This is a genomic window from Gordonia sp. DT218 (assembly GCF_049847105.1).
In the GTDB taxonomy this organism is placed as follows: domain Bacteria; phylum Actinomycetota; class Actinomycetes; order Mycobacteriales; family Mycobacteriaceae; genus Gordonia.
In genome coordinates this window covers 115344-169966 of record NZ_JBNCNS010000006.1, presented here as the reverse complement: position 1 = coordinate 169966, position 54623 = coordinate 115344, and the positions used below count along the sequence as shown (strand labels likewise).

The 54623-nt window shown below is 65.0% G+C and carries 60 protein-coding genes and 2 pseudogenes (2 of these 62 cut by a window edge); 32 read left to right on the top strand and 30 right to left on the bottom strand.

All coding sequences use genetic code 11. The features are described 5' to 3' along the window. The 3 genes from ACPXCG_RS21380 to ACPXCG_RS21370 all read left to right on the top strand — a co-directional run. On the top strand, window positions 1–923 hold the 3' portion of the coding sequence (locus ACPXCG_RS21380; protein ID WP_425794204.1) for a cytochrome P450. 574 nt of this gene lie to the left of the window's left edge; only the last 923 of its 1497 coding nucleotides appear in the window; the start codon falls outside the window, past its left edge; the stop codon is at window positions 921–923. Then, window positions 923–1567, top strand: a complete 645-nt coding sequence (locus ACPXCG_RS21375; protein WP_425794202.1) for a response regulator — start codon at window positions 923–925, stop codon at window positions 1565–1567. The genes ACPXCG_RS21380 and ACPXCG_RS21375 overlap by 1 nt, the downstream gene beginning before the upstream one ends. Before the next feature lie 369 nt (window positions 1568–1936). Next, window positions 1937–2473, top strand: a complete 537-nt coding sequence (locus ACPXCG_RS21370; RefSeq protein ID WP_425794200.1) for an AAA family ATPase — start codon at window positions 1937–1939, stop codon at window positions 2471–2473. 56 nt (window positions 2474–2529) lie between these two features. Here ACPXCG_RS21370 and ACPXCG_RS21365 read toward each other — a convergent pair whose 3' ends face one another. From ACPXCG_RS21365 to ACPXCG_RS21355, 3 genes are all read right to left on the bottom strand, one after another. After that, window positions 2530–2910, bottom strand: a complete 381-nt coding sequence (locus ACPXCG_RS21365) for a type II toxin-antitoxin system VapC family toxin (RefSeq protein WP_425794198.1) — start codon at window positions 2908–2910, stop codon at window positions 2530–2532. Then, on the bottom strand, window positions 2907–3155 hold the full coding sequence (locus tag ACPXCG_RS21360) for a type II toxin-antitoxin system Phd/YefM family antitoxin (RefSeq protein WP_425794196.1): 249 nt from the start codon (window positions 3153–3155) through the stop codon (window positions 2907–2909). Before ACPXCG_RS21360 ends, ACPXCG_RS21365 begins: the two co-directional genes overlap by 4 nt. Before the next feature lie 262 nt (window positions 3156–3417). Next, entirely contained in the window at window positions 3418–4047 is a 630-nt protein-coding gene (locus ACPXCG_RS21355; protein WP_425794194.1) for a TetR/AcrR family transcriptional regulator, read from the bottom strand. Window positions 4048–4132: 85 nt separating this feature from the next. Between ACPXCG_RS21355 and ACPXCG_RS21350 the strand changes: the two genes are divergently transcribed. Both ACPXCG_RS21350 and ACPXCG_RS21345 read left to right on the top strand, forming a co-directional pair. After that, window positions 4133–5083: an alpha/beta hydrolase gene (locus tag ACPXCG_RS21350; protein WP_425794192.1), complete on the top strand. Its 951-nt coding sequence runs from the start codon at window positions 4133–4135 to the stop codon at window positions 5081–5083. 240 nt (window positions 5084–5323) lie between these two features. Beyond that, window positions 5324–5493: pseudogene (locus ACPXCG_RS21345) on the top strand (IS21 family transposase); the annotation flags it as partial. A 119-nt stretch (window positions 5494–5612) separates the two neighbouring features. Here the strand turns inward: ACPXCG_RS21345 and ACPXCG_RS21340 are convergent. The 5 genes from ACPXCG_RS21340 to ACPXCG_RS21320 form a co-directional block, all read right to left on the bottom strand. Beyond that, the gene (locus ACPXCG_RS21340; protein WP_425794190.1) at window positions 5613–6818 is read right to left on the bottom strand and encodes an alpha/beta hydrolase; all 1206 of its coding nucleotides are present in this window, start codon (window positions 6816–6818) and stop codon (window positions 5613–5615) included. A gap of 98 nt (window positions 6819–6916) precedes the next feature. After that, entirely contained in the window at window positions 6917–7546 is a 630-nt protein-coding gene (locus tag ACPXCG_RS21335; RefSeq protein WP_425794188.1) for a TetR/AcrR family transcriptional regulator, read from the bottom strand. 44 nt (window positions 7547–7590) lie between these two features. Then, on the bottom strand, window positions 7591–9600 hold the full coding sequence (locus ACPXCG_RS21330) for a CocE/NonD family hydrolase (protein ID WP_425794186.1): 2010 nt from the start codon (window positions 9598–9600) through the stop codon (window positions 7591–7593). A gap of 296 nt (window positions 9601–9896) precedes the next feature. Then, window positions 9897–10565 carry an LGFP repeat-containing protein gene (locus ACPXCG_RS21325; RefSeq protein ID WP_425794184.1) on the bottom strand — a complete coding sequence of 223 codons (669 nt, stop codon included), beginning with the start codon at window positions 10563–10565 and terminating at the stop codon, window positions 9897–9899. A 243-nt stretch (window positions 10566–10808) separates the two neighbouring features. Continuing rightward, window positions 10809–11174 (bottom strand): Rv2640c family ArsR-like transcriptional regulator, encoded by a 366-nt coding sequence (locus ACPXCG_RS21320; RefSeq protein WP_425794183.1) that lies wholly within the window; start codon window positions 11172–11174, stop codon window positions 10809–10811. Window positions 11175–11274: 100 nt separating this feature from the next. Here ACPXCG_RS21320 and ACPXCG_RS21315 point away from each other — a divergent pair, with 100 nt between their 5' ends. Further along, complete coding sequence (locus ACPXCG_RS21315) at window positions 11275–11760, top strand: ArsI/CadI family heavy metal resistance metalloenzyme (RefSeq protein ID WP_425794182.1); 486 nt, start codon at window positions 11275–11277, stop codon at window positions 11758–11760. A gap of 27 nt (window positions 11761–11787) precedes the next feature. Here the strand turns inward: ACPXCG_RS21315 and ACPXCG_RS21310 are convergent, their stop codons facing one another. The 4 genes from ACPXCG_RS21310 to ACPXCG_RS21295 all read right to left on the bottom strand — a co-directional run bounded on the left by ACPXCG_RS21310 (window position 11788) and on the right by ACPXCG_RS21295 (window position 14688). Further along, complete coding sequence (locus ACPXCG_RS21310; protein WP_425794181.1) at window positions 11788–12195, bottom strand: low molecular weight phosphatase family protein; 408 nt, start codon at window positions 12193–12195, stop codon at window positions 11788–11790. Beyond that, window positions 12188–13279 carry an ACR3 family arsenite efflux transporter gene (arsB, locus tag ACPXCG_RS21305; RefSeq protein ID WP_425794180.1) on the bottom strand — a complete coding sequence of 364 codons (1092 nt, stop codon included), beginning with the start codon at window positions 13277–13279 and terminating at the stop codon, window positions 12188–12190. Before arsB ends, ACPXCG_RS21310 begins: the two co-directional genes overlap by 8 nt. After that, on the bottom strand, window positions 13276–13641 hold the full coding sequence (locus tag ACPXCG_RS21300) for an ArsR/SmtB family transcription factor (protein WP_425794179.1): 366 nt from the start codon (window positions 13639–13641) through the stop codon (window positions 13276–13278). The genes arsB and ACPXCG_RS21300 overlap by 4 nt, the downstream gene beginning before the upstream one ends. A 135-nt stretch (window positions 13642–13776) precedes the next feature. Next, window positions 13777–14688: an SDR family oxidoreductase gene (locus ACPXCG_RS21295; RefSeq protein ID WP_425794178.1), complete on the bottom strand. Its 912-nt coding sequence runs from the start codon at window positions 14686–14688 to the stop codon at window positions 13777–13779. Between the two features lie 96 nt (window positions 14689–14784). Between ACPXCG_RS21295 and ACPXCG_RS21290 the strand changes: the two genes are divergently transcribed. Next, window positions 14785–15393: a helix-turn-helix domain-containing protein gene (locus tag ACPXCG_RS21290; RefSeq protein ID WP_425794177.1), complete on the top strand. Its 609-nt coding sequence runs from the start codon at window positions 14785–14787 to the stop codon at window positions 15391–15393. On the opposite strand, the gene ACPXCG_RS21285 is transcribed toward ACPXCG_RS21290, so the two are convergent. After that, complete coding sequence (locus ACPXCG_RS21285; protein ID WP_425794176.1) at window positions 15377–16000, bottom strand: phage tail protein; 624 nt, start codon at window positions 15998–16000, stop codon at window positions 15377–15379. The genes ACPXCG_RS21290 and ACPXCG_RS21285 overlap by 17 nt on opposite strands. Before the next feature lie 32 nt (window positions 16001–16032). Continuing rightward, window positions 16033–17205: an epoxide hydrolase family protein gene (locus tag ACPXCG_RS21280; protein WP_425794175.1), complete on the bottom strand. Its 1173-nt coding sequence runs from the start codon at window positions 17203–17205 to the stop codon at window positions 16033–16035. A 112-nt stretch (window positions 17206–17317) separates the two neighbouring features. Here ACPXCG_RS21280 and ACPXCG_RS21275 point away from each other — a divergent pair, with 112 nt between their 5' ends. Next, window positions 17318–17893, top strand: a complete 576-nt coding sequence (locus ACPXCG_RS21275; protein WP_425794174.1) for a CGNR zinc finger domain-containing protein — start codon at window positions 17318–17320, stop codon at window positions 17891–17893. A gap of 142 nt (window positions 17894–18035) precedes the next feature. Then, window positions 18036–18374 (top strand): VOC family protein, encoded by a 339-nt coding sequence (locus ACPXCG_RS21270; protein ID WP_425794285.1) that lies wholly within the window; start codon window positions 18036–18038, stop codon window positions 18372–18374. 63 nt (window positions 18375–18437) lie between these two features. On the opposite strand, the gene rox is transcribed toward ACPXCG_RS21270, so the two are convergent. Beyond that, window positions 18438–19871, bottom strand: a complete 1434-nt coding sequence (gene rox / locus ACPXCG_RS21265; protein WP_425794173.1) for a rifampin monooxygenase — start codon at window positions 19869–19871, stop codon at window positions 18438–18440. Window positions 19872–20072: 201 nt separating this feature from the next. Here rox and ACPXCG_RS21260 point away from each other — a divergent pair, with 201 nt between their 5' ends. Beyond that, on the top strand, window positions 20073–20408 hold the full coding sequence (locus ACPXCG_RS21260; protein ID WP_425794172.1) for an ArsR/SmtB family transcription factor: 336 nt from the start codon (window positions 20073–20075) through the stop codon (window positions 20406–20408). Continuing rightward, window positions 20408–21097, top strand: a complete 690-nt coding sequence (locus ACPXCG_RS21255) for a cation transporter (RefSeq protein WP_425794171.1) — start codon at window positions 20408–20410, stop codon at window positions 21095–21097. Before ACPXCG_RS21260 ends, ACPXCG_RS21255 begins: the two co-directional genes overlap by 1 nt. A 52-nt stretch (window positions 21098–21149) precedes the next feature. On the opposite strand, the gene ACPXCG_RS21250 is transcribed toward ACPXCG_RS21255, so the two are convergent. Further along, window positions 21150–21665, bottom strand: a complete 516-nt coding sequence (locus tag ACPXCG_RS21250; protein WP_425794170.1) for a putative immunity protein — start codon at window positions 21663–21665, stop codon at window positions 21150–21152. A gap of 67 nt (window positions 21666–21732) precedes the next feature. Next, complete coding sequence (locus tag ACPXCG_RS21245; protein WP_425794169.1) at window positions 21733–22869, bottom strand: FAD-dependent oxidoreductase; 1137 nt, start codon at window positions 22867–22869, stop codon at window positions 21733–21735. A gap of 85 nt (window positions 22870–22954) precedes the next feature. Here ACPXCG_RS21245 and ACPXCG_RS21240 point away from each other — a divergent pair, with 85 nt between their 5' ends. After that, complete coding sequence (locus ACPXCG_RS21240) at window positions 22955–23626, top strand: TetR/AcrR family transcriptional regulator (RefSeq protein WP_425794168.1); 672 nt, start codon at window positions 22955–22957, stop codon at window positions 23624–23626. A gap of 9 nt (window positions 23627–23635) precedes the next feature. Here the strand turns inward: ACPXCG_RS21240 and ACPXCG_RS21235 are convergent, their stop codons facing one another. From ACPXCG_RS21235 to ACPXCG_RS21225, 3 genes are all read right to left on the bottom strand, one after another. Next, on the bottom strand, window positions 23636–23866 hold the full coding sequence (locus tag ACPXCG_RS21235; RefSeq protein WP_425794167.1) for a hypothetical protein: 231 nt from the start codon (window positions 23864–23866) through the stop codon (window positions 23636–23638). Window positions 23867–23898: 32 nt separating this feature from the next. Continuing rightward, window positions 23899–24567, bottom strand: a complete 669-nt coding sequence (locus tag ACPXCG_RS21230; RefSeq protein ID WP_425794166.1) for a DNA alkylation repair protein — start codon at window positions 24565–24567, stop codon at window positions 23899–23901. 86 nt (window positions 24568–24653) lie between these two features. Then, the gene (locus tag ACPXCG_RS21225; RefSeq protein WP_425794284.1) at window positions 24654–24944 is read right to left on the bottom strand and encodes a putative quinol monooxygenase; all 291 of its coding nucleotides are present in this window, start codon (window positions 24942–24944) and stop codon (window positions 24654–24656) included. Window positions 24945–25094: 150 nt separating this feature from the next. Here ACPXCG_RS21225 and ACPXCG_RS21220 point away from each other — a divergent pair, with 150 nt between their 5' ends. Further along, window positions 25095–25412, top strand: coding sequence for a hypothetical protein (locus ACPXCG_RS21220; RefSeq protein WP_425794165.1), 318 nt, complete (start codon window positions 25095–25097; stop codon window positions 25410–25412). A 28-nt stretch (window positions 25413–25440) separates the two neighbouring features. On the opposite strand, the gene ACPXCG_RS21215 is transcribed toward ACPXCG_RS21220, so the two are convergent. After that, window positions 25441–25881: a nuclear transport factor 2 family protein gene (locus tag ACPXCG_RS21215; RefSeq protein WP_425794164.1), complete on the bottom strand. Its 441-nt coding sequence runs from the start codon at window positions 25879–25881 to the stop codon at window positions 25441–25443. Continuing rightward, entirely contained in the window at window positions 25878–27062 is a 1185-nt protein-coding gene (locus ACPXCG_RS21210; protein WP_425794163.1) for a cytochrome P450, read from the bottom strand. The genes ACPXCG_RS21215 and ACPXCG_RS21210 overlap by 4 nt, the downstream gene beginning before the upstream one ends. Before the next feature lie 154 nt (window positions 27063–27216). Between ACPXCG_RS21210 and ACPXCG_RS21205 the strand changes: the two genes are divergently transcribed. Continuing rightward, the gene (locus ACPXCG_RS21205; RefSeq protein WP_425794161.1) at window positions 27217–27777 is read left to right on the top strand and encodes a TetR/AcrR family transcriptional regulator; all 561 of its coding nucleotides are present in this window, start codon (window positions 27217–27219) and stop codon (window positions 27775–27777) included. Window positions 27778–28032: 255 nt separating this feature from the next. Then, window positions 28033–29172 carry a carboxylate-amine ligase gene (locus ACPXCG_RS21200; RefSeq protein ID WP_425794160.1) on the top strand — a complete coding sequence of 380 codons (1140 nt, stop codon included), beginning with the start codon at window positions 28033–28035 and terminating at the stop codon, window positions 29170–29172. Window positions 29173–29196: 24 nt separating this feature from the next. Here the strand turns inward: ACPXCG_RS21200 and ACPXCG_RS21195 are convergent, their stop codons facing one another. Further along, entirely contained in the window at window positions 29197–29535 is a 339-nt protein-coding gene (locus ACPXCG_RS21195; protein WP_425794158.1) for a DUF1330 domain-containing protein, read from the bottom strand. Window positions 29536–29568: 33 nt separating this feature from the next. Then, entirely contained in the window at window positions 29569–30000 is a 432-nt protein-coding gene (locus ACPXCG_RS21190) for a PPOX class F420-dependent oxidoreductase (RefSeq protein WP_425794156.1), read from the bottom strand. A gap of 153 nt (window positions 30001–30153) precedes the next feature. Between ACPXCG_RS21190 and ACPXCG_RS21185 the strand changes: the two genes are divergently transcribed. From ACPXCG_RS21185 to ACPXCG_RS21175, 3 genes are all read left to right on the top strand, one after another. Next, window positions 30154–31659: a SulP family inorganic anion transporter gene (locus tag ACPXCG_RS21185; RefSeq protein ID WP_425794155.1), complete on the top strand. Its 1506-nt coding sequence runs from the start codon at window positions 30154–30156 to the stop codon at window positions 31657–31659. 24 nt (window positions 31660–31683) lie between these two features. Next, window positions 31684–32091: a MerR family transcriptional regulator gene (locus tag ACPXCG_RS21180; protein WP_425794154.1), complete on the top strand. Its 408-nt coding sequence runs from the start codon at window positions 31684–31686 to the stop codon at window positions 32089–32091. Window positions 32092–32237: 146 nt separating this feature from the next. Further along, on the top strand, window positions 32238–33542 hold the full coding sequence (locus tag ACPXCG_RS21175; RefSeq protein WP_425794153.1) for an ion channel protein: 1305 nt from the start codon (window positions 32238–32240) through the stop codon (window positions 33540–33542). A gap of 3 nt (window positions 33543–33545) precedes the next feature. Here the strand turns inward: ACPXCG_RS21175 and ACPXCG_RS21170 are convergent, their stop codons facing one another. Both ACPXCG_RS21170 and ACPXCG_RS21165 read right to left on the bottom strand, forming a co-directional pair. Beyond that, on the bottom strand, window positions 33546–34973 hold the full coding sequence (locus ACPXCG_RS21170; RefSeq protein WP_425794152.1) for an MFS transporter: 1428 nt from the start codon (window positions 34971–34973) through the stop codon (window positions 33546–33548). Beyond that, complete coding sequence (locus ACPXCG_RS21165; RefSeq protein WP_425794151.1) at window positions 34970–35431, bottom strand: MarR family winged helix-turn-helix transcriptional regulator; 462 nt, start codon at window positions 35429–35431, stop codon at window positions 34970–34972. Before ACPXCG_RS21165 ends, ACPXCG_RS21170 begins: the two co-directional genes overlap by 4 nt. A gap of 61 nt (window positions 35432–35492) precedes the next feature. Here ACPXCG_RS21165 and ACPXCG_RS21160 point away from each other — a divergent pair, with 61 nt between their 5' ends. Continuing rightward, window positions 35493–36062: a cysteine hydrolase family protein gene (locus tag ACPXCG_RS21160; RefSeq protein WP_425794149.1), complete on the top strand. Its 570-nt coding sequence runs from the start codon at window positions 35493–35495 to the stop codon at window positions 36060–36062. A gap of 15 nt (window positions 36063–36077) precedes the next feature. Here the strand turns inward: ACPXCG_RS21160 and ACPXCG_RS21155 are convergent, their stop codons facing one another. Beyond that, window positions 36078–37454 (bottom strand): NAD-dependent succinate-semialdehyde dehydrogenase, encoded by a 1377-nt coding sequence (locus tag ACPXCG_RS21155; protein ID WP_425794147.1) that lies wholly within the window; start codon window positions 37452–37454, stop codon window positions 36078–36080. 119 nt (window positions 37455–37573) lie between these two features. Here ACPXCG_RS21155 and ilvD point away from each other — a divergent pair, with 119 nt between their 5' ends. The 3 genes and pseudogenes from ilvD to ACPXCG_RS21140 all read left to right on the top strand — a co-directional run bounded on the left by ilvD (window position 37574) and on the right by ACPXCG_RS21140 (window position 43111). Beyond that, the gene (ilvD, locus tag ACPXCG_RS21150) at window positions 37574–39295 is read left to right on the top strand and encodes a dihydroxy-acid dehydratase (protein WP_425794146.1); all 1722 of its coding nucleotides are present in this window, start codon (window positions 37574–37576) and stop codon (window positions 39293–39295) included. A 22-nt stretch (window positions 39296–39317) separates the two neighbouring features. Then, window positions 39318–42534, top strand: a pseudogene (locus ACPXCG_RS21145) (carboxyl transferase domain-containing protein). Between the two features lie 25 nt (window positions 42535–42559). Further along, window positions 42560–43111 carry a DUF4334 domain-containing protein gene (locus ACPXCG_RS21140; RefSeq protein WP_425794145.1) on the top strand — a complete coding sequence of 184 codons (552 nt, stop codon included), beginning with the start codon at window positions 42560–42562 and terminating at the stop codon, window positions 43109–43111. Between the two features lie 32 nt (window positions 43112–43143). Here ACPXCG_RS21140 and ACPXCG_RS21135 read toward each other — a convergent pair whose 3' ends face one another. Continuing rightward, entirely contained in the window at window positions 43144–43581 is a 438-nt protein-coding gene (locus tag ACPXCG_RS21135) for a VOC family protein (protein ID WP_425794143.1), read from the bottom strand. A 109-nt stretch (window positions 43582–43690) separates the two neighbouring features. On the opposite strand from ACPXCG_RS21135, the gene ACPXCG_RS21130 reads away from it, so the two are divergent. Next, window positions 43691–44278: an FKBP-type peptidyl-prolyl cis-trans isomerase gene (locus ACPXCG_RS21130; protein ID WP_425794142.1), complete on the top strand. Its 588-nt coding sequence runs from the start codon at window positions 43691–43693 to the stop codon at window positions 44276–44278. Window positions 44279–44306: 28 nt separating this feature from the next. On the opposite strand, the gene ACPXCG_RS21125 is transcribed toward ACPXCG_RS21130, so the two are convergent. Further along, window positions 44307–45191 (bottom strand): hypothetical protein, encoded by an 885-nt coding sequence (locus ACPXCG_RS21125; protein ID WP_425794141.1) that lies wholly within the window; start codon window positions 45189–45191, stop codon window positions 44307–44309. 143 nt (window positions 45192–45334) lie between these two features. On the opposite strand from ACPXCG_RS21125, the gene ACPXCG_RS21120 reads away from it, so the two are divergent. The 5 genes from ACPXCG_RS21120 (at window position 45335) to katG (ending at window position 50043) form a co-directional block, all read left to right on the top strand. After that, window positions 45335–45955 carry a LysE family transporter gene (locus ACPXCG_RS21120; RefSeq protein ID WP_425794140.1) on the top strand — a complete coding sequence of 207 codons (621 nt, stop codon included), beginning with the start codon at window positions 45335–45337 and terminating at the stop codon, window positions 45953–45955. An 86-nt stretch (window positions 45956–46041) separates the two neighbouring features. Then, window positions 46042–46938 carry an MBL fold metallo-hydrolase gene (locus ACPXCG_RS21115; RefSeq protein WP_425794282.1) on the top strand — a complete coding sequence of 299 codons (897 nt, stop codon included), beginning with the start codon at window positions 46042–46044 and terminating at the stop codon, window positions 46936–46938. A gap of 99 nt (window positions 46939–47037) precedes the next feature. After that, a complete protein-coding gene (locus tag ACPXCG_RS21110; protein ID WP_425794139.1) occupies window positions 47038–47262 on the top strand; it encodes a dodecin in 225 nt (74 codons plus the stop codon). 69 nt (window positions 47263–47331) lie between these two features. After that, entirely contained in the window at window positions 47332–47775 is a 444-nt protein-coding gene (locus ACPXCG_RS21105; protein WP_425794138.1) for a Fur family transcriptional regulator, read from the top strand. A gap of 120 nt (window positions 47776–47895) precedes the next feature. Next, window positions 47896–50043, top strand: a complete 2148-nt coding sequence (katG, locus tag ACPXCG_RS21100; RefSeq protein ID WP_425794281.1) for a catalase/peroxidase HPI — start codon at window positions 47896–47898, stop codon at window positions 50041–50043. A 218-nt stretch (window positions 50044–50261) separates the two neighbouring features. Here katG and bluB read toward each other — a convergent pair whose 3' ends face one another. Beyond that, the gene (gene bluB, locus ACPXCG_RS21095) at window positions 50262–50960 is read right to left on the bottom strand and encodes a 5,6-dimethylbenzimidazole synthase (RefSeq protein WP_425794137.1); all 699 of its coding nucleotides are present in this window, start codon (window positions 50958–50960) and stop codon (window positions 50262–50264) included. A gap of 88 nt (window positions 50961–51048) precedes the next feature. Here bluB and ACPXCG_RS21090 point away from each other — a divergent pair, with 88 nt between their 5' ends. The 4 genes from ACPXCG_RS21090 to upp form a co-directional block, all read left to right on the top strand. Further along, a complete protein-coding gene (locus ACPXCG_RS21090) occupies window positions 51049–51642 on the top strand; it encodes a class I SAM-dependent DNA methyltransferase (RefSeq protein WP_425794136.1) in 594 nt (197 codons plus the stop codon). 129 nt (window positions 51643–51771) lie between these two features. Further along, window positions 51772–53055, top strand: a complete 1284-nt coding sequence (locus ACPXCG_RS21085; RefSeq protein ID WP_425794135.1) for a GTP cyclohydrolase II — start codon at window positions 51772–51774, stop codon at window positions 53053–53055. Continuing rightward, window positions 53052–54308: a URC4/urg3 family protein gene (locus tag ACPXCG_RS21080; protein ID WP_425794134.1), complete on the top strand. Its 1257-nt coding sequence runs from the start codon at window positions 53052–53054 to the stop codon at window positions 54306–54308. The genes ACPXCG_RS21085 and ACPXCG_RS21080 overlap by 4 nt, the downstream gene beginning before the upstream one ends. A gap of 14 nt (window positions 54309–54322) precedes the next feature. Next, window positions 54323–54623 carry the 5' end (the start) of a uracil phosphoribosyltransferase gene (upp, locus tag ACPXCG_RS21075; RefSeq protein WP_425794133.1) on the top strand. 329 nt of this gene lie beyond the right edge of the window, so only the first 301 of its 630 coding nucleotides appear in the window; it begins with the start codon at window positions 54323–54325; the stop codon falls past the right edge of the window.

Here is a 54623-nt window from a genome sequence, read left to right as displayed (position 1 = left end):
GGCGCGTTCAAGAATCCGTCACACTCGCAGGCGTCGACATGGTTCCCGGCGACTACGTGATGCCCGCGACCGGACCAGCGAACCTCGATCCGCGCGTGTTCGACGATCCCGAACAGCTTAGGCACCTGGAGGTCACCGGCACCCTTTCCGCCGCTCTGGTGTTCGTATGGGCCTTCACCGGCACGCAGGGCCCATGGGTGCTCTGGTCTGTCATCGGGCTCGGAGTCGTGCTGGGCCTGCACGCACTCATCGACCTGCGCGATGAGCTGCCCCACTTCGGGACCCGCAAGCTGCAGCGGCGGGTCGACACACTCAGCCGCACGCGCCGCCAAGCCGTCGACGCGCAGGGCGCGGAGCTGCGCCGCATCGAGCGTGACCTCCACGACGGTGTGCAGGCCCGGCTCGTCGCACTGACAATGCTGCTCGGCCGGGCCGAGGCTGTTGTCGCTCACGAACCCAAGGCGGCCGAGCTCGTACGCGCTGCCCGAGGGGAAGCCAACCTGGCCATCCGTGAGCTGCGAGACCTCGCCCGAGGCATAGCGCCACCGGTGCTCGCCGATCGTGGCCTGGTCGCGGCCGTTCAATCACTCACCCAGCGCGGCCGCGCCACCCTCGAGGTCGTCGGAGCAAGCGACGGCATCCGGCCGCCGTCCGCGGTCGAGAGCGCCGCCTACTTCGTGGTCGCCGAGGCATTGACGAACGCGACCAAGCACGCGACCGGCGCCGCGGTGCAGGTGCGTCTCGCGTTCGCCCCGGATGCCTTGACCGTCGACGTCACCGATGACGGCCCCGGTTGCGTCGACCAGACCGGCACCGGTGTGCAAGGGTTGCGTGCGCGTGTCGAAGCGTTGGATGGCACGTTCGATCTCACCTCGCCCCCCGGCGGGCCGACCCACCTGCATGCGGAGGTGCCGTGCGCGTAGTGATCGCTGAAGACCACGCGCTGCTCCGCGAGGGGCTCGTAGCCCTGCTCAACGACGTCAACATCGCGGTCGTTGGGGTCACTGACACCGGTCCGGGCCTGCTCGACATCGTCGCCGAGCACAACCCGGATCTGGCGATCATCGACGTGCGGTTGCCTCCCACCTTCGCCGACGAAGGCATTCGCGCAGCGATCACCGCGAGGGCCAAGCACCCCGCACTGGCCACCCTCATCCTCTCGCAGTACGTCGAACCCGTGTACACCGCCGAGCTCCTCGACTCACCCGGCGGCGGTCTCGGCTACATCCTCAAGGAGCGAGTCAGCGACATCGTCGAGTTCGTCGACGCATTGCACCGCGTCGCGGCCGGCGGCACCGCCCTGGACCGCGAGGTCGTCTCCGAACTCGTCCGCACACGCACCGCCACCAGTAACCAACTCGACCCCCTCACACCGCGAGAACGCGAGACCCTGACCCTGATGGCCGAAGGTCGCACCAACGCCGGCATCGCCAAGGAAATGGTCGTCACCCTCGGCGCCGTCGAGAAGCACATCTCCAACATCTTCACCAAACTCAACCTTCCCGACACCGACGACGACCATCGCCGCGTCCTCGCAGTGCTGGCTTTCCTCCGCGCCAGAACCTGAGGTGGTCTCGCCGTTCCCATCCGTTCGAGCCTCACTTGACAGCCGCGCGGCGGGCTCGCTGGTATTCGGCCCGGCGGGACGTTTGAACCTCCCGCCAACACCGGCTGCGCGGGGGTTGGCTCTCGAAATTCCCCTATTCGTCGATCAACAAACCCGAACAGAAGGAGCAACAACCGACGAATCCGGCAGCCGTCAGACACACGCTGGTCTCAAACCCCTTGATGCGTACCGGACTCTGCCTCCCCGGTTGAGACTCGGTGTCACGCACCGTATCGGCAGTTTGTCTCAGATCGTCTGGCACAGTTGCTCGGAACTGTGATCACTGCGGCTACTCACGGATACCTCGCGCATTGTGCATATGAGGCGGATATGCAACAACCATCGCGCGCGGCAGTTCTGTCGGGGCGCTCTGGCGGCGGCAAATCTACTGTGCTGGAACGCCTAGCGTCTCGCGGCTTCCCCCCGGTTGACGAGCCAGGCCGCCGGGTGGTTCGCCACGAGCTCCGTGTTGGCGGTCAAGCGTTGCCGTGGTTGGACGGCCCTGGTTTCGCCCAACACTGCATCGATGAAGCGCTCGCGGATCTGGTCGGCCACGACAACGGCCAGTGGGTGTTCTTCGACCGCGGCCTAGTCGACGCCAACACGGCGTTACGCCACTACGCGGGCTCATCCTGGTGCTCGGTCGACGAGCTACAGAGCTACCACCAGCGGGTTTTCCTGACGCTACCCTGGCGAGAGCTGTACGTCGGTGACGACGAATGGCAACTGGGGTTTGGTGATGCCGTCGGCGAATACTCGCGCCTGCTCGGTGCCTACGACGAACTCGGCTACACCATCACCGTTCTACCGAGGGTGAGCGTCACCGAGCGCACCGATCGGATCTTCACCGAGCTGGGCTTCGTGTGAACGGCCCCGCTCTGGAGACCTCGCGAGCTTAGAACACACCCTTTTCTGTTCATGGCTCAGACGGTGACGACCTCAACGAGATCGTCGAGCCCGATCAGATCCGACGGATTGCGCGTGTACAGGCGGGCATTGTGGGCATGGGCGGTGGCGGCGATCAGCAGGTCCAATGACCGTGCGCGGGGCTGGCGGCTCGCCTCGACGACCGCGGCTGCCACCCTGCCGTAGCTGTCGGCGACCGCATCGTCGACCGGCAACGCGCCGAAGGTCCGCTCGATGAACAACAGCCGCCGCAACCGTTCGGCACGCGCAGCACCCGACTTGGCCACCAGCACGCCGAAGTGCAACTCGGCCACGGTGATTGCGCTAAGTGCCAACTCCCCCGCGATCGGCTGAACATCGGTGGCGATGACGACACTGGTGTCCAGAACGCCCCTCACTGCGGCTCCCACGGATCACGCACACCGTGATCCACCGCGGCCGTGTCCTCGGCCCACTCCAGGTCGGCAGGGCCGGCGAACAACTTCTCCACATCGGCCCAGGCCCGCCAAGTATGAGTCGTCGCAGGCACCAACCGCGCACTGGGACGTCCAGAAACGGTGATCGTGATCTCCTCGCCGGCCTCCACTCGCCGCACCAGATCAGAGGCATCCTGACGCAATTCACGCAAACCCACAGTGCCCATAAACCCAGTGTAGCACCTGTGCTACACGAGTGACGCCTATGAGAAACCCAGCTACACCACCATTGGCGCCGATGATGCATCCGATGAATCATTGATCCGCTGAACGAGACAGGTAAGGGGTTGCGCCAGTATCACTCGCCGCGGAGATGCTCGGATACAGCTACCCGGTCGTCACCCAGAGGCATGCCGATCCGGCAACCCGGCTATGGGCACCGATACTCGGAGCAGTAGAGCTGAGATCTGCGTTCTCAGCTCGGTCTGGTCAATCCACTGTGGGCGGCTCTGGAGAGCGGCCTCGGGATATCGCGTCGACGAGTTGGTCGATCACCGCCCTAGATGCTTCGGGCGACGGTGCGTGCGTCAGAAGACCTTCGACGACAAACGTCCCGATGCGGATCATCGCGTCCGCGTCCGGCCCGGACAGGCCCGAGGCGGCGATATCGGCAGAGAAGAGCGATTCGGAATAGGAGTGAAAGCCGTTGTGCCAGATATTGATAACTTCCGACTTGGTCGCACGCTCGTGCACGGTCGACACCAACGGACCCACCCGCCGCAACCGCCCGACAAGCCATTCGAGACGTTCGGCGAGAGGATGATCGGCGACTTCGGCGTAATCCGCTGCATCCTCGGTCACGATCGCCGTCAGAACGGCGACCAAGATGTCGTCCTTGTCCTCGAAATACCAATACAAAGTGTTCGCCGTGATGCCGACAGCTTTGGCCAACCGACTGATGGACGTGCGCTCGAAGCCGTCGGACACGAACAGCTCACGAGCGGCGCCGATGATCTCGGCCCGCTTCGCCTCCCTGTCGTGCAGTCCGCGGTTCTTGGGCATGCCCGACATCTTATCTTGAATGCCCTTCAAGACACTGCTACCGTTCTTGATGACCATTCAAGAGAGTGGAGCCCCGCGATGACCACGACCGGAAGAACATGGCCGTCCCTTCCCGTCACGCGCGCAGAATCGAAGGAACTCGATGACCACCAACGAACGCACCGATTTCACCCGCGCCGAAGCATCGTTCACCTCCAACGGTATCCGCTGCGCAGCAACAGTCTTTCAACCCCAGAAGGCGAAAGCTACGCCACTTCCTGCGATCGTCATGGCGCACGGATTCGGCACGCCCCGGGCAATGCGCCTGTACGCATACGCGGAACGTTTCGCGGCGGCAGGCTACATCGTGTGCGTCTTCGACTACCGACACTTCGGTGACAGCGACGGCGAACCACGACAGCTGCTGGATGTACCGAAACAACTCGCCGATTGGCGTGCGGCCGTCGGCTTCACACGGACCCTCGACGGAGTCGATTCGAGCAGGATCGTCGGATGGGGCACATCCTTCGCCGGCGGCCACGTGCTCACCCTCGCGGGCACCGGCGTCGATTTCGCCGCAGTCATCGCGCAGGTGCCCCACATCGACGGCATCGCCGCCGTCCGTGCAGTCGGATTCCGGCACACACTGTGTGTTGCGCCCTCGGCCATCAAAGACGGCATCCGAGCACTTCGTGGACAGTCGCCGCACTACATCGACAGTGTCGGCCTACCCGGAACACTCGCAGTGATGGTCTCACCGGATGCGAGCACCGGGCGCGATCGGCTGATGCAGGAATCCGGTCTTTCCCAAGGTGACTACCCCGAGACCGTGGCAGCTCGGATTCTGTTGAAAATCGGGCTGTATTCCCCCGGCCGAACGGCATCGGCGATCGAGTGCCCGACGTTGGTGCAGATCATGTCCGAGGACGCAGTGACCCCTGCCTCGGTCGCCAACCGTGCTGCGAAGAACATCCGTAAGGCCACGGTCCACACCTATACCGGTGGTCATTTCGATCCGTATGTCGATCCACTCTTCTCGGCAGTCATTTCTGACCAACTCGCTTTCCTTACCGAGAACGTGCCGCTCACGCTACGTTCGGTGCCCACCACCTGACTGACCAGTCCACCGCATTCGTTCGTTTCAGGATCGGATGGCCATGCTCGATTGTGTCCGTGCGCACAAAAGCCCTCGAAGGGCCCGTAGACCGGGGTCAGGTCGAAGGGTTTGCGCGCGTTGTTGACGACGTCTGAAAGCTGACCCCTGACGACGGGTGGATTCGACCCCCGTCTGTATTAGGAGGGCGATTTCAGTGGAGCAGTGGCGGAGATCCGTCGTTTGCATCGCAGCGAGCGGATGCCGATCAAGGAGATCTCGCGGCGGTTGGGGTGGCGCGCAACACCGTGCGGGCGGCGTTGGCCGCAGCCTCCGCGCCGCGGTACTCACGGCCGGCGACGGGGTCGGTGGTCGATGCGTTCGAGCCGCAGATCCGGGTGTTGCCCCAAGAGTATCCGACGATACCGGCGACGGACTCGCGATCCCAGAACACGTGACCTATCCACTCAGGAGCCTGTCGCACGATTGATGTGTGGTGCCATCCGGCAGCCAAACCCACACTCGGGCCTGGGATCAATCGAACCGGGAGCTATCGACATGTCAGTTGCGCAATGTCGATCGTCGCCGGTGTCGGCGTGTGGATGCGACAGCCATGTGTGCCGGAAATGGTTATCGGACTCCCGGCGGCGGAGATCCTCAATTGGTTCTGGTGTCGCACGAAACGAACGATGCGGTTCGGGTGGGTGTCGAACCGATACCTGAAACCCCACAACTCTCCGCGAGCGGCAACGGTGTCGTTCACCCAGGTGCTCGGATTCTCCGGTACGGATGCGAAGAAGTTCCAGGCGATGGCGTCGCGCAATTCGCGCCGGAAGTTGGCGAAATCGTGGATACCCGCGTGCAATTGAGCTGCAACCGGTACTCCGGCCGCGCGCAACGCCCTGGTGTATGACTCGAATCCCGGGCGTATCAATCCGATTTCACCGGGGTAGTCGCTCACGATGTTGTTGTCGTTGGGTTCTCCGTCACTGGTCGGAGTGCCATCTCCGCTCGCGACGAACACGCGCGTGTTCGTCAGATTCGCAGCGAGTCGCACTGGATTGTGTCCATGCGCATAAAAGCCCTCGAAGGGTCCGTAGACCTGGGTCAGGTCGAATGGTTTGCGTGCGTTGACTTGAGAGACCAGGCCGGCCGCATTCGGCATACCAGGGACGAGTTCGAGGTCGGTGAGACCGGAGATCGTCGCGATCGAACCGAAGAAGCCGGGGAGGCGCCCGCCGAGGTAGGCAGCCCCTAGGCCACCCATCGACACCCCGGCGAGCGCGTGCCACCGCCGCTCCTCGCGGATGGGATAGCGCTTGAGGATCTCCGGAATGACCACGTCGAGGTAGTAACTCTCCCAGGACGGTTGGCCCCTTCGGCCGCCATTCCACCAATCGGTGTAGAAGCCGGTCGCTCCCTCCGGCATGACGATGATGCCGGGGAAACCGGCGGCGGTCGTCCTGATCCGGCCCAGTTCTGGGTCAGACCAGGTCCGGTAGTCGCTGCTGGCCCCGGCCAGCAGAATCAGAAGCGGATACTTCTTGCTAGGCGTGTACCCACTGGGCAGTAGAACTTTGGCTCGTGGAGGTCCCGGGTATGGGGCCGCGTGTTCTGCATTGAGAACTGATCCCAGCCACGCATCCGCTACCTGACCCGGTCGTCCCGGAATCGTGATCTCGACGAGGCGGTTCGACGGCGCGGCCATCGCAGTCGCTCCCCCATTGGCGATCACCGCCAGCAGGCTCGCGACCACGCATAACAGCGTGGCTCCAACACGTCGACGCCACGAGCGTGAATTGGGCGCCGCCACCCATCGATTCCCTACCACGATGCGTCTGTGTGCCATTTTCCTCAAGCCTTTTCGAATCCGTGGGCCATCATGGTGCCGAACAGGACGGCGGTTTGCTCGACGTCGAGCTCATTCGACTCGTCCAGAACAACCCGGACGGCCGCGTCGCAGGATGCCATGAACAGCTCGATCAGCGCCGGTAGCTTGCGATCGAGTTGCTCAGTGTGCCACCAACGCGTCATCGCGGGTGCGATCCACGCCGTTGCGGCATCGAATACAGTCTTGCGTCCGGCGGCCACTCGTCGGCCGGCCGCGGACTCCGGGTGGGCGTCGAAGATGAGACGCCAAGCCGCCGGACGATTGTCGACCGCGGTCAACAGTGCTCGATATCCGTTGGCGAATACATCCACAGGATTGTCACCCCGTGCACCATGAAGGGCCGCAAGGGTTTCGTCCACGAGGACACCCTTCTCGCGATCCAGCAGGGCGTCGAGCAACTCTTCCCGACCAGGGAAGCACGCGTACACCACGGGACGCGTCGCACCCAGCCTCGCCGCCACCTCGGCGATGCTGACTGCGGGCAGGCCTTGTTCCAAGGCGATCTCGAGGGCGGCGTCGAGGACGAACGGGCGTCGACGCTCGGGGCCGAGGTGGGGAGCCCGTTGCCGCGGTGGGGTGGCTCGGTTTGCCATGTCGCGAAGTTCACTGACCTTTCCTGCGGAGTGGTACAGCCCTGTTACGAGATCGGGCGGTTGGTCGGAAGATTGATGAAGCTCGGTGAACGGGGATCGATGACGATGGTCTGCGGGCGCAGTTGCGATTCGAGGAGAAGTGCGGGGATCATCGTTCCCTTCGGAAAGTTGGCGGCAAAGATGTCTACCCGCAGCCGATGGCCTGGCTGTAGGGCGAGATCTGTTGGGTTCAAGGCGATGTCGAGGACTGTCGGATCACCGGGAACGATCGGTTGGCGGTCTGCGAGTGTCGTATACGGAACGGGTTTGGTGTAGTCACCACCCGCGGATCTCGTCGATCGCGCATCATCGATCGCACGCAAGGATGCGGTCAGCTGACCCGATGTCACGACGGTGGATTGCCCGTTCGGTGCGACATCATCCAGGGTGGCGGTGAAGTATCCGTCGGTGGTCTGCAGTCGGGTGTTCAGGTGCAGGCTCACCGGCCCCGAGATCAAAGTTGGCGCGGTCACCGGGCGTGACGTGAACGTTGCGGCGGCAACCTCGGAGATCCGGGCGTCTTTGGCGCAACCGTCGATGAAGCCCGCCGCGCCGGCGGTGCCTTGAGCCGCATCGCGGGAACACACGGTGGACAATCCCGGTGATACGACCGCATGCGCGCGATGGCCGGGTTTCGTCGGCGAGAGCGATCCGTCGAATGAGACGATACCGACGGTCCTGCTCGGGGCGCCGGTCAGATACTGACGCCCATAGGTCATCCCCGGTCGCGGATAGCTCGAAGTACTCGTCCACGTACCGCCCTGCTGGTAGAGGGTGGCCGGGCTGAATCGGTCGATGCCGTTGTCAATACCCTTGAGCCACTTGTCGAACCATGCGCGCTGAAGGACATCCAGACGCGGAGGTGCGCCGGGGGAACCGAGGCCGGAGCCGATGGTCGAGTGGTACCAGTCGCCCATCAAGAGTTTCTTCTGTGCAGGTGGCAGTCCGATGGCCGCCACGATGTCGGGTTCGGAGTTGGTGAACAGATCATGCCACCCGCCGACCAGGAACGTGGGCACTCGGATCCGTTCCGGATGCCCGAGTATCCCCTGCCGGAAGGGACGATTCGGGTCGATGATGCGTTTGACGTCGGGTGGAATGTCCTTGACGCTCGCGGTGAAGAAGGCGCGCAGCAACGTATCGAAGAAGGTGATCGGACTCGACACGCGATCGGCAAGCCACCTCCAATCGAACTGTCCGGTCACGATCGACTGGAGATCGGGTAACCACTTGAGGGTGTTGACGGCGGCGACCCACATCGGAATGAAGCCGACAGCAATTCCGCCACCGGGTGCGATGACGTCCTGGAGAACATCACTGCCGGGCGCTGCTGCGAATACGGCCTTGATGGCCGAGTTCGGCTGCTCTGCACCTTGAAGTGCATTGATCGCTCCGTAGGAGAGGCCGGTGGCTCCTATCGTCCCCGTCGACCACCGTTGGCGTGCTGCCCATTGGCTGACCTCGGCCACATCTCGTTGCTCTCGCTCGCCGGCACCGGTCCACACTCCTTGTGAGAATCCCGTGCCACGGACGTCGATCACGACCTGCACATAACCCGATCTGACCAACTGACGATCCACTGCGACGGTGCGGGCCACACCGCCGGTGAGCACTCGAATCTGCTCACCGACCGCAGAAAGCGGCGTGCCGGAAAGGTTGAACAGGTCGAATCGGTTGATCACCTGGGTGATCAGGTCGTACAGACCAGGAATCGCCGTGGCCGATTCCATCAGCATATAGAGCAGCTTGGTATACGGCGTCATGTTGATCACGGTCGGCAGTCGCCGGGTGACGACACGTCCGGACGCATCCATCGGCCGATACACGTTGGCCTTCAATACGGTTCCGTCGCTCATCCGGATCGGCACATCCCAGTCGATGTGCACCCCCGGATACTGCTGTGGCCGGTCCGCGGTCGCGGTCCACTGGGCCGCGAGTGCCACATCGGTGGCCAGCGGTGCAGCCTGCGATGACGGGGCCAGCGCCGGTGGGATCATGATGAGACTGATCGCCACGAGGCCTATCCCTAGGAGGGCCGCGGCCCGCGACCGCCGCCCTACCCCAGCGTCGAGCCCATGCGTGGTGACCACGGCATCATCGTAACCCGATTTCCTTCAGCTGCGAAGGATTTTCCTACAATAGTGAAGGAATTGGGTTTGACCAGTTGCGCGCGTAAGTTTCGCCTCGGCCTGGTCGTCGGCTTGTCGTTCGGACCAATTCTGTACGTGTACGTTCCACGTGTTGCTTCTATCGTGCAGTGATCGGCCAAGCCAGAGGACCCACGTCACCGTGGTCGACTGGTTCGGCTGGTCTACTTCAACCCGGACGGCACGACCTTGCCGTTGACCGTCACAGTGACCTCACCGGTCTGAGTGTTCTCGGTGACTGTGCCGTGTTCGAAACTCACCTCTTGCAGGGCATCATCATTGGTCACGTCGCTGGTGGGAACTCCCAGAGGTCCGGGCGAGCCGTTCTTGCCGGCGAGCGACGGGGTGCCGTCAGGGGCACGCTCAGTGTTCCAAGCGTCCCGAATCTTGCCCGACGTGATGAGGTACGCCGGCGTCCCCGAATCGTTGTTCTTCGCGATGATCACACCGCCCTGGAACTGCTGAAACACGACCCCACTCTCACGGGTCCCCGCGTTGTGATCGCCGGTCAGCGGCGCGCCGAGAGCATCCTTCTGAGCGTCGGTCGCCGACGCGTACTTGACGGCGATCGGACCATCCAGTGTCACCTCAACGTCACGTTCCCCCGTGACTTTCACTGCGGCGGGTTCGGCCTCGGGCGTCGTCTCCACAGCGGTGTCGGTGGTCGCATCTTCGCTGGTCGCTGCCGCCGACTCCGAAACCGCAGGCGCGGTGGACGAGACTTGCGACGCAGCGTCGTCCGACGTAGTCCCGCTACCGCAGGCAGCGGCGATCAGCGCGACCGCAAACAGGCCGGCGACGAGTTCAATGCGGCGGGAAGCGATCTGCCTCATGTGTTCCTTTCGACTCTTTCGACACATCACCGGTTCCGCCGTACGCGATCCGGAACCGGACATGCTGTTCGACCCTATCGGTACGAGGGCGCGGAGGCGCACCATCGCGGGTTCAGCAAACGTGCCCCCGTGACACCCACTGCACCTGATCTCACTTGCGGTCCCGTGCTACTCGGCATCAATGCACACCCGCCTGGGTCCACTCCCTCACCGACAAGATCTGGACAGCGAACCGAGCAGTCCTCAACAGCAACCGGTGTTCGCACCCAGAACACTGCACAGCGCTTGTAGCGATTCGGGCCGAGCCTGGTAGTACACATTCATCCCGCGGCGTTCGGGTACGACCATCCCGGCCTTGCGCAGCTGACCCAGGTGGTGGCTGGTGGTGGCCTCGGTCAATCCGACCGCCGCTGCGAGGTCGCACGTGCAGATCCCCTCACCCGGTTCATCGGTGAGCAACATCGACAACAGTTTGATCCGTGCGGGATCACCCAAGGCCTTGAGCCGCAACGCAATCTCGAGTGCCGCCTCATCGTCGAGCGGCGCCGCCGACACGGGGGCGCAGCAGATCGGTGCGCTGATATCGATCGTCGGCAATGTCTTCGGCATCCATTTACCCTACCTGCGGAGTTGACATATGTCGAAAAGGTGGCAGTCTGGAGCTCGTCCGATGGTTCGATATATGTCTCACAGGTGAAGGCGGTTGGTCATGTCCCGTATGCAGCTTGCGCTCAACGTCGACGATCTCGACACGGCGGTCGAGTTCTACTCGAAACTGTTCAATGTGGCTCCGGCCAAACTGAAGCCGGGATATGCGAACTTCGCGGTGGCCGAGCCGCCGCTGAAGCTGGTGCTGCTGGAGAACCCCGGGCAGGGTGGCACCATCAACCACCTCGGGGTGGAAGTCGAGTCCAGCGACCAGGTGCACGCCGAGATCGCCCGACTCTCCGGCGCCGGCCTGTTCACCGAGGAGGAGATCAACTCCACCTGTTGCTTCGCCACCCAGGACAAAGTGTGGGTGACCGGCCCGGCGAACGAGAAGTGGGAGATCTACACCGTGCTCGCCGATTCCGAGACCTTCGGGACAAGCCCGACACTGTTGCAACAGAACGTAGCTGACGACGCAGACGGAGGTTCGGTGTGCTGCGGCGGAAGCACCGCCACCTCGGCCGACTCCCGCACGGCGTGCTGCTGAGCCGGCCACACCGCGTCCCCTTGCCAACTATTCCAGGCGGTCGGCGAGGGCACGGATTCGGTCGGTGATGTCGTCACGGACCAGCCGCATCCGCTCGATGCCGTCGATGCCACGATCCGAGGGTTCATCGGTGTTCCACACCTGCAGATCAACCCCGGCTGGTGCGGTGACGTCTGCGGTACCGACAACGATCACCAGATCCGCCGCCAGCATCAGGTCCTGGGTGAGTCGGCGAGGCTGATGATGGCCACCGTCGGCACCGACCTCGGCAAGCACTTGAGCTGACAGCTCATTGATCTGGGCACCGGTCTTGGCGCTGGTGCCGGCCGAGGATGCGGTGATGCGGTCGGTGAGCGTGGGCGTGAGGCGTTCGGCCATCACCGATTTGCCCCGGTTGCTCACGCACACGAACAACACCTTGGTGGGTTCAGGCATCGCGAACCGTGTCCCTCAACGGGTCAGCGGGTTGGGCGAATCGACGGCGTAGCGCCAGGGACACGTAGACCAGGGCGACGAGGACGGGCACCTCGATCAATGGACCGATGACCCCGGCCAGCGCTTGCCCAGAGGTGGCACCGTAGGTGGCGATCGCAACGGCGATCGCGAGTTCGAAGTTGTTGCCCGCCGCGGTAAAAGCCAACGTGGTGGTCCGCGCATAGCCCAACCCCATCAGCGCGCCCAGAGCGAATCCGCCGCCCCACATGACGGCGAAGTAGACGAGCAACGGCAATGCGATCCGCACGACATCCCACGGTTGTGAGGTGATCTGGTCACCCTGCAGCGCGAACAGGATCACGATGGTGAACAGCAACCCGTACAACGCCCACGGCCCGAGTCGCGGCAAGAATGTGGCTTCGTACCAGTCACGACCTTTCGCCCTCTCCCCCAGCCGACGGGTGAGATAGCCCGCAACGAGGGGGATGCCGAGGAAGATCAGCACCGACTTCGCGATCTGCCACGGCGAGGTATCGATCGTGGTTTGCTCGAGGCCGAGCCAGCCCGGCAGCACCGACAGATAGAACCAGCCCAGCACAGCGAACATGACGACCTGGAACACCGAGTTCAACGCGACCAACACCGCTGCCGCTTCCCGATCACCACAGGCCAGGTCGTTCCAGATGATCACCATTGCGATGCAGCGGGCCAAGCCGACGATGATCAGCCCGGTTCGATACTCCGGCAGATCCGGCAACAGCAGCCAGGCCAGGGTGAACATCAACGCCGGGCCGACAACCCAGTTCAACAGCAGCGACCCCACCAACAACCGGCGGTCACCGGTCACCGAGTCCAGCCGGTCATAGCGCACCTTCGCCAGCACCGGATACATCATGATCAACAGGCCCAACGCGATCGGCAACGAGATCCCATCGACCTCCACCGCCGCGAGCCCGTCACCCAGGCCGGGCACACCGCGACCCAACAGCAGACCGGCCGACATCGCCGCACCGATCCACACCGGCAGAAACCGGTCGAGAATCGAAAGTTTCCCTGCCACAGCGGTATCCGACGATGTGCTCATTCGGGCACCTCGCACGACCGCGAAACCCCCACCACCGACGCCAAACCGCCGAGCAGGTCGGCCAACCCGGCCAGAGCATCGGCGTTCACCCGGTAGTACACCCAGGTGGCGCGGCGTTCACTGGTCACCAGACCCGCCTGTCGCAGCACCTTCAGATGATGCGAGATCGTCGGCTGCGACAAATCGAACGGCCCCGAGATGTCACACACGCATGCCTCACCACCTGGATGCGCCGCCACCTCCGACAACAACCGCAAACGCACCGGATCAGCAAGCGCCTTCAACGCCGGCGCCAGTACTGTCGCATCTTCGGCACTCAACCCCAGGCCGACGTCGGGGACCAACAGGTTCTGCTTCGACATGCATCAATATTGACGTACATCGAATCAAATGCACAAATGAACAGTCGGCTACACCGACCGACGAGCCGCGTAACGGCACGATCGCGAGCCAAGGCGCACCCACCACGTCCCACTCTCACCCGCCGATGGAAACCGTCATGCTGCGGTGTCAGTGAAGTAGTCGCCGGTCTCGAGGTCCTCGAGAAGTGTCGCGTGGATCGGGACCCAATCGAGCAATTCACGGGTTCGAGCGCTGGAGACCGGTGCGTCGACCCCATAGGCAACGCCGAGGAAAGGGTTGTCGAAGTGCTGTGGAGCGTCCTCGGGTGCCAGCGAGCACGTAGATACGCCGAGCATCGCGCCGACTTTCTCGGCGATGTGCTTGAATACCACGCCGTCCTCACCAGCGCCGTGCAAAACGCTTCCGGCCGGGGCGTTTTCGACTGCGAGACGGAACAACAGCGCGGCGTCCTGCCGATGAATCGCCGGCCACCGGTTCTGGCCTTCGCCGATGTAGGCGGACACCCCGGTTCTGCGAGCAGTCGCCACAAGCGTCGGGATGAAGCCGCGATCCCTGGGGCCGTGAACCGTCGGCGCCAGTCGGACGACACTCGACCGCACACCGCGCCCGGCAAATCCCAGACAAGCCTCTTCACCTGGAATGCGGTGCGCGCCCAGTGCCGAGCTGTCCGTCGGATCCAGCTCACTGCCGACGCGGCCCGCCGGCATGACGAGGGTGCCCGAGGTACTCACAAATGGCTTGTTTGTTCCGACCAGCGCATCGCCGAGCGCGTCTGTGGCGGCGACATTACGTCGTGTGAGGTCATCGAGATCCGAGAAGTCACCCGCGATACCCATATGCACCACACCGTCTGCGCGAACTGCTCCTGCATGAAGTACGTCAGCATCGTCCAAAGACCCACTGAGTGGTTTCGCCCCAAGCGCTTCGAGGCGTGCGGCGCTGGCGGTAGAACGGGCCAGTCCAGTGACGGCGTGACCCGCTGCAATCAGCTCGGCGACGATGGCGGGACCCGTTTGGCCAGAACCGCCGGTAACGAAGATATGCATGAGAACTCCCAATCGCGGTACTTCAACTGTCGTAGTGTCTGTCACTGACACTACCACTGTTCAGTCAGTGACTGACACAACGCGTATGATCAGTACATGCCTCGAAGCGGAGAAGCAGCCCGGCAACGACTTCAAGCGGCGGCCCTCGACCTCTACGGTGAGCACGGATTCGACTCGGTCACCGCGGCAGAGATCGCCGCCAGAGCTGGAGTCACCGAGCGCACGTATTTCCGGCATTTCGCCGACAAGCGCGAGGTGCTCTTCGACGGTGAAGAACCGCTCCGAGACGCCTTGTCCACTGCAGTACAACGCGCTCCACGTGATCTGCCACCACTACCCACACTCTTGAGTGCCCTGCTTGCGGCCGCAGTTCCAAGGCTTGAGGCGAACCGCGCCCTGACCGTGGCCAGGCATCAGGTCATCTCGGCATCCCCCGCGCTACGCGAGCGCGATCTGGCGAAGGGGGAATCCTTGACGTCCGCTCTCGCGGCGGCTCTCGAGCAACGGGGTGTCGGCGAACGCACGGCACGCCTGGCGGCCGAGGTCGGCATGGTTACTTGGGGCCAAGCAGTGAACGTCTGGCTGATCGAGCCGTTGATACCTCTAGAGACCCACCTCACGAATGAGTTCGATGCCCTCGCCGAACTGACCAGGCACATCAGCACCGAACGCGACAGCACTGAAGAACTCAGTACGCGTTCTTGATGACGAAGTACGATCCGCGAATTGTGCCCGCGAGCTTCGACTTCTGCCGTGCGAACTTGAAGGTCGAAGCGAGTTCCTCGGGGATCTCCATGCCGTCGGAGAGCTTGAACCCGACCGCCCGCTTCCCGCCGTCGTCGAGCGCATACATCACATTGATCGACAGACCGCTCTCGTAGAAGACGTAGGCCATCCGGATACCGTCGACCTCGAACTCAGTCGCCTCTAGAGGACGAGAGCCGATGACGAGGCCTCGCTCCTCCTTGAGGATCCGGTGTATCCAGTCCACAGTGGCAGTCGCCTCGTCCGCCGGCTCGACGGTGAAGACGTGGTCGTACTTGTTCTTGAAGTATCGCGCCTCGTTGGCGCGCAGGCCCGCCAGCGCCTCGGGCACCGGCGATGACTCGAGTCCGACGACTGAGACATCCTTGAAATCTACGGCGTATGCCATATTTGCTGCCTTCCTGTCCGGTGAGGTGCTGCTCAGCTTCAGTGAGTTGGGGTCGTTACTCCGCTTCAACTCAAAGCCTGCCAGTTCCGGCTCAAGGCCGCTGCGGGTCTGGGTGATCGAGATGTGGGGAGTGGCAACGCCTGCGCCTTCCTCGGTCATCGCCCCATCCGACAGCCGGCACCCACTCGCGTTCACGGACCAGCGGCCAGTACCGCCGCGAGGCCTTCTCGCAGATCCTTGACGAAGTACTCAGGGACTTCCAGCGACGGGAAATGTCCACCGTTCTCAGGCGAGTTCCATCGGACGATGCGTCGGTACCTCTCTTCGGCCCACGGACGCGGGCATTTCTCGATGTCGCGGGGATACATCGTGATTGCCGATGGGACGTCGACCCGAAGTTCGGGGTCGACCGAGTTGTGGCTTTCGTAGTAAATGCGCGCCGCCGATGCGCCGGTCCGCGTCAGCCAATACAGAGTGACGTCGTCGAGGACGCGGTCTCTGGAAATCGTCTCGAACGGACTGTCTTTCGTATCGGACCACTCAGCGAACTTGTCGAGGAGCCAGGCCAGCAGCCCGACCGGCGAATCGACGAGCGAGTAGCCGATCGTCTGCGGCCGGGTCGCCTGCTGCTTCGCATACGCCGCGCGGTGGCGCCAGAAATCGCGAGTGTCCTCGGTCCACTTGCGCTCGGCCGCCGTCAGCCCATCGGTTGTCAACCCGGGCGGCGCCTCGGCGAACAGTGTGTGGATACCGAGAACGTGCGTTGGGAACCTACCGCCGAGGACCGTGGTGATATTGCCTCCCCAATCGCCGCCGTGGGCCGTGAACTCGCGGTAGCCGAGCCTGTCCATCAGTTCTACCCACGCGGCCGCGATCTTTTCGGTCCCCCACCCGGTGGTGGTCGGTTTGTCGCTGTAGCCGAAGCCCGGCAGCGACGGGACCACGACGTGGAACGCCGGCGCGTCCACGTCTTCCGGATCCGCCAGTTCCTCAGCTACATCGACGAACTCGGCAATACTGCCTGGCCAACCGTGCGTCAAGATCAGTGGAGTCGCGTCTGCGCGCGCAGATCGCCTGTGCAGGAAGTGGATTCCCAGACCATCGATCGTGGTGCGAAACTGCCCGATCCGGTTGAGCCGGTCTTCGAAGGACCGCCAGTCATACCCGGTGCGCCAGTAGTTCACGATCTCGACGAGGTCGGCGAGCGGAACGCCCTGTTCCCATCGACGTGGGTCGGGCGCGGCGCGGTAAACCGTCTCGGCCTCCGGTAGCCGGGCCGTGTCAAGACGCGCGCGCAGATCGTCGAGGTCAGCGGCGGTCGCGTGGGCTTCGAATGCCTGCACGTCGTTGGTCAGACGGGCCATGAAATCGGCACCTCCTGCGGATCATCGTGGAATCGGCCATGCGAGAGAGAACCAGCTACGACGGTTCCAGCATAGCGCACAACGACCGGTGGACACCAGCTAAGATGGTTCCATGCGAGCTGAGTTCCCTGACTTTCGCCTCGGTACCGAGCTGGCCACCAGTTTCACGGCAACGCTCACCGAGCGACAGGGCGATGCCCTGGAGCGCATTCCCACGCCCCAACGACTCGTCGACTGGCTGGCAGTCCACGGTCTCGCCGTCGAGTCCTGCAGCACGGCCCAGCTCGAACACGCCCGGGAACTGAGGGAATCCATTCACGGCGCCGCCACAGCGACCGCGACCCAAGCCACTCCCCCTGCGTCTGCCATCCGAATCATCAACGCCTGCAGCGAACAAGGTCGGGCCGCGGCCATCCTGACGCCCGAGGGCAACCGTCAATGGCGGCTGAGCTCCGCTTCGTGCGTCGAAGATGCCCTCGGCGTGATCGCCGCCGACGCGATCAGCATCATCGCAGGCGAACGGGACGGAAGATTGGCATTGTGCGCATCGCCAACCTGCCGGGCAGCTTTCTTCGACACCAGTCAGAGCCGCACTCGCAGGTGGTGTGACATGAACACGTGCGGGAATCGTCAGAAGAAGGCACGCTTCAACGCCAACCAGCGCAAGAGCGCCAGGTCAGCGGAGTGATCGACTGCCGCCCGAGATCGCTCGACCAGAGTCAAGACATGGCCGAGCAAGCATCGATCACGGTGGTAACATCCGCCACCACGGGGACAGCCCGACAACACACCTTCGACGAGAGAAGCCGAATGTGGCCGCGGTCAACCGAATAGTACCCAACCTCGTCGTGTCCGACCTCCGTGAGGCAGTGACCGAACACCAAGCCGCACTGGACCTCACGGTCTTGATGGACCACGGTTGGATCGTGACTCTCGGCGATGACGACGGGCACCAACTCAGCCTCATGACCCGCGATGCAACCGGCCCGGTGAATCCATCGGTGTCGATCTTCGTCGACGATGTCGATGAAGCCCCCCGGCAGGTACAGGGTCGAGGCCTCGAGGTGGTATATCCACGTACGGACGAGCCCTGGGGCGTCACGAGATTCTTCTACCGAGACAGCAGCGGCAATGTGGTCAACGTCGGAATGCACACACTCGTCGAGTAGCCCTCGGCAGAAACGCTTGAGATTCAGCCCTATCCGTGGCAGGCCGGCTGTGCGCAGGAGGAGTTACTCAAGTCGACTACCGAACCATCTGGCCAGGCCAGTGTTCAACTCCGGCTGCGTGCCCCCTACCCACGCCACATGCCCGTCCGGACGAACCAGCACAGCCGGGAGGTCGAGTTCGGTGCTGGTGTCGACGACGTGGTCGACTCGATCATTCCATCCTTCGACCGATAGCCCGCCCGTCTGATCGAGCAGCAGCCCACGGCCGGCGTGCATCAGATCGTAGAGGTCCCCGCGGCTCAAACTGATGTTCCGCAAACGCCGGCCCAGTAGATCGTCACCGGTACCGAAGTCGTACCGGACCGAGATCGCCGTGATCTTCTCGGTCAGGTACCGCGAGACATCATCGAAATCCATCAGCTCAGAGAACAACCGCCGCACCGCTTGTGGCCCGGCCTCGGTGGAGACCAAGACTGCCTGTGCACGCGTGTTGTCGAGTACGTCGGCGGCCACCGGCCGTCGTTCGGATTCGTAGGTGTCGAGCAAATCGTGCGGCGCCCAGCCGTTGATGGCGGCGGCGAGCTTCCAACCGAGGTTGAACGCGTCCTGGACGCCGAGATTGAGCCCCTGCCCTCCCATCGGCGGGTGTATGTGTGCGGCGTCGCCGGCGAGGAGCACCCGGCCGAGGCGGTAGTGCTCGGCCAGCCGGGTGGCATCACCAAAACGTGACAGCCATTGTGGCGAGTGGACGCCGAAGTCGGTGCCGGCGATCGCCCGCAGCTGTCGCTTGATGTCGTCGAGCGTCGTCGGGACCGCGCGATCCTCGACCACCTCGGCTGCCGGCACCACGAGGCGATAACGGCCGTTCCCCGACGGGGAGGGCCCGATTCCGAAGCGCTTCTGTGTTTCACGGACTTCGGCGACCTTGGCCGTCAACTCCTCGTCCGGCGTGCTCACGTCCACCTCGCCGATCAACGTGTCCGACCTCGACGGCTCGCCCGGGAATCCGACCCCGGACAGCTTGCGCACCGTACTGCGCCCGCCGTCGCACCCGATCAGAAAGCTCGCACGAACTGTTGTGCCATCGGATAATTCGGCGGTGACCCCGTCCTCGTCCTGCTGGACCCCGACGACGCGCTTCCCACGACGGATCTCCGCGCCGACCTCGGTGGCGTGCTCGGCAAGGATCTCGTCGATCTCGGGCTGCGGTATGCCCAGCACGTAACCATGGGCGGTGTCCAGATCCGTGGGTGCCGGTTTGGCGATACCCGCGAAGAACCCACCAAGCGGATACTTACGTCCGCGCGCGAGAAATCTGTCCAGCAGACCGCGCTGCTCCATGATCTCGATCGTGCGCACGTGGATGCCGAGAGCACGGACCATCTGAGTGGGCTCGTCGTCCTCGTCGAGGACGACGACCTCGACGCCCTGCAGACGGAGCTCGCCGGCCAGCATCAACCCGGTCGGTCCGGCGCCGACGATGATGACGTCACTCATACAGATCCCTTCGCCGGGCAAGACGTGCGCTTGCTCGCAGCAGACGAGTCTGCACCATCACCGGGGCCTTGCCGCAAGCCCCGAACCACGCGTTATGGTGAGAGCGGCGTCAACAGAAAGACTGTGCATCGCAATGCGTCGACGCGCGCGGCAAATTATTCAGGATTCCCTGAATACAGATATCCCTGTACTATTGTCCGCATGGAATCGCACACCCTCGTCCATGGCGAGGCGCTGACCCGCTTCGGCTACGCATTGTCGGACGCGACCCGCACACAGGTCCTGTTGCTGTTGCGGACCGGCCCCTCCTACCCCGCCGATCTGGCCGACTCCATCGGGGTGTCACGGCAGACCCTGTCGAATCACCTTGCATGCCTTCGTGGATGCGGATTGGTGGTCGCCGTGCCCGAAGGGCGGCGTTCTCGGTACGAGTTGGCCGACCCACGGATCCGTAACGCCCTCGACGACCTGATCGGACTGGTCTTGGCGGTCGATCCCGCGTGCTGCCCCGACGCCGAGACCGAAGGATGCTGCTGATGGACGTCAGCCTCCGCCTCCCCGACCGGACCGTACCCGCCACCGAACGCAAGCAGATCCTCCAGCGGCGAATCCGCTGGTTCGTGGCAGCCACCATCACCTACAACGCCATCGAGGCCGCGATCGCATTGGCCGAAGGCGCACGGGTTTCCTCGACTGCGCTGATCGGATTCGGCCTCGACTCGGTCGTCGAGGTGTCGTCGGCGGCAGCGGTGGCGTGGCAGTTCTCCGGGCGCGATCCAGAGGCCCGAGAGAAGACAGCCCTGCGGATCATCGCGCTCTCCTTCTTTGGCCTGGCGGTTTACGTCTCCACAGAATCCGTACGCACGCTGCTCGGTTGGGGAGCGGAGGCGCGGCAATCGACCATCGGAATCGGCTTGGCCGCGGCAAGTCTGGCAATCATGCCGATCCTTTCGTGGTTGCAGCGGCGCGCCGGCCGTGAACTCGGTTCCAGGTCCGCGGTTGCCGATTCCAAGCAGACGCTCCTGTGCACCTACCTCTCGGCGGTGCTGCTCGCCGGGCTCGTCGTCAACAGCCTCTGGGGCTGGTCGTGGGCCGACCCCATTGCCGCACTGGTCATCGCCGTCATCGCCATCCGCGAAGGGATCAGCGCGTGGCGGGGCCAACTCTGCTGCGCAATCAGACAGCCTGATGACTATGTCGAACGCGACTGCTGCACCGGGGAATGACTGCACTTCCACGAATTCGTCCAAAACCCAAGGGATTTGTGGATCTGGCGACTCAACTCTCGAACACCGACCAGCAGATGTCGTTCCGCAGTCGCTGATCGTCGAGTACGAGCTCGCGGATCCCATCCGGGAGTTGCGCGCGCTGCCAACGGCATTCGAGGCGCCCCGCGACCTCATCCCGACCTTTCGGCGCTGCCGCACGCACTGCCTTGATCGCGTAGGCGGCCGCACCAAGGTCATGGGCCGCGACATGGGCGACCGCCCCAGCCTGCCCGGCGGCATACGCCGCGTGACGAGGTGCTCCACGCAAATCGCGCGCCGCTCCCATCGCGTGTCCACCCGCTGCGCGAGCATCCATCATCTTGACCTCGCCACGGACCCATGCGCGCGCGTGTTCGATGGCCTCGCGTGGACGCGGATCGTCGGGACGCGCCTGCTCGAAGAGGCTGAGGACGTGCTCGGCACATGCCGCTGCCCACAGCGCCAGGAGTCGATGATCGGCGTCGGTGAGAGTTCCCCCGCGGCGGAGGGTGATGAGGCGAGGATCGCGCTCCTTGGACAGGATCACGTTCCCACCGTCCCAGACCGTCGCCCCCGCGTGTCTGCTGCGATTCAAAGAAGTGCGCCCCAGCGGATCAGCTCCGCACCTCCTCGACGGTTCCCGACAGAAAGTCGACGAGCCCGTAGGGCGCGCTGTCGCCGAGGCAGAGGTCCAGGATCTCCCATGCGTCCACGGCGGTTGCCGCGCTGCGGTGGAACATCGCGGTCTCATACGCCGCGAGTGCCGCCTCGACATCGTCAGGATTCGCGGCGATCGCATTGCCGAGTTCCGAACCGTCGAACATCGCCAGGTTCGCGCCGTCACCGGACGGCGGCATCAGGTGCGCGGCATCCCCGAGCAGGGTCACCCCGGGAACGCGATCCCATCGATGGTCGTTCGGGAGCGCGTAGATCATGCGCGGCACCGGTGCGGTTTCACCGTCGGTGATCAGGGCCGTGAGTTCCGGTGCCCATCCTTCGAATTCGGCCGCGATACGTGCAGTCGCACCCGGGTCGGTGAAGTCGATGCCGCCGACCCACTCGGCAGGACGATTCAACTGGACATACGTGTGCAGGACACCCCCCGACTCACGATGTGCAGTGATGCCGGTTCCGGGTGTGAGCGCATACATCGCGCCTTCCCCGACGGCGGCGGCCGATGCCGCATGGCGCTCGTCGGCGTCGTACAGGTACGTCTCGATGAAGGTCGTACCCACGTACTCGGGCGTCGCCGCCGACAGCAACCGGCGGACCTTCGACCATGCGCCGTCAGCGCCGACTAGGAGTTCCGTGACCACCGTCGTTGCGTCGTCGAAGGTCAGCTCGTGCCGCCCATCACCGAGTGCGCTGACGCCGGCCAGCTTCTTTCCCCACTGGACCGTCTCTGTGGGCAACGAGTCGAGCAAGATCTGACGAAGGTCTCCACGGAGTACCTCGGGACGCCCGGTTCCGTCGTCGGCGGGATGGTCGAGCAGGATCCCTCCCCTCTCATCGAGCATGCGGGTGGCGTCGCCCCCCACGTGGATGATCTCGCGGAACTCGTCGGTGAGTGCCGCCGCTTCGAGCGCGCGCTGTCCATCGTCTTCATGGATGTCGAGTTGACCGCCCTGCGTTCGCGCTGCGGCCGAAGGATCCGCCTCGTAGATCGTTGCGGGGATGCCGTGGACGTGCAGGACGCGGGCGAGGGTGAGGCCCCCCAGGCCCGCACCGATGATCGTGACTGGTGTCTTCATGGGAATTCTCCTTTCGAAGTACGTTGGAACGTCGTTCCATGTATCCATCTTGGAACATCGTTCCAACTATGTCAAGATGGACGCCATGGCCACCAAGACGCAGCGGAACGAACGACGCTCAGATGCTCTGTCTAAGGAGCGGATCGTCGAGGCCGCGATCGAGATCCTCGACACCGACGGCGAGAGTGCGTTGACGTTCCGCGCGCTCACAGCCCGCCTGGCCACCGGTAGTGGTGCGATCTACCACCACGTCGCGAACAAGAACGAACTGCTCGTCGCCGCCACCGACGACGTCATCGCCCGCGCGGTGACCGACATGGCCGAGGAGACGGAGCCACGAGAGGCAATCCGCGGTATCGCCTCAGGAGTGTTCGACGCGATCGATGCCCATCCATGGGTGGGAACCCAACTCGCCCGCGAGCCCTGGCAGTCTGCGATCATGCAGATCTTCGAGGGTATCGGTCAACAGCTGCAGGTTCTCGACGTTCCCGAACGGGCACAGTTCAATTCGGCGTCCGCGCTCGTCAGCTACATCCTCGGTCTCGCCGCACAGTACTCTGCGGGCGCGAGGCTCCTCGTGCGCGAGACCGATCGGTCGGCTTTTCTCGCCACCGTCACCGAGCGGTGGATGCAGGGCGATCCCGCGACGCATCCGTTCCTTCGGCAGGTGGCGACCCAGTTCCCCGAGCACGACGACCGCGAGCAATTCCTGGCCGGCATCGACCTGTTCCTCGCCGGCGTGACGGCCGTCCGCTGACACGATCACTCACGCGTCAGCCTCAGGGGCGGCCTGCGCCGCAGAGTCCGACACCATCCTGTCGACGGTCACGACGCCGTACCGGCCGTATTTCTGGCGATACGCCGCGTCGACGTCGGCGCGCACAACCCAGATCGGCACCCAGCCGCGCAGATCTCCTTCTGCCCTTCGCACCGCGATCTCCAATTCACCGGCGGAGTCGACGGCACCCAGCTGTTCGGCTGACCATGTCGTGCCCATGAGGCTCCCTGACAATTGGTCGCATTCCCAACTCAGGTTGCCTGCCTGCTCACCATCTCGGCGATCCAGACGGGCGCGAACGGTGACGTGCATCGCGGCGATGTCGGATAGTCTTTGAGCACTTCCAGTCGCTCCCCGATCTCGATTGCGCGACCGCGATATTCAGGGTCGGCGATGCCGATCTGGGCAAGACACATGTTCATGGTCCATTGGAGACGATCCGGCGCCCCTTTCATCTCGGCGTCGATGACGTCGAGCAGAGCACGGAGGTCGAGGGCGTGCGGCTCCTTCGCCACCCGCTGCGCGGTCAATGCCCAGCCGGCACTCGCCACCACCGGGTCCGGATCGGCCAGCCAGGCCAGTCGCAGTTCCTCACAGTGCGAGTTCTTCTTCACGACGTAGTTCACGAGCCAGTCGTGCACCTTGGGTGTGCGTGCGTCACGCACCATAGCGTCCAACTCGTCGCGGTCGAACGTCTTGGGACGGCAGATCAGGGTCGCCAGCAATCTCGCCGCGGTGTCCCCGGTCTCCCAGAGTCCACGAGCGAGTTCGTGCTGCGTCTTCAATCGCTTGGCGACCGCGCGCAACTTGGTGAGGTTCACGCCGTGATCGTCTCCGTGCCTCGAGTTCACTTCACGGACTTTCGGGTCCTCCAACTCGGCGAGCTCGGCCATCACGTCAGCTACCTGTGCCTCGACCATCGGCACACCTCCGTCCACCACTGTCACGTCTGTCCCCACCCGCGACGGTCCGCAACCGAGATAGGTCAACTCCGCGTGAGTGACGCCTATTCGGACAACGACCGCACATCACCGATGTCGTACTCGGCGACCGATGCCGACGATATCGCGGCGCTTTGATCCTCGCTCGGGCCCCCGCTACGGAACGCCTCGACGACCTCCCGTGAGTCCCAGCGTTCGAAGATGTTGACGCGCCCGGAGTCGAGCAGATCGGGGTCGATGGCGAAGTCGAGACAGCCGGCCGTGCGACGCGCTTGTTCGACAACGCGGACGCAGCCCGCGAGGTAGGTCTCACGTAGGTCGGGATCGACTGTGATGTGCCCTGCGACGATGAGCATGGTTGCCTGCCGTTCCGGTGTGGGATTCTGCGAACCGATCACGGGTGTAGACCTCGCCGGCGTGCGCTTCTCATCGGAAGCGGTCGCTTCGGCGTAGGCATATACCGTGTCCGGGACGACGAAAATGCACAACACTGACTGGGGAATCTCATGAGACCTGTATGGCCACACCATCTTGTCACCGCGAGCGCAGGCGCTGTCGCGGCCAACGTGGTCCCACACCTCGCGCATGCACTCGCCGGTAGGCCATTCCCGACGCCGTTCTCCGATCCGCCCGGGGTTGGTGACTCGTCACCGGCCCAGAACATCGTCTGGGCATCGTTGAATGCCGGCGCGGCCGGTGCCATGGTCTACACACAACGATCCCGTCTGCGCAGCGCAGAGTTCTGGGGAGTCTTCGGCGTCAGCGCGACGGCAGCCGCGTTCGGTCTGCGATCCTATTTCGGACGGGTCCGTGCGTCGTCCTGACCACCGCGAGCGACTCGCGGCGCCGTCACTATCCGTGTGCGCGCAGGTGATCCGAGGTGTCGCCGACGAAGTCCAGGTATCCATAATCGCGTGAGCTGAAGATCCATCCTTCGTCGCATCGGGTCATGGTGTCGAGATGCCGGCCCGATGCGACGATCTCGATGCGACCGTCGCGCTCCTGAAGCACCGTGTAACAGGACCGGACATGCGCGTGATCTGGCCCGTCGAACTCGATGATCGGGTTCGTGATCAAGTGTCGGGTGCGCGGTGTGCCGTCTCGATGGACGATCACCATGGTCTCGAACATCGCGCGGATATGCGCGGCACCGCGTCCGGTGACCTCGCCGCGGAGTGCGATGTCCGCATCGGCGAACAACTCACCGACCGCGGCGAAGTCACCGCCGTCGAGGAGTTCGGCGTATCGATAGAGCAGCGTGCAGATCGCCTGATGGTCGGCGTGGTCGGTCATGACTGAACCGTAACCGGCAGTGTTCGCAGCCGCCGCACCATCAGGCTTCGCTCCCACTGCGGATCCGTGGTCTCGACGTCGAACGCGGTGGTGGAGTCGAGGAGGAACTCGATCGCGAGCTTGGCCTCGAGTCGAGCGAGTGGAGCACCAACGCACATGTGCAGACCTTTGCCGAATGCCATGTGCGGACGACGCTTTCCTGAGTCAAGGCAGACCTGTCCGGGATCGTCGACGGCTGCTGGATCCCGGTTGGCCGATCCCCACAGCAAATACAGGTGTGATCCCGCGGGTAGATCGATGTCACCCAGTGTGGTGTCCGCGACGACGTGACGATAGTGGCCACGGAATGGCGATTCCAGCCGCAACGCCTCCTCGATGAACAGCGGCACGTAGTCACGGTGAGACCGGAGTTCGCCCTCGATCTCGGGGTGCAGGCCGAGCATCCACACGGCGCTGCCGAGCAGGCTGACGGTCGATTCGGACCCTGCCGCGACGAGTTGGATCAGGATCATCACGGCACTGTCGTGGTCGAGTCGGTCCGCCGAGACGAGTCGCGCGAGGTCGCCCATCACGTTCTCGCCGGGGGCGACAAGCGAACGTTCGAAAGCCTCCGCCAGATATGCACTGAGCTCTCCCACGGCCTGGGTGGCATCGACCAGCTGACTCGCGGTGACGACTCCGTCGAGGAGGACGGTGCCCGAGAAGGCCCAGCGAACCAGCTCGTCGATGTCGTATGTCGGGAACCCGACCAGTTCCGCGACAACGGCCATCGGCAAGCGCTGGGCGATCGCGTGGACCCAGTCGATGTCAGAACCGTCGAGACCGTCGTCCCACAGTCGCCGGAGTTCCTGTGCGATGAACGGTTCGAGCCCGCGCACTCGCTTGGCGACCATCGACGGCATCACCATGGTGCGGTGTACCCGATGCAGCGGTTCATCGGCGGTCGCCAACACGTGCAATGGCGAGCCCATCTCTGCGATCGGGTATTCCGATACCGTCCCGTCCTCGTTCCACACCATCGTCGCCGTGAGATTCGACGAGAAGTCCTCGGGGCGTCCCACCGCCTCGGCCACCAGATCCCATGAGCCGACCAGATAGAACGACGAGTCCGCGAGCCGTGTCACCGCCCCCTGCCGGCGAAGCGATTCGAAGTAGGGATACGGGTTGTCGAGATCATGCATGCGACCAGCCTCGACGACGTCGGGTCCGCGACACAACCGGGTAGCCGCAAGTCGACACGGACGACACCACCACACCGGGCCCGGTCGTCTCATCCGAACGTTGCGACCTGCGAGGAGACTTGAGATACATCATCATTTTGTCTCACACTGAGATATGACGAACGACTGGTTGGTCGGCGGAAACCGCTCCGACTCTGCCCGTGACCGTCTGTATGCCGTCGCCACCGACCTCATCGCGCAGCGTGGGGTCGACGCGTTCGACATCAACGAACTCGCCGGGCGCGCTCACTGCTCACGCGCGACCGTCTACCGGCACGCAGGCGGCAAGGGCGAGATCGTCGAAGCCGTACTCGCCTCCACATCGGCCGACATCATCACCGAAGTACGTTCGGCGATCACCGACCTGTCCGGAGAGCACCGCGCGATCACCGCCATCACTGTCGCTCTCGAAGCGATCCGTGCGGACCGGGTCGCCCGCCAGTTTCTTCGGTCGCGCCATCTCGTCGGCGCGGCAGGCACCGTGATCGCCTCGGCGACCGTCACCGATCTGGCCGCCGAGCTGATCGGGATCGATCGGGACGACAACGCCGTCGCGGCATTCGCGGTGCGCACGATCCTGACGATTCTCATCTGGTCGCCCACCGACGCCGAACAGGAGGCCGACCTGATCCGCGCGATTGTCGCGGGGGTCTTTCGAGGCGATTCCTCGACCTGACACCCGTCGGCAGAGTATGCGCCGAACAAGAACCCTGATCGTGCGGCGCCGGTTCAGGACAGCTGCGCCAGATTCTGGATCGAGACGCGGCCATCCGATTCGATCACTCTTGCCACCAACCTCCCGAACGGACCGTTGAGCAGCCCACCCCGCAGCTCTGCCTGCAGGCCGGACCTCTACTGAGGGCTCGCGCCATCCCTCCATGACGAATCGCGCGCACCTCGTACGCCCTGCCGACCGTACGATGAAATGGTGATGTCCGCCGACTCGTCGACCACGGGGAAATCCGGGTTGCGGCTGCCGACGGTCGGCGTCGAAGAAGAGTTCATCCTGGTCGACCAGCTGACGGGGCACCCGGTCAGTCGAAACCGTGACGTCGCTGCGGCGGCGGCGCGACGCGACCTCGATCTGGACCTGGAGCTGACGTCCTGTCAGGTCGAGGTCGCCACGTCGGCATGTGCGACCGGCCAGGAGCTGCTCGCCGAGCTTCGGGAGCTACGTACCGTCGTCGCCGAGGCTGCCGACGAAGTCGGTGTTGCCGTGATCGCCGCCGGCGTTCCTCCCACAGTGCCCGACCACTTCCCCATCACCGACACCGACCGATACCGACACATCGGGCAGCGATTCGGGATGCTGGCGCACGAGCAGGGTATCTCCGGATGTCACGTCCACGTCGGGGTTTCCGATCGGGACACCGCTGTGGCGGTCAGCAATCACCTGCGACACCGATTGCCGATCTTGCTTGCCCTGTCTGCCAATTCGCCGGTCTACCGCGACGCCGACACGGGGCATGCGAGTTGGCGCTCGGTGCTCTGGTCGCGCTGGCCGGCGTCAGGACCGCCTCCGCATCTACGCTCTCGCGAACACTTCGAGCAATTGGTGTCGATGTTCGTCGCCAGTGGCGCGATCCTCGACGACCACATGGTCTATTGGGACATCCGTCCGTCCGATCACCTGCCCACCGTCGAGATCCGGGTCGGCGACGTCCAGTCGCGGGCCGACGAAGCGGTCGTCGTCGCAACGCTCGTCCGCGCCCTGGTGATGACCGCTGTGCATGACATCGCGTCCGACCTCGCGCCGCCGATCGTCGATTCCGATGTTCTGGCCGCTGCGATGTGGAAGGCGGCCCACGATGGCATCGACGGAGATGGCATCGACGGAGATGGCATCGATGTCGTCACGCAACAACCGGTTTCGGCGATCGCGCAGATGGAGTCGCTCGTGACCGACATCCGCCCAGCACTCGACGCCCTCGGCGAGGCTGCATTGGTGGAGGCCGCTCTCGACCGTCTCCGCGCCGAGGGCAACGGCGCCACCAGGCGGCGAGACTGGTTCGCGCAGAAGGGCACCGGACGCGACATCGTCGAATCGGCCGCCCGCGAGTTCACCGGTTGAGCCGGCGGTACGGGACGCGGCAGCTCAGGTGCGCCGCAGGATAGGCCGCAGGTCGTCGAGCTTGTCGAACAGATGCCAGATGTATCCGGTCGTGCCGTTCTCCCGGAGCGGGTGGAGGTCGGCGAGTGCCGGATCATCTCGATAACTCTCGAACGCCTCGATCGAATCCCACTCGACCAGCACCATGACCTGCCGAGGAGCGACGTCACCGACCTCGGCACGCCGGAACGCGCCCAACGAGACGACTCGCCCACCGTGCGACTGCACCTCGGCCACCGACCGCCGCGAGTACGCGCGATAGTCCTCGTTGTCGGCCAGATCGAACAGGTTCAGTGCGTACACCGGACCATCGTCGTCAACCATCGGTCATCTCTCCTCTCGAGCGAACGGGCACGATCAGCGCAATGCTGCGCCGTAGACGCGACCGATACGGAGCACCATCAGGACACGACGATCCGCGACCATCACGTCTCGATACTCGGCCCAGTCAGGGTGTTCGCCTGCACCCTGCCGGTAGTAGTCCACGAGCGCATTCACCTCCGGACCGTCCGGATCGGTTCCCGGTCCGATGAGGGTCACGTCACCCTCGGCGGTCGCCCAGGTGTATCCGTCGGCACTGGTGTATTCGATCGACGCGCGCGGATCGCGCCGGAGGTTGGCCGTCTTGGCGCGTCCGTCGGTCATCGACACGTAGATGGTGTCGGTGTCGCGGTCGTAGACCGATGTCACCGGGGACATCTGCGGCAGACCATTCGACTTGATGGTGGCGAGGATGCCGAGCTTGCTGTCGGCGATCAGGGATCGTGGATCGAACTGTGCGTCGCTCATGCCCATGCCAACCCGACGGACCGGGTCACCATTCCAATTGGGTTTCTACCCTCCCGTGAGGGTAGAGTCACCGCTCGCGCCTGACGCCCACACGCCACCCTGGCCCGTGACCCCGTCACCTGCTCGTCGCGTCTGGGCCGAAGGAGTATTCGCATGTCCTCGACCGCCCCAGTGGTCTCCCCCGAACGCGAACAATCGGTACTCGCCGCGTTGCGTTCGCCCCGCCGGCTGCGCACCGAGGTTCTGGCCGGAGTCGTCGTCGCGCTCGCCCTGATCCCCGAGGCGATCTCGTTCTCGATCATCGCGGGGGTCGATCCCCGGGTCGGACTGTTCGCCTCGTTCACCATGGCGGTCACCATCGCCATCGTCGGCGGACGCCCCGCGATGATCTCCGCCGCCACCGGCGCGGTCGCGCTGGTGGTCGCGCCGCTGGTCAAGAGCCACGGCCTGGACTATCTGATCGCCGCCGTGATCCTCGCCGGCGTGTTCCAGATGATCCTGGGCGGCATCGGCCTCGCGAAACTGATGCGGTTCGTGCCGCGCAGCGTGATGACCGGCTTCGTCAATGCGCTGGCGATCCTCATCTTCACCGCACAGCTCCCGCACCTGATCGGCGTGCCGTGGCTAGTCTACCCGATGGTCGCGATCGGCATCCTGATCATCGTCGGGCTACCGAAACTGACCGCGGCCGTTCCCGCACCCCTCGTCGCGATCATTCTCCTGACCGCCGCCACCATCGTGTGCGGACTCTCCGTTCCCAATGTGGGTGACGAGGGCGAACTGCCAGACAGCCTCCCCTCGTTCCTGATCCCCGACGTCCCGTTCACGTGGCACACCCTCACCGTGATCGCTCCCTACGCCCTGACCATGGCACTGGTCGGGCTGCTGGAATCCTTGATGACGGCCAAGTTCGTGGACGATCTGACCGACACCCACTCCAACAAGTCCCGCGAGTCCGTCGGCCAAGGTGTCGCCAATATCGTCACCGGATTATTCGGCGGCATGGGCGGGTGCGCCATGATCGGTCAGACGATGATCAATGTCAGGGTGTCGGGTGCCCGCACTCGCATCTCCACCTTCCTCGCCGGGGTGTTCCTCCTGATCCTGGTGGTCGGCCTCGGCGATGTGGTGGCCCTGATCCCGATGGCCGCACTGGTCGCCGTGATGATCATGGTCTCGGTCGGCACCATGGACTGGCACAGCATCAATCCGAAGACGTTGCGGCGCATGCCCAAGAGCGAGACCACCGTCATGCTCGCGACGGTCGCCGTCACCGTCGCCACCCACAACCTCGCCTACGGCGTCATCGTCGGCGTCGTCACCGCGATGGTCCTCTTCGCCCGTCGCGTGGCCCACATGACCGATGTCGTCGAGGTCGCCCATCCCGACGACGACACCCGGGTGTACGCGGTGCGCGGCGAACTGTTCTTTGCCTCCAGCAACGACCTCGTCTATCAGTTCGACTACGTCAACGACCCGCAACATGTGGTCATCGACATGAGTGAGTCCCATATCTGGGATGCCTCGACCGTCGCCGCACTCGATGCCATCACCACCAAATACGCGGCCAAGGGCAAGACCGTGACCATCGTCGGCCTCGACGACAGCAGCGCCGCCCGCCACGAACGCCTCAGCGGGCATCTCGGCGCCGACCACTGACTTCATTCCGGAAGGACGCGTCACGTGAGCACTCCCGCAGACAGCGATCACGGACATCTACAGATCGGCGAGGTCGCGACCGAAACCGAGCTGTCGATCAAGACCATTCGCCATTACGACGATGTCGGTCTTGTCGTCCCGTCGGCCCGGTCGGCCGGCGGGTTCAGGCTCTACACCCGCAGCGACATCGACCGCCTGCTGGTGATCCGACGCATGAAGCCCCTCGGTTTCACCCTCGACGACATGCGGCAGCTGCTCGACGCCCAGGACGCGCTCGCCCGATCGGACGGTGCGACGGGCGCGACCGCCGCGGCCGCCACACTCGCCGAGTTCCACGAACGCGCCGAGCAGGCCTGTGCAAAACTGGCCCGCCAACTCGACTACGCACGCGAACTCACCGCACAACTCGCGGATCACGCCGACCGGCAATAGTGCGCCGCCGGCACCGGCGATGGGAATGTGCCGCTGCCACCCGGCTTCCGACACGCGATCGGGTCATCTGAATCTCCGGGTCAGGCGACCGGCTGATGAGAGAATGAGCCCGTCCGATGCGTCGAGGGAGGTGAGGAGCCGTCACGATGAGCCCCGAAGACAGCAATCCCCAACCGCCGGAGGACTTCCGCGTCCCGGTAGGTCGGCTGATCGCCATGACTCCCGTCGGAATGGTGGTGGGCGCGGTCTGCGCCCTGCTGCTCTGGGGCATATCGGCGCTGGCCGAGTTGATCGAGCATCTGGTCTGGGATGATCTGACCGACGCACTCGGGATCTCTTCGGACACCTGGTGGTGGATCCTGGCTGTCCTCACCGCGACCGGCCTGCTCGTTGGGCTCGTCGTCCGTTATGTGCCGGGACACGCCGGGGACGATCCGGCCACCACGGAATTGGTGGCCGCGCCACTCGCGCCCAAGGTGGTTCCCGGGCTCGCGGTGGCCGCGATCCTCGGCCTGGCCGGTGGCATCAGCCTGGGACCCGAGAATCCGATCATGGCGATCAATGCGGCGCTGGTGGTGGCCATCGGCGCCCGATTCGTTCCCAAGGTGACCACACACGACTGGGTGGGGTTGTCGACGTCGGCCACCGTCGGTGCACTTTTCGGGACACCCGTCGCGGCCGCCCTCATGCTGTCCGAGGCGAACGAGGGCGACCAGCGCGTGCCCCTCTGGAACCGCCTCTACATACCGCTGGTCGCCGCGGCGACGGGCTCGTTCATCATCACTCACTTCACCGACCTCGACATGTCGCTCGGTCTGCCCGCCGACGACTTCGGCAGCGTGGCGGAGGTGTTTGTCGCGATCGGCGTCGCGATGGTTGCCGCTGCGATCGGGGTCGTCGCCTCACGTGTGTTCGACCCCTTGCACAAACTGCTTCACCGGATCGGAAATCCGGTCGTCCTGCTCACGGGAGCGGGCCTCTTGTTGGGACTGCTCGGTGCGGCCGGTGGCACCATCACGTTGTTCAAAGGCCTCGAGCAGATGAAGGAACTGCCCGATCGCATGGCGACGACGACCGCACTCGGATTTCTCGCGTTGGCCGGCATCAAGCTGGTCGCACTGCTCATCGCCAGCGCGGCGGGCTTCCGCGGTGGACGGATCTTCCCGGCCGTCTTCGTCGGCGCCGCATTCGGTTTCGCAATCCACGCCTTGTGGCCGGACCTTCCGGTGACGGTGACCGTGGCCGCTGCCACCGCCGGAATCGTGGTGGCCGCCACGCGCAACGGATGGATGAGCCTGTTCCTGGCGCTGGCCGTGGTTCCGCAGTTGGATCTGCTCATCCCGATGCTCTTCGCCACGCTCGCGGCATGGCTGGTCGTCGTGAACCGCGCCGAACTCCGTGCCACCCCGATCATGTCCCGGCCGATCGACGCATCAACCCCATCGACCTGACGACTACGACCGGCTCGACGACACGGTCGCTCGCCGCCCCTCGCCTGCTGCTCGGTCGACCCTGATCAGCGATCGGTCGAGCAGCGTGACGAGCACCAGCAACACCGCGGCGATCAACATGAACACGGCCAGTTCGTGGAGGCCGCCATCGGTCGCCTGCTCGCCGAACAAGGCACCGCTCGCACTCGATGCGAGCATCGCGCCGAGATACATGAACGTACGAAGGAGACCGGACGAGGCGCCCATTCGCTCCGGATCTGCCTGGTGATAGAGAGTGTTCTGGATCGCCAGATTGACCAATCCTTGTGGAACACCGACGATCACGGCGATCACGATCAGGAACCAGACCGCCGAGGTCTGGTGCACCAACAGCATCAGCACACAGGCCACCACCATGGCCGACGCACCGACGAGCAGCTTCCCACGGATCTGCGGTCGTCGGCCGGTCACCACCGCCACCACGATGCCGGTTGCGAAGGCGGGCATCAGGACGAGTCCGGCCTGCGAAGCCGACAACCCACGTCCGCCTTCGAGCCATTGCGTGAATCCGTAGAGGAACGCGTACGTCACCGTCGCCCCGAGGACCGAACGGAGGTAGGTGACGACCAACGGCACATTCCCACCGAGTACGCGCACGTCGATGAACGGGTCGCGGGCGCGCAGTTCACGAATCGCGAAGCCACCCGCGGCGACGAGAGCAACCGCGATCAGCCACACACGATCAATGCGGAAATCCATCAGCAGGACGAGGATCGAGATCATCATCCCGGAGAAGAGAACCACCCCGACCACATCGAACCTGGCGTCGGGACCGGAACGCGCCGCCAAGGGAGTGCGACGCGGGAGGACCAGCAGTCCGAGGATCAGGCACGCCACCGACAATGGGATGTTGATGGCGAAAACCGCTCGCCATCCGCCGATTCCGATGAGGAGCCCACCGAGCGTCGGGCCCACCACGGCGATGGTCTGGGTGGTCACCGACAGCGCCGTCAATACGCCTGCCGGACTGGAGACGCCGGTTCTCTTCTCCTCGCTGCGGATCAGGTACATCGACGCCGGATAAGCCGCGCACGTGCCGAATCCCAGTACGACCCGAGCGGCGATGAGCATCCAGAGGCCGGGGGCGAACGTGCCCAACAGGCCCGCGATCCCGGTGAGCACCGCCCCGATCAGATACAGCGGCCGGGGCCCGAAGATGTCGACCAGTCGACCGAACAGCGGCTGGCCGATGGACGTCGCGAGATACAACGCCGAAACCAGCCAGGCGGTCTCGGACGCCGGCGCACCGAAGGCCACCGCGATGGGCACCAGCGCGACCGCGATGATCGAGGAATTGATCGGATTGAGGATGGATCCGAGCATCATCGGCGCCAGAAGACGTCGATCGAACCGTTCGGAGCGGACGTTCGGGACGGTGGTGGGCGCGGTCATCGGCGGGACAGCTTCTCGAGGATCCCGGCGGCCCGGTGGAGATCCCCGAGCTCCGTTTCCGTGAGCGTCTCCTCGAGCGTGCGTGCGAGCCATTCATGCCGGGCATCGCGGTTCCCCGTCTCGGCGTCGCGGCCCGCATCGGTCAGGACCACGAGCTGGCGGCGACGATCGGTGGGATCCTGCGTCCGGCTGACGAGTCCGATGTCTTCGAGCGCCGAGATCGTCGCGGCCATCGATTGCGGTCGGACCCCTTCCAGCGCGGCGAGGGCGGACGCCGATGAGGCCTCCCCTTTACCGACCCTCGCCAGGACAGACGCCTGTGCTGCAGACAGTTCCTGGCCGTCGGAGACCTCGCGGAGGCGACGGATGAGGCGGCCGATCGCCACTCTGGTGTCGAGCGCGACCTGGAGTGCCGACGGGGCGGCCCGCGAGACCGCAGTGGGCGTGTTTTCGGACATAATCGACAGTCTAGACTGAGCAGTTTGAATTTAACAGTCCGGACTGTCTATTGTTTGCCGTATGACTCACTCACGATCGGTCCTGCTCGCGATGGATTTCCAGAACGGAATCGTCGATCGCCTCAGCTCACCCGGCGTTCTCGCACCCGCGGGCCGCGCCGTCGCGGCAGCGCGCACCGCCGACGTCCCCGTGTTCTTCGTCCGGGTGGCGTTCCGCACCGGATACCCGGAGATCGCGGAGACCAACCAGAGTTTCGCCGCCGCCAAGCAGCACGCCGGCGACACGATGATCGAGACCGGGCTCGGCACCCAGATCCACGAATCACTCGCACCGGGGGCCGGCGAACCGATCATCACCAAACGTCGGATCAGTGCATTCACCGGCAGCGACCTCGACGTCCTCCTCCGCGGCGCGGGCGCCGACACGCTGGTGCTGAGCGGCATCTCCACCAGTGGAGTCGTCCTGTCGACCCTGCGACAGGCCGCCGACCTCGACTACCGCATCATCGTTCTCGAGGACGCGTGCGCGGACACCAATGCCACCGTGCACCGCGTGCTGATGGACGAGGTGTTCCCGCGCCAGGCGACGGTGACCGATACCGACAGCTGGATCAGCTCGCTGTTGGCGTGATGCGCCTCGGGTGGATCAGTGCGTCGCGGTGCGACGGAGTTTGGTGTTGACGAACTCACCCATCCCCCATCGGCCCAGCTCGCGTCCATAGCCGGAGCGTTTCACGCCTCCGAATGGCAGGCCGGGCAACGTCGTACCGTGTTCGTTGATGTACGCCATCCCGACATCGAGGCGGTCTGCGACCTCTGCGGCCCTGGCGATGTCGGTACTCCAGACCGATCCGCTGAGACCGAAGGCGACGTCATTCGCCAGTGCCACCGCATCGTCGGCGGACTGCACCCGGTAGACCATGGCGACCGGACCGAAGATCTCCTCGGCATAGGCGTCCATCTTCGGCGTGACACCCGTGAGCACGGCGGGTCGCATGAACGCGCCGTCGCCGTCCACCGGTGTACCGCCGGTGTGCAGCGTCGCGCCCTGGTTCACCGCCGTCGTGACCTGCTCGACGACCGTGTCGCGCGCGGACACCGACGACAATGGTCCGACGTCGGTGTCCGGGTCGGTCGGATCCCCCACCACGGCCTGGTCGAACTCTCCCACCAGCCCATCGACGAAGTCGTCGAAGAGATCGTCCACGACGATGAAGCGTTTCGGGGAGTTACACGCCTGACCGGCATTTGAGAGACGGGCGCGCGCGGCGATCCGCGCCGTTCGAGCCATGTCGTCGGTGTCCAGCAGGACGAACGGATCCGAGCCGCCGAGTTCGAGGACGGACTTCTTCAGATTCTTGGCGGCCACCTCGGCCACCGACGCGCCGGCAGCCTCGCTGCCCGTGAGGGAGACCCCGCGAATGGCCGGATGCCTGAGGAGTTCGGCGACCTGATCGGCGCTCGCGTACGCGTTGATGTACACGTCCCGGGGCACCGATGCGTCATGCAACACATCGGCCATGAGCGCGGCCGAGGCAGCGCAGATGGATGCATGTTTGAGGATGATCGTGTTGCCCACCAACAGGTTCGGCGCGACGAACCGAGCCACCTGATAGTACGGGTAGTTCCACGGCATCACGCCGACGAGGGGGCCGATCGGCAAGGTCTGGACGAGCGATTCCGCCGCGCCCTGGGGATCGAGCGTCTCGGTCGCGAGCAGTTCGGGGCCGTGTTCGGCGTACCAGCGGTAGATGTCCGCCGCGAGCTGCACCTCCCCGGCCGCCTGCTTGGTCGGCTTGCCCATTTCCGTGGTGATGGCCTGCGCCAGTTCTGTCGAGCGTTTCTCGTACAGGTCGGCGGTTCTGGCGAGCGCTTCGGCACGTTCGGCCACCGATGCGTACCGCCAGGTCTCGAATCCGTTCGCGGATCGCTCGGCGATGTCGTTGATCTGGTCGTCCGGCAGGCCTGGGTATTCGTGCTCAGTCCTACCGGTCGTCGGGTTGGTCGTCACATAAGCACTCATGACCCGATGCTACGGGCTCCCTGCACGGCCATGGGGCGCCTTGTCGGTCTCATGCGAATCAGGGCGCTCGGACCCGCAACTGTCATCACGACGCCGCCGACGCATCTATCGTGACGGATATGGCCAATCGAACACCGGACTCTCCAGCCACCGACGTCGACATCAAGCCCAGGAGTCGAGACGTCACCGATGGTCTCGAGAAGACGGCAGCACGCGGCATGCTGCGCGCTGTCGGCATGGGCGACGACGACTGGGTGAAACCACAGATCGGCGTCGGCTCGTCGTGGAACGAGATAACCCCCTGCAACCTCTCGTTGGACCGCCTCGCGAAAGCCGTCAAGGAGGGTATCCACTCCGCAGGCGGATATCCCCTGGAGTTCGGCACCATCTCGGTGTCCGACGGCATCTCGATGGGGCACGAGGGCATGCATTTCTCGCTGGTCTCTCGTGAGGTGATCGCCGACAGCGTCGAGACCGTGATGAGCGCCGAACGCCTCGACGGCTCAGTGCTTCTCGCCGGTTGCGACAAGTCGCTCCCCGGAATGCTGATGGCGGCCGCCCGTCTCGACCTCGCCAATGTCTTCCTCTATGCCGGCTCCACCCTGCCGGGGTACGCGACCCTCTCGGACGGTTCGGAACGACAAGTGACGATCATCGATGCCTTCGAGGCGGTCGGTGCCTGCTCACGCGGATTGATGAGTCGTGAGGACGTCGACACCATCGAACGCGCGATCTGTCCCGGCGAAGGTGCGTGCGGCGGGATGTACACCGCCAACACGATGGCCAGCGCCGCGGAGGCGATCGGCATGTCGTTGCCGGGCAGTGCGGCGCCACCCGCACCTGACCGGAGGCGCGACCGGTATGCGCGCGAGAGCGGCGAGGCTGTGGTCGAACTCCTGCGGCGCGGCATCACCGCACGCGACATCATGACCCGGGAGGCATTCGAGAACGCGATCGCCGTCGTGATGGCCTTCGGTGGCTCCACCAACGCCGTCCTGCATCTCCTCGCGATCGCGAACGAGGCGGAGGTCGAGCTGTCGCTCGACGATTTCTCCCGGATCGGTTCGCGGGTACCGCATCTCGCCGACGTCAAGCCGTTCGGCAAGCACGTGATGACCGACGTCGACCGGATCGGCGGTGTCCCGGTCGTCATGAAGGCTCTGCTCGATGCCGGGCTGATGCACGGCGATTGCCTCACGGTCACCGGAAAGACGGTGGCCGAGAACCTGGCCGACATCGCACCACCCGATCCCGACGGTCTCGTCCTGAGAGCCACGACGAGACCGATCCACCCGACCGGGGGGATCACGATCCTGAAGGGCTCGCTCGCGCCTCAGGGTGCCGTCGTGAAGTCGGCCGGCTTTGATTCCGACGTCTTCGAAGGCGTTGCGCGAGTCTTCGACCGCGAGCGTGCCGCGATGGATGCCCTAGAAGACGGCACCATCACCGCCGGGGACGTCGTGGTGATCCGCTACGAGGGCCCCAAGGGCGGCCCCGGTATGCGCGAGATGCTGGCGATCACAGGTGCGATCAAGGGTGCCGGGCTGGGCAAGGACGTGCTCCTGATGACCGACGGCCGATTCTCCGGCGGGACCACCGGACTGTGTGTCGGGCACGTGGCTCCGGAGGCCGTCGACGGCGGCCCCATCGCACTCGTCGAGGACGGCGACCGGATACGCCTCGATGTCGGAACCGGAACTCTCGACCTGCTTGTCGACGAGCACGAACTCGACAAGCGCGCACAGGGATTCGCTCCCCTGCCACCGCGCTACACGCGTGGTGTCCTCGCGAAGTACGCGAAACTCGTCACTTCGGCGTCCGAGGGAGCGGTGTGCAGATAGGTCCTCTGGGAAAGGCGCCTCGATGAAACTGCTGGTCGCCAATCGCGGTGAGATCGCCGTCCGGATCCTGGCAACCGCGGCCTCCATGGGCATCCCGACGGTGGCCATCCACCCCGACGACGACGCCACGTGCGCCCACGTCAACCGCGCCGACGAGGCCGTCACACTGACGGGCGCCGGCGCCACCAGTTATCTCGACATCGGTGCGGTCGTCGACGCTGCCCGCACCACGGACTGCACGCTGCTCCATCCCGGTTACGGATTTCTCGCGGAGAACCCCGCCCTGGCCCGCGCTTGCGCCGATGCCGGCATCGCGTTCGTCGGTCCGGCACCCGAACATCTGGAACGGTTCGGGAACAAGTCGTCTGCGCGTGACCATGCGGCCCGGTGCGGTGTACCGACGATCACGGCAACAGACTCCCCAGCCGATCTCACTGCGGCGCAATCGCTCTGGGACCAACTAGGTGACGGGGCATCGGTGATGGTGAAAGCGGTGGCGGGCGGCGGCGGACGCGGGATGCGTCACGTATCCCATCGAGATGACCTCGACTCGGCTCTCGAGCGCTGCTCGTCCGAGGCCCGCGCGGCATTCGGGGACTCGTCGGTCTACGTCGAGGAAGTGCTCGACGATGCCCGTCACGTCGAGGTGCAGGTGCTCGGCGACGGCGCAGATGTCGTCGTCCTCGGCGATCGCGATTGTTCGGTCCAGCGCCGGCGTCAGAAGCTCGTGGAGATCGCTCCGGCGCCCGCTCTCGATGCCGTTGTACGGGAGGAACTCCACAACGCCGCGCAGAAGCTCATGTCGGGGTATCGCGGACTCGCGACGGTCGAATTCCTCGTCGGCCGCGAGACATTCGCGTTTCTCGAGGTGAACCCTCGAATCCAGGTGGAACACACTGTGACCGAGGAGACCACCGGCCTCGATCTGGTCGAGCTGGCGCTGCGCGTCGCGAGCGGCGTGACCCTCGCCGACCTGGGCCTTACCTCGTGTCCGCCACCACGAGGTGTCGCCATCGAGGCACGGGTCAACACCGAGACCGTCGGCGCCGACGGCGAGGTGACCTCCGGCACGGGTCGGCTACACCGATATCAACCGCCCAGCGGACGCAACATCCGGGTCGACACCCACGGGTACGTGGGCTACGAGATCGGTCCTCGCTATGATTCGCTGCTCGCCAAGGTGATCGTGCGGGGCGTCGACACCAAATCCGCCGCCCGCGACTGCACCCGCGCCCTGGCCGCCTTCGACATCTCCGGCGTTCCCGTCAACACCTCTCTGCTGCAAGCCATCCTGGCGCGACCAGAACTCGGCGACGGTGGCATCGACACGACGTTCGTCGATCGCCACCTCGCCGAACTCGCCACCGCCACTGGCCTGTCGCTCCTGCCCACCGGCACAGCCGTCGCCGAGCTCGAGCCCGAGGTCGGTCAACCGCGCACGGCGACACAGCCTCCCGCGGGAGCGCATATGGTCCCGAGCCCGTTCCGCGGCGTTGTGGTGTCGCTTCCGGCCGCCGTGGGAGATGTGGTCACCACCAGAACCGAGATCGTCGTGCTCGAATCGATGAAGATGGAGCACGTCGTGCACAGCCCGGTCGTCGGGAAGGTCACCGCACTCAGCGTCCGCGTGGGTGACGCCGTGGAGATGGACGAACCGGTCGCGTTCGTGGTGACCGCCGACATCGATGACCGGGCCGACGACGCCGACGCCGAGATCGAACTCGCCAGCATTCGGCCCGATCTCGCCGACGTGCTCGCACGGCACCACAAGACCCGCGACGAAGGCCGCCCCGAAGCGGTCGACAAACGTCACGCGAAGGACCGGATCACCGTCCGCGAAGGACTCGGAGCCCTCCTGGACGAGAACAGCTTCGTCGAGTACGGCGCGCTGACGATCGCGGCCCAGCGCCGCCGGCGCAGCGTCGACGAACTGATCGACCGAACCCCGGCCGACGGACTGATCACCGGAACGGGCCGGGTCGGCGGCATGCCCGTCGCCGTGATGTCCTACGACTACACCGTGCTCGCCGGAACACAGGGTCTGCACAACCATCAGAAGACCGATCGTCTGTTGGAGCTCGCACACCGCCGCGGTCTGCCACTCGTGCTGTTCGCCGAGGGCGGCGGCGGTCGGCCCGGCGACACGGACACCTCGGCGGTTGCCCAGCTCGACGTCACCACCTTCCGGCTGATGGCCCAGCTCAACGGCAGGGTTCCGACCGTCGCGGTTGTCGCAGGATATTGCTTCGCCGGGAACGCCGCGCTGGCCGGGAGTTGCGACATCATCGTCGCCACCGAGGGATCGAGTCTGGGTATGGGCGGACCGGCGATGATCGAAGGTGGCGGGCTCGGCCGGGTCGCGCCGGGCGAGGTCGGCCCGATGGATGTGCAGTGGGCCAACGGTGTGGTCGACCGCCTGGTCGCCGACGACGCCGCGGCTCTCGCCGACACCCGGCGGTACCTCTCCTACTTCCATTCGCCGACGGAATCCGGTGACCCTGACGCCGAAGACCAGCGACGGCTGCGCCACCTCGTTCCCGAGAACCGGCTGCGCGCGTATCCGATCCGGCCGGTCCTCGAGACGCTGTGTGACACCGACACTGTCTTCGAGCTCCGCGCCGGGTTCGGCCACGGCATCGTGACGGCACTCGCCCGTCTCGACGGCGTCGCGGTCGGCATCATCGCCAACAATTCACAGCATCTCGGGGGTGCGCTCGACGGCGACGCCGCCGACAAGGCAGTACGCTTCCTCGAACTCTGCGAGGCACACCGATTGCCGATCGTGTCCCTTTGCGACACACCGGGTTTCATGGTCGGTCCGGAGGCCGAGAAGACCGCGACGGTTCGGCGCTTCAGCGCTATGTTCCGGGCCCGGCGCCCGACTGACCGTTCCTCTCATCATGGTGGTCCTCCGCAAGGCCTACGGCCTCGGGGCCATGGCGATGGCGGGCGGTGACCTCCATGCTCCGGTGGCGACGCTCTCGTGGCCGACCGGTGAGTTCGGCGGCATGGGCCTCGAAGGTGCCGTTCGTCTCGGCTACCGGGATCAACTGGAGGCCATCGACGATTCCGCCGAACGGCAGGCTCGCTATGAGGAACTCGTCGCGATGCACTACGAACACGGCAAGGCCCTCAATGTGGCAAGCGTGTTCGAGATAGATTCGGTGATCGACCCCGCGGAGACCCGGACGACGATCGCCCGCTGTCTGTCCGCCCACGGCCCGACCCGGGCAGACTGAGAATCCGGTCGTCTATCATCGCCGCATGCGCCTCGAGGACCTCATGACGACCGTGCCGACCACGACATCGGCGGCCCTGGAGTTGTTCGATTCCTCGGAACCGGTGGAGACCCACGCAATGCTCGGCACCTGGCGAGGTGCCGAACTGCCCACCGGCCACCCGATGGACGGCTTACTCGCCGCAAGCGGTTGGTGGGGAAAGCAATTCATCGACGCCGAGACGGTGCACCCATTGCTGTTCCCCGCGCGTGACGGATCGTCACTCTGGCCGATGAATCCGGTTCACGCCTTTCGCGGCGTTGGCCTGGCTCGTTTTCCGGTGGTGAAACGACTGTCGTTCGCGACTCCGATCGCCGTGCTGAGACCGATCGTCCGGGCCCGGAGTGCCAAGGCACGCCTGCGAACCACCGGGTATCGAGGGACCGAAACGGCCACGATGATGTACGACCAGCTACCGATCAACGATGTGTTCCGCCGGCTGTCCGACCGGTCGGTCCTCGGAGCGATGGACATGAAAGGCTCGGCGCAGCCGTATTTCTTCGTCCTGTGCCGTGACGACTCGCTGCCCGTTCGTTAGACGACCAGCAGGTCGACGCCCTTCGAACCGGGTCAGTCCAGACAGAACTCGTTTCCTTCGGGATCTGTCATCACGATGTGCCCGCCCTCGAGCGGCGGCGCGGGCTCATGGCGTGCCAGGCGACTCGCGCCGAGTCCGACCGTCCTCGTGCATTCCACTTCGAGGGCTGCCATCCGCTCGTCGCCGGTGAGCCCGGGAGCCGAGCGGACGTCGAGATGCAGGCGATTCTTTGCCGACTTGCCCTCGGGCACCCGTTGAAAGAACACCCGCGGGCCCACTCCGGCCGGATCGATCAGCGCCGAGGCGTCGTTTCTGTTCTCCGGGGGTATGCCCATCGCTTCGAGTGCGGCCTCCCAGCTGTCGAAACCTGGTGGCGGGTCCTGTATCCGATAGCCGAGAACCTCCGCCCAGAATCCGGCGAGTGCCGCCGGGTCGCCACAGTCGAAGGTCACCTGGAACTCGCGTGCCATCACTGTCTCCTCTCGATCGTGAGCTGCCGATACCGGTCACCCTGCCAGGTGATGCGGACAGGTTCGGTCCGTTACCTCGAATTGAACCCCTTTCGGTAGCGTTACCCGCATGAACATCCGTCGCGGCGCCCTCTTGTCGGTCACAGCTCTCGCATTGACGCTGACCGCCTGCAACTCGGGCACCGAGCCCACCACCGATTCCACCGACAGCGCGCCGACCAGCGCAGCCGCTGCCACGACGTGCCCCTCCGACGCCCCTCAGGGTTCGGTCGACCCCGAATGGACACTCCAGGGATCCACCGGCAGCGTCGAGGTGGTCGGGTCCACCGACACGGCCGCCCCGCGGATCGATGTCCAGACACCCTTCGCGGTCACCCAGACACAGGTCCACACCTTGACCGCCGGTGACGGCCCGGTTGTTCCCGACACGGCGTCGGTGTCCGTCTGCTACATGGGCGTCGACGGTCGAGACGGGAAGGTCTTCGACAACAGCTACGAACGCGGCACGCCCGCCGACTTCCCACTCGACGGAGTCGTGCCCGGTTTCAAGAAGGCGATCGCCGGCCAGAAGGTCGGTTCGACGGTGGCGGTTGCCATGGCGCCCGCCGACGGATACCCAGAAGGCATGCCGGATGCGGGGATCCAGAAGGGCGACACGTTGGTGTTCGCGATCAAGATCCTGTCCGCTCAGGGATGATGTCGAACGAGCGGAACCCTCGCGCCTCTCACCGCCCCTCGAGACCGGCGAGGAGCCGTCGAACGTGGTCGACCCGTGTCTGCAACTCGCTCAAAGCCTGTGCGGCACTCTGACCCTCATCGTCGGCGACCTTCAGCTGCCGCCGGGCGAAGCGTAATTCGGCGTCGCAGTGGGCGAGTTCCGCGCGCATTCGTTCGGCCTGTGCGGCCAGCTCATCCGCCCGCTGCGCCGCCTCGGCGCGCTGATCCGCACGCTGCGCCACGTCCTCACGTGCACGATGTTCGTCCTCCTCCGCGGATCTCAGTGCCGCCGTGGCGGCCGCGATTCGCTCGTCGAGGGCGTCAGATGTCTCGGCCTCGGCGACCGGATCGTCATCGGGATGATCCTCGGTGTCCTGGTCGTGTTCGTCGGCCACCGGCTCCGGCACCGCGAACACCCCGGCCGGCCCGAAACCGCTGTACTCAGCCGCGGTGACGAGCCGCCCACGCTGCAGCGCCGCACCCACCTCGGGATCGGCGAGCGCGGCCCGCAGCGACTGTCCGACCTCGCGAATCGCGTTGTCGGAGAGTGCCGCATCCATTTCCCGCGCTCGCTCGGCCACCGCCACAACCGTTTCGGCGATCAGCCGTTGGCGCCGGGTGGACAGGTCCCGCAGGCGTTCCGCCGCCGCACGCCGTTGGGCGGCCGCGAGTTCCGCGGCCAGATCAAGGATGGCGCCGACCCCGTCGGGGTCGTGTCTCGCCCACTGGTTCACCGCCCACGCAACCCGGGTGGGGCGCCGAAGGGCGGAGACCTCGGCAGCGAGGCTCGCGTGGCCCTCGCTCTTCGCCTCCTTCGACAGCACTTTCCGGCGCGGCACGAACTCGGCCGGCGGGAGGCCGTAGAGTTCGTCGATGATCTCGTCGAGGTTCATCAGTGACTCACGCTGTTGAGTAGAGCAGTCTGGCCATGTCAGGCCTCCTCACTGACCGCAGCGGTCGTCGCCATCTTCCCATCGTCGCCGGTCTGGAGACCCCGCGCCCAGGTTTCCCGTGGCCACCCCACTACCCTCGGGCGGTGCAGATCTCGACCTGGCTTGCGCTCCTGACGGCGTGCCTGCTCATCAGCTTCACACCCGGTGCCGGTGCGATCAACACGATGAGCAATTCACTCAACGTCGGGTTCCGCAGGGCGATCTGGGGCGTGCTGGGCCAACAGGCGGCACTCGTCATCCAACTTCTCGTGGTCGCAGCCGGACTCGGGGTGGTCGTCTCGCAATCACCAGCAACCTTCGCGGTGATCCGCTACGCCGGCGCCGCCTATCTCGTCTACCTCGGCTTTCGCCAGTTCCTCCGACGCCAGGACCCGGCATCCCAACCGGCCCTGACATCGGTTCAGGAATCGAGATGGTCGATGTTCCTGCGTGGCCTGTGGGTCAACTTGCTCAACCCCAAGGCGATCGTCTTCCTGCTGGCTTTCATCCCAGGGTTCGTGCACACAGATCAGTCGCTGGTTCGGCAGTATACGGTCATCGCAGCGACGATCGTCGTCGTCGACATCGTTGTGATGTGGCTGTTCTTCGCGCTGATCGCCCGCGGCTTCCGTAGGGTGACCACCGGCGAGCGCGGACAGCGGAACCTCAACCGCACATTCGGGTTGTTGTTCATCGGCGTCGGCGTGCTGCTCGCGACCGCCTGACCCCCGATCGGTGGGAGATCGACCGGTGCAAAGCCATCGGCGGGCCGACGATTGACACGATGCGGACCTCCGAGTACGCAGACGGAATGGGCATGGCGTCGAACTTTCGAGAAACCCGCTTCGACGACGTGACCGTGTTGGCGTCGAGTCACGGTGGCGCCTTCCCATACGGCAACACCGTGGTGGTGACCGGTTCGCAGGCGCGGTTGGTGATCGATCCCTCGCTCGACATCGACCACGATCCGGTGGGCGCCGATGCGGTGATGATCAGTCACGCCCACGAGGACCACATCGCCGGGCTGAAGCACTTCACCGGCGACAAGTATGCCCACCATGCGGACGTGGATGGTGTCCGCTCGCTGCAGGTACTCCTCGACGGATACGGGCTGACATCCGAGGAACGTCACGCCGTCGACGCACAGATCGGAGATCAGTTCGCACTCCCCGACGGCTTCCCGGAAGCCATCGGCGTCGGCGACGGTCACGTGTTCGATCTCGGCGATGCGAGCGCCACCGTGATCCACCTGCCCGGCCACACCGCCGGGCACTGCGGGGTCCTGATCGAACCGGCGGGCTTTTTGTACGTTGCCGACATCGACCTCACCTCGTTCGGGCCGATGTACGGCGACGTCGGTAGCAGCGTCGAGGATTTCCTGATGTCGATCGAAAGCGTCCGCGCCATCGACGCCCGCTGGTACGGCACGTTCCATCAGAAGGGGGTCATCGACGGGTCGGCCGAGTTCCGACGCCGGCTCGACGCCTACGCAGCGGTGATCCATCGTCGAGAGGAACGACTCCTCGAATTCCTGGCTCGGCCGCGCACGATTCCCAACATCGTCGCCCACCGTCTGGTCTATCGACCACACGTCGAATTGCCGTTCGTCGACGCGGTCGAACGTCGCACCGCGCAACTCCATCTGGAACGTCTGGAAGCACACGATCAGATCATCTCGACCGACGGCGGTGGATTCGTCCGGAGGTGAACGCACGATGGGGCGGCGAGCCCGAACCGATCGCGATGGTTGGAATCGTTCTGATCAAAGCGACCCGACCTCCGCACGTCCCGTGGAAGTATCGGGTTCATGAGCGAGCACACATACCGAGTGATCGAAGTCGTCGGCTCCTCGCCGAACGGAATGGACGCGGCGATCGCCAACGCGATCGCCCGCGTCGCGGAGACCACCCGCAATCTCGAGTGGTTCGAGGTCGTCGGGACCCGTGGCCACCTCGTCGACGGAGCGATCGCCCACACCCAGGTCACGTTGAAGGTCGGTTTCCGCATCGAGGCGAACGACTCACTCGACTGACACACCGAGCGGCGAGCACTTTTCGCCGAAGACTTGACTCAGTCCAGAAAAGACGCCATATTTGTGTGCGTGCAGTCACACTCGGAGTACGCGAGCCAGTTGCGTGACGCCGATCTACGAGTCACCCGACCTCGGGTGGCCGTACTCGAAGCTGTGTGCGCGAGCCCCCATGCCGACACCGAGACCATTGTCGGCGCGGTTCGTGCCGGCCTGCCGGACGTCTCGCGTCAGGCGGTCTACGACATTCTTCGCGCCCTGACCGCTTCGGGCCTGGTGCGGCGCATTCAGCCGTCGGGTCACGTCGCTCGCTATGAGTCCAGGGTCGGCGACAATCACCACCACGTCGTATGCCGCTCCTGCGGGATCATCGCCGATGTCGACTGCGCCGTCGGGGAGGCACCATGCCTCGTCCCGTCGGACCACCAAGGTTTCGTCCTGGACGAGGCCGAGGTCATCTATTGGGGCCTGTGCGCAGAGTGCGCAGCCTCTCCCACTTCGGGATCACACCCGTGATCACAGCCCGAATCACCCACTCCCGAAAGGATTGTCGTGACTGAGGAAAATCCGGCCCACGCAACGGAGCACCCGCCGATAGCGGAGGCAAACACCGATGCGGACGACAAGGCCTGCCCGATGCGGATCAAGCCTCCCGCGGAGGGCGGCGGCAACCGCGATTGGTGGCCCAACCAGCTGAATCTCAAACTGCTGGCGCACAATCCGGATGTCGCCAATCCGGTGGGCTCCGACTTCGACTACGACTCCGCCCTGGCGGGTCTCGATGTCGACGCACTGAAGTCGGACCTCACCGACGTGATGACGAACTCTCAGTCCTGGTGGCCTGCCGACTTCGGGCACTACGGACCGCTCTTCATCCGGATGTCATGGCACGCCGCCGGCACCTACCGGGTCGAAGACGGTCGTGGCGGAGCGGGTTCCGGGATGCAGCGCTTCGCACCGCTGAACAGCTGGCCCGACAACGCGAGCCTCGACAAGGCGCGTCGTCTGCTGTGGCCGGTCAAGAAGAAGTACGGCAAGGCACTCTCCTGGGCCGACCTACTGGTCCTGGCCGGCAACGTCGCACTCGAATCGATGGGCTTCAAGACCGCAGGCTTCGCGTTCGGCCGCGTCGACGAATGGGAGCCGGAAGAGGTCTACTGGGGCCCCGAGGCCGAATGGCTCGGCGACAATCGCTACAGCGGAGAGCGCGATCTCACCAACCCGCTCGCAGCCGTCCAGATGGGCCTTATCTACGTGAATCCGGAAGGCCCGAACGGCAATCCGGACCCGATCGCGGCGGCCACCGACATCCGGGAGACGTTCGGCCGGATGGCGATGAACGATGTGGAGACCGCGGCACTCATCGTCGGCGGCCACACCTTCGGCAAGACCCACGGCAACGGCGACGCCGAACTCGTCGGGCCCGAGCCCGAAGCCTCCCCCATCGAGCAGCAGGGCTTGGGATGGGCCAACCCGCAAGGTACCGGTGTCGGCGCGGACGCGATCACCAGCGGCCTGGAGGTCATCTGGACCCACACGCCGACCAAGTGGGACAACAGCTTCCTGGAGATCCTGTACGGCAACGAGTGGGAGCTGACGAAGAGCCCCGCGGGCGCGAATCAGTGGCAGCCGAAGGACGGCGGCTGGGCGAGTTCTGTGCCCGCGGCGCACGGATCCGGCAAGACGCATCCGTCGATGCTGACCACCGACCTGTCGATGCGGCTCGACCCGGTCTACGGCGAGATCACCCGTCGTTGGCTCGACCATCCGGAGGAACTCGCGGACGAGTTCGCCAAGGCCTGGTTCAAGCTGCTGCACCGTGACATGGGCCCGGCGGTCCGCTATCGCGGTCCGCTGGCGCCGTCCGAGACCTATCTGTGGCAGGACAATGTGCCCGCGCAGGAAGGGCCGGTCGTCTCCGATGCTGACGTCGATTCACTCAAGTCGCAGCTCCTGGAGTCGGGACTGACTGTCGCACAACTCGTTTCCACCGCATGGGCATCGGCATCGTCCTTCCGCGGCAGCGACAAGCGTGGCGGCGCCAACGGTGGCCGCATCCGGCTCCAGCCGCAGGTCGGCTGGGAGGTCAACGAACCCGACGAACTCGCCCAGGTCATCAGCAAGCTGGAGCAGATCCAGGAATCGTTCAACAGTGGTTCCGACGCGAAGGTGTCGTTCGCCGATCTCGTCGTGCTCGGCGGTGTCGCCGCAGTGGAGAAGGCCGCCAAGGACGCCGGTTTCGATGTCACTGTGCCCTTCACCGCAGGCCGCACGGACGCGACACAGGAATCGACCGATGTCGAGTCCTTCTCGTACCTGGAGCCCAAAGCGGACGGCTTCCGCAACTACGAGGGCAAGAGCAGCGAGTTGCCTGCCGAATACCGGCTTCTCGACAAGGCCAACCTGCTCACCCTGTCGGCCCCGGAGATGACCGTCCTCGTCGGCGGACTGCGGGTACTCGGCGCGAACCACAAGGATTCCGCGCTCGGCGTCCTGACCGACAAGCCGGGACAGTTGACGAACGATTTCTTCGTCAATCTGCTCGACATGGGCACCCAGTGGACGCCGTCACCGGCCGACGACGGCACCTACGTCGGCAAGGACCGCGACTCCGGCGCCCAGAAATGGACAAGCAGTCGGGCCGACCTCGTGTTCGGATCGAACTCGCAGCTCCGCGCACTCGCCGAGGTCTACGGCGAGGATGACGCGAAGGAGAAGTTCGTCAAGGACTTCGTCTCCGCGTGGGACAAGGTCATGAATCTCGACCGGTTCGACCTGGCCTGACAGTATGAAGGGCCCGTCCGGGCCAACGGGCAACGGCGCCTCTCCTGCTCATCTCGGGAGGGGCGCCGTTGCTTTCTGCGTGGAACGGGCACAGATCCGCCGATGGTCGCCCCATCGCCGGGTCGAATACGAAAGGCACTGTCCACAACGGGTTCTCGTAGACTCCGTCGATCGAGATGAATTCGGGCACGGCGATCATTGCCGGCCCTGGATGCCGATTACTGTCGGCGATGTTGCACTGCCGACCCCACGGAGCCGGAGATATCATCGGTCTGCTCGCACGCACCGACCGAATGTGGTGACCCGAAGGTCTCCCGGTGCACGACATCCGACAACGACCGCCGCTCCCGCCAGCCGAATCGTTCGAGATCCGGCACGGTCTGCAACTTCGTGATCGGACCGACGCACAACCAGGCGATCACCTCGACCGCCGCGGGTACACCGACGAGCTCACGCAGAAACGGTTCCCGATAGAACGAGACCCAGCCGACGCCGAGTCCTTCCGCGGTCGCTGCGAGCCACAGATTCTCGATCGCCAGCCCTACGGAGAGCCGACCGGTCGAATCGATCGTGTGCCTGCCGAGGATGTGCCTGCCACCTCGGGCGGGGTCGTAGGTGACCACGATGCCGGTACCCGACTGCTCGATCCCCTCGACCACGATCGGCCCGAAGGTCGCCGCTCGATCGGCGGGCAGTGACCGCGCGAAGTCGGCGCGGCAGTCGGCTACGTGCTCGGCGAACCGGGCCAGTATCTCGCGATCCTGAACGACGACGAAATCCCACGGCTGGGTGTTGCCGACACTCGGAGCGGCGTGCGCCGCCTCGAGAACCCGCGACAACCGAGCATCGTCGACCACATCGCCGCTGAATTCGTTCCGGACGTCGCGTCGCGCGCCGATCGCCTCGTAGACGTTCATCGAGCTTCCCCCATCATGCCGTTCACTTCCCCAAACAATCACGAACTCCGTCGGGCCGAGGACGACACACCGCGTGCCAGGATGAACCATGGGCACTCGATGGGAACAGACCGACGCACCGAAGGGCGATGCCTACGATGCCAGGTGGTCGCAGATGGCTGCGGCCGGGCAGGACATCCACGGCGAGGCCGACCTCGTGGGATCGCTGCTCGATCAGGTCGGCGGTGCACGTGCGCTCGATGCCGGATGCGGGACCGGCCGGGTCGCGATCGAGCTCCGTCGACGCGGCTTCGAGGTGGTGGGCGTCGACGCCGACACGACGATGCTCGACACCGCCCGACGCAACGACCCCGAGATCGAGTGGATACACGCTGATCTCGCCGATCTCGGATCACACCTCGTCGACCATCTCTTCGACGTCATCGCACTGCCCGGCAACGTGATGATCTTCGTTCATCCCGGCACCGAGAAGTCGGTGATCGCTCAGCTGGCGCGGCGTCTGCGGCCCGGTGGGCTGCTGGTCGCCGGGTTCGCGCTCCGACCGGATCGGATCTCGCTCGACGACTACGACCGGTATGCGTCGTCGGCAGGCCTCACGCCGGTCGATCGGTGGGCCACCTGGGAACGCGGGCCATTCGTCGGTGGTGACTACGCGGTGACGGTCCACGGACTCGAGAACTGAGATCGGGCTCCGATCGAGGTCCTCGCCGGATCCCATCACCCGGCATACGCTGGAGGTAATCGTTATGCTGGCGGTTTCCTCGGACGGCCAGGGCGAGCACCCGGTCGCCGGGGATGGACAGGAGCGACGATGACCGCAGATCTGAACGCGAACTCCGTGCCACCGACCACCCCCGGGGCCGTCGGTCACATTCGACTGACATCGCACAGCGGCGGCTCCGACGCCCTGCCCATCCGGTGGGGGGCGCGGACGGCCGCCGAACGCGGTCCTGTCGTCGGCACCACGTCGAGTCGCGCACATCGAAATGTCATCGGCACCCACAGTGGGTCCTACAGCGTCTATCGCGCGCTCGCCGTGGCGGCCGGAGCGCTCTCTCGCGAGCATCGTGCCGATCTCACCAACACTGCACCCACCGATGTGGTCGGCCCCTACCCACAGTGGTCGGAGCCCGGAGCGATCGTCAGCCTGGATCCATGGGGCGCGATGACTGCCGAGGCGTTCCGCACCGAGCTGGCCGCCGGCCACGACATCCGTCCCACCATCGCGATCACCAAAGCGCACGTGGTGCTCCCCGAGATCGCCGACGCGATCGCCAAAGGGCGACTGCACCCGGACGGGCGGTACCTCCGGCCCTCGGGCGCGGCGTCGGTCACCAAGGCTGCCATCGAACCGGTATGGCATCTACCCAGCGTGGCAGAGCGTTTCGGGTGCACAGAGGCCGAGCTGCGACGCGTTCTGTTCGAGGAGACCGGAGGCATGTATCCGGAACTGGTCACACGTTCCGACCTCGAGGTGTTCCTACCGCCGATCGGCGGGCAGACTGTCTACATCTTCGGCAGCGCAGGCGATCTCGCTGACCCCGAGGTCGAACTCACCGCCCGGGTCCACGACGAGTGCAACGGCTCCGACGTCTTCGGGTCCGACATCTGCACCTGCCGTCCCTACCTGACACACGCCATCGAGGAGTGCATCCGGGGCGCACAACGTGGAGGGGTCGGGCTGGTCTCCTACTCGCGCAAGGAGGGGCGTGCGCTCGGAGAGGTGACCAAGTTCCTCGTATACAACGCACGCAAACGCCAGGTCGGCGGCGACACCGCGGACCAGTACTTCGCGCGAACCGAATGTGTTGCCGGCGTGCAGGACATGCGATTCCAGGAGCTCATGCCAGACGTCCTGCACTGGCTCGGCATACGCAAGATCCACCGGCTCGTCTCGATGAGCAACATGAAGTACGACGCCATCACCGGATCCGGGATCGAGGTCGGTGAGCGGGTCAACATCCCCGACTACCTGGTCCCCGAGGACGCACAGGTGGAGATCGACGCCAAGATGGCGGCCGGCTACTTCACGCCGGGCCCGGTTCCGGATGCCGTCGAACTCGGCAAGGCCAAGGGACGAGGGCTGGACGGATGATCGCCGACACCGCGGGGAGTACCGCGCGGCAGGACACCGGCAACCCCTGTGACGGCGTCGCACTGCTCCGCACGACCGCATCCATCCGGGAACGCGCCACCGCTCTCGTCGAGCGCGCCAGGTGTGGTGACTCGAGGTGGTTCACCGTGCACGACGACGCGCGCACGGCCGCCGCAGACGAGGTCGCCTCGGTCACCCGACAGCGCTACCCGGATCTCGATATTCCATTCCACAGTCGGTGGCGGCATTTCGAGACCGGCGGCGTCGACCGCGTGGCGTCGATCGACGACCGACTTCCCACCGACCCGGCCGAGCGAGCCCGTTCATTGATCGACCTCGCGGTGATCAGCGTGCTCCTCGACGCCGGCGCGGGTCCCGACTGGACTTTCCACGAGAGTGCCACCGGACTCCGGATCGGGAGATCCGAAGGGCTCGCGGTCGCAAGCTGGTATGCGTTCGTGGCGGGCCTGTTCTCCAGCGACCCGCGACGACCCCTGCAGGTCGACGCGGGCGCACTGCAGCGGCTGTCGCCCGAGTCGCTCGGTGCGGCCTTCCAGGTGGGCGTGGCCAATCCACTGGTCGGTGTGGACGGACGCGTCGAGTTACTCTGTCGACTCGGCGCCGTCCTGGCGGAGCCGGAGGTGTTCGGTGACTCCGGCAGGCCGGGACACCTTCTCGACTTTGCCATCTCGTCGCCCCGATCATCGGTGGCCGCGACCGACATACTCGCCGCACTGCTCGGGTCTTTGTCCGGAATCTGGCTGTCCGACAACACCATCGACGGCCGCCCGCTCGGCGACTGCTGGCGCCACGACGCTGTGTCCGGACCTGGCGTGACCGCCGGGTGGATGCCGTTCCACAAGCTCTCGCAATGGCTGACCTTCTCACTCCTGGAGCCGCTGGCGTGGTCCGGCATCGACGTCACCGGCATCGACGACCTGACACCGCTCCCCGAGTACCGCAACGGCGGACTACTGCTCGACACCGGCGTCATCGAGCTGCGCGACCAGGACCTCGCACACCGGATCTGGTCACCCGGCGACGAACTCGTCGTGGAGTGGCGCGCACTCACCGTCGGCCTTATCGACGAGCTCGCACCCCTGGTCCGTGACGCCCTCGGGGTCGACCGGGCGAGGTTGCCGCTCGCATGTGTCCTCGAGGGAGGGACCTGGGCCGCCGGACGCGCGCTGGCCGGCCGGCTCCGCAACGGCCTGCCACCCCTGACCGTCGCAAGCGACGGCACCGTCTTCTAGCACGAAGGACACTGATGGACGACGTCGTTCTCATCGAACACCCACTGGTGCAGCACAAGTTGACCCTGATGCGCCGCAAGGACACCTCCACCAACGACTTCCGGCGCCTCCTGAACGAGATCTCCACGCTCATGGCATACGAGGTGCTGCACGACATGCCGATGCAGCCGATCACGATCGAGACGCCGTTGGAAACGATGACGGCGAATGTCATCGACGGCAAGAAGGTGGTGTTCGCATCGATCCTGCGCGCGGGCACCGGGATCGTCGACGGGATGCTGACCGTGGTGCCCGGCGCGCGCGTCGGCCATATCG

Excerpts from the sequence above, each read along its gene's own strand:
- ACPXCG_RS21370 (WP_425794200.1), top strand. The coding sequence starts at position 1,937 with ATGCAACAACCATCGCGCGCGGCAGTTCTGTCGGGGCGCTCTGGCGGC.
- ACPXCG_RS21360 (WP_425794196.1), bottom strand. The coding sequence starts at position 3,155 with ATGGGCACTGTGGGTTTGCGTGAATTGCGTCAGGATGCCTCTGATCTG.
- ACPXCG_RS21355 (WP_425794194.1), bottom strand. The coding sequence starts at position 4,047 with ATGGTCATCAAGAACGGTAGCAGTGTCTTGAAGGGCATTCAAGATAAG.
- ACPXCG_RS21350 (WP_425794192.1), top strand. The coding sequence starts at position 4,133 with ATGACCACCAACGAACGCACCGATTTCACCCGCGCCGAAGCATCGTTC.
- ACPXCG_RS21335 (WP_425794188.1), bottom strand. The coding sequence starts at position 7,546 with ATGGCAAACCGAGCCACCCCACCGCGGCAACGGGCTCCCCACCTCGGC.
- ACPXCG_RS21325 (WP_425794184.1), bottom strand. The coding sequence starts at position 10,565 with ATGAGGCAGATCGCTTCCCGCCGCATTGAACTCGTCGCCGGCCTGTTT.
- ACPXCG_RS21320 (WP_425794183.1), bottom strand. The coding sequence starts at position 11,174 with ATGCCGAAGACATTGCCGACGATCGATATCAGCGCACCGATCTGCTGC.
- ACPXCG_RS21315 (WP_425794182.1), top strand. The coding sequence starts at position 11,275 with ATGTCCCGTATGCAGCTTGCGCTCAACGTCGACGATCTCGACACGGCG.
- ACPXCG_RS21310 (WP_425794181.1), bottom strand. The coding sequence starts at position 12,195 with ATGCCTGAACCCACCAAGGTGTTGTTCGTGTGCGTGAGCAACCGGGGC.
- arsB (WP_425794180.1), bottom strand. The coding sequence starts at position 13,279 with ATGAGCACATCGTCGGATACCGCTGTGGCAGGGAAACTTTCGATTCTC.
- ACPXCG_RS21300 (WP_425794179.1), bottom strand. The coding sequence starts at position 13,641 with ATGTCGAAGCAGAACCTGTTGGTCCCCGACGTCGGCCTGGGGTTGAGT.
- ACPXCG_RS21295 (WP_425794178.1), bottom strand. The coding sequence starts at position 14,688 with ATGCATATCTTCGTTACCGGCGGTTCTGGCCAAACGGGTCCCGCCATC.
- ACPXCG_RS21290 (WP_425794177.1), top strand. The coding sequence starts at position 14,785 with ATGCCTCGAAGCGGAGAAGCAGCCCGGCAACGACTTCAAGCGGCGGCC.
- ACPXCG_RS21285 (WP_425794176.1), bottom strand. The coding sequence starts at position 16,000 with ATGACCGAGGAAGGCGCAGGCGTTGCCACTCCCCACATCTCGATCACC.
- ACPXCG_RS21280 (WP_425794175.1), bottom strand. The coding sequence starts at position 17,205 with ATGGCCCGTCTGACCAACGACGTGCAGGCATTCGAAGCCCACGCGACC.
- ACPXCG_RS21275 (WP_425794174.1), top strand. The coding sequence starts at position 17,318 with ATGCGAGCTGAGTTCCCTGACTTTCGCCTCGGTACCGAGCTGGCCACC.
- rox (WP_425794173.1), bottom strand. The coding sequence starts at position 19,871 with ATGAGTGACGTCATCATCGTCGGCGCCGGACCGACCGGGTTGATGCTG.
- ACPXCG_RS21260 (WP_425794172.1), top strand. The coding sequence starts at position 20,073 with ATGGAATCGCACACCCTCGTCCATGGCGAGGCGCTGACCCGCTTCGGC.
- ACPXCG_RS21255 (WP_425794171.1), top strand. The coding sequence starts at position 20,408 with ATGGACGTCAGCCTCCGCCTCCCCGACCGGACCGTACCCGCCACCGAA.
- ACPXCG_RS21245 (WP_425794169.1), bottom strand. The coding sequence starts at position 22,869 with ATGAAGACACCAGTCACGATCATCGGTGCGGGCCTGGGGGGCCTCACC.
- ACPXCG_RS21240 (WP_425794168.1), top strand. The coding sequence starts at position 22,955 with ATGGCCACCAAGACGCAGCGGAACGAACGACGCTCAGATGCTCTGTCT.
- ACPXCG_RS21235 (WP_425794167.1), bottom strand. The coding sequence starts at position 23,866 with ATGGGCACGACATGGTCAGCCGAACAGCTGGGTGCCGTCGACTCCGCC.
- ACPXCG_RS21230 (WP_425794166.1), bottom strand. The coding sequence starts at position 24,567 with ATGGTCGAGGCACAGGTAGCTGACGTGATGGCCGAGCTCGCCGAGTTG.
- ACPXCG_RS21225 (WP_425794284.1), bottom strand. The coding sequence starts at position 24,944 with ATGCTCATCGTCGCAGGGCACATCACAGTCGATCCCGACCTACGTGAG.
- ACPXCG_RS21220 (WP_425794165.1), top strand. The coding sequence starts at position 25,095 with ATGAGACCTGTATGGCCACACCATCTTGTCACCGCGAGCGCAGGCGCT.
- ACPXCG_RS21215 (WP_425794164.1), bottom strand. The coding sequence starts at position 25,881 with ATGACCGACCACGCCGACCATCAGGCGATCTGCACGCTGCTCTATCGA.
- ACPXCG_RS21210 (WP_425794163.1), bottom strand. The coding sequence starts at position 27,062 with ATGCATGATCTCGACAACCCGTATCCCTACTTCGAATCGCTTCGCCGG.
- ACPXCG_RS21205 (WP_425794161.1), top strand. The coding sequence starts at position 27,217 with ATGACGAACGACTGGTTGGTCGGCGGAAACCGCTCCGACTCTGCCCGT.
- ACPXCG_RS21200 (WP_425794160.1), top strand. The coding sequence starts at position 28,033 with ATGTCCGCCGACTCGTCGACCACGGGGAAATCCGGGTTGCGGCTGCCG.
- ACPXCG_RS21195 (WP_425794158.1), bottom strand. The coding sequence starts at position 29,535 with ATGGTTGACGACGATGGTCCGGTGTACGCACTGAACCTGTTCGATCTG.
- ACPXCG_RS21190 (WP_425794156.1), bottom strand. The coding sequence starts at position 30,000 with ATGAGCGACGCACAGTTCGATCCACGATCCCTGATCGCCGACAGCAAG.
- ACPXCG_RS21185 (WP_425794155.1), top strand. The coding sequence starts at position 30,154 with ATGTCCTCGACCGCCCCAGTGGTCTCCCCCGAACGCGAACAATCGGTA.
- ACPXCG_RS21175 (WP_425794153.1), top strand. The coding sequence starts at position 32,238 with ATGAGCCCCGAAGACAGCAATCCCCAACCGCCGGAGGACTTCCGCGTC.
- ACPXCG_RS21170 (WP_425794152.1), bottom strand. The coding sequence starts at position 34,973 with ATGACCGCGCCCACCACCGTCCCGAACGTCCGCTCCGAACGGTTCGAT.
- ACPXCG_RS21165 (WP_425794151.1), bottom strand. The coding sequence starts at position 35,431 with ATGTCCGAAAACACGCCCACTGCGGTCTCGCGGGCCGCCCCGTCGGCA.
- ACPXCG_RS21160 (WP_425794149.1), top strand. The coding sequence starts at position 35,493 with ATGACTCACTCACGATCGGTCCTGCTCGCGATGGATTTCCAGAACGGA.
- ACPXCG_RS21155 (WP_425794147.1), bottom strand. The coding sequence starts at position 37,454 with ATGAGTGCTTATGTGACGACCAACCCGACGACCGGTAGGACTGAGCAC.
- ilvD (WP_425794146.1), top strand. The coding sequence starts at position 37,574 with ATGGCCAATCGAACACCGGACTCTCCAGCCACCGACGTCGACATCAAG.
- ACPXCG_RS21140 (WP_425794145.1), top strand. The coding sequence starts at position 42,560 with ATGCGCCTCGAGGACCTCATGACGACCGTGCCGACCACGACATCGGCG.
- ACPXCG_RS21135 (WP_425794143.1), bottom strand. The coding sequence starts at position 43,581 with ATGGCACGCGAGTTCCAGGTGACCTTCGACTGTGGCGACCCGGCGGCA.
- ACPXCG_RS21130 (WP_425794142.1), top strand. The coding sequence starts at position 43,691 with ATGAACATCCGTCGCGGCGCCCTCTTGTCGGTCACAGCTCTCGCATTG.
- ACPXCG_RS21125 (WP_425794141.1), bottom strand. The coding sequence starts at position 45,191 with ATGAACCTCGACGAGATCATCGACGAACTCTACGGCCTCCCGCCGGCC.
- ACPXCG_RS21115 (WP_425794282.1), top strand. The coding sequence starts at position 46,042 with ATGGGCATGGCGTCGAACTTTCGAGAAACCCGCTTCGACGACGTGACC.
- ACPXCG_RS21110 (WP_425794139.1), top strand. The coding sequence starts at position 47,038 with ATGAGCGAGCACACATACCGAGTGATCGAAGTCGTCGGCTCCTCGCCG.
- katG (WP_425794281.1), top strand. The coding sequence starts at position 47,896 with ATGCGGATCAAGCCTCCCGCGGAGGGCGGCGGCAACCGCGATTGGTGG.
- bluB (WP_425794137.1), bottom strand. The coding sequence starts at position 50,960 with ATGAACGTCTACGAGGCGATCGGCGCGCGACGCGACGTCCGGAACGAA.
- ACPXCG_RS21090 (WP_425794136.1), top strand. The coding sequence starts at position 51,049 with ATGGGCACTCGATGGGAACAGACCGACGCACCGAAGGGCGATGCCTAC.
- ACPXCG_RS21085 (WP_425794135.1), top strand. The coding sequence starts at position 51,772 with ATGACCGCAGATCTGAACGCGAACTCCGTGCCACCGACCACCCCCGGG.
- ACPXCG_RS21080 (WP_425794134.1), top strand. The coding sequence starts at position 53,052 with ATGATCGCCGACACCGCGGGGAGTACCGCGCGGCAGGACACCGGCAAC.